Source organism: Undibacterium sp. TC9W, assembly GCF_049339865.1.
GTDB lineage: Bacteria > Pseudomonadota > Gammaproteobacteria > Burkholderiales > Burkholderiaceae_D > Undibacterium.
Genome location: NZ_JBMPPJ010000005.1, coordinates 288,356 through 345,813, shown reverse-complemented (window position 1 = coordinate 345,813; position 57,458 = coordinate 288,356). Strand labels below are relative to the sequence as shown.

General features: G+C 49.2%; 53 protein-coding genes and 6 tRNA genes (2 of these 59 running past the window's edge). 47 read left to right on the top strand and 12 right to left on the bottom strand.

The window, feature by feature from the left end; genetic code table 11:
- The 6 genes from ACO0LN_RS09425 to lon form a co-directional block, all read left to right on the top strand.
- Window positions 1–3,093: the 3' portion of an efflux RND transporter permease subunit gene (locus ACO0LN_RS09425; RefSeq protein ID WP_422973041.1), read on the top strand. 6 nt of this gene lie to the left of the window's left edge; only the last 3,093 of its 3,099 coding nucleotides appear in the window; the start codon falls outside the window, past its left edge; it ends in the stop codon at window positions 3,091–3,093.
- A gap of 317 nt (window positions 3,094–3,410) precedes the next feature.
- Window positions 3,411–3,497, top strand: a tRNA-Leu gene (locus tag ACO0LN_RS09420).
- Window positions 3,498–3,525: 28 nt separating this feature from the next.
- Window positions 3,526–4,875 carry a trigger factor gene (gene tig, locus ACO0LN_RS09415; RefSeq protein WP_422973039.1) on the top strand — a complete coding sequence of 450 codons (1,350 nt, stop codon included), beginning with the start codon at window positions 3,526–3,528 and terminating at the stop codon, window positions 4,873–4,875.
- A gap of 17 nt (window positions 4,876–4,892) precedes the next feature.
- Entirely contained in the window at window positions 4,893–5,519 is a 627-nt protein-coding gene (gene clpP / locus ACO0LN_RS09410) for an ATP-dependent Clp endopeptidase proteolytic subunit ClpP (protein ID WP_422973037.1), read from the top strand.
- Between the two features lie 268 nt (window positions 5,520–5,787).
- Entirely contained in the window at window positions 5,788–7,053 is a 1,266-nt protein-coding gene (gene clpX / locus ACO0LN_RS09405) for an ATP-dependent Clp protease ATP-binding subunit ClpX (protein ID WP_422973035.1), read from the top strand.
- Between the two features lie 237 nt (window positions 7,054–7,290).
- The gene (gene lon / locus ACO0LN_RS09400; RefSeq protein ID WP_422973033.1) at window positions 7,291–9,711 is read left to right on the top strand and encodes an endopeptidase La; all 2,421 of its coding nucleotides are present in this window, start codon (window positions 7,291–7,293) and stop codon (window positions 9,709–9,711) included.
- Between the two features lie 207 nt (window positions 9,712–9,918).
- Here the strand turns inward: lon and lexA are convergent, their stop codons facing one another.
- Window positions 9,919–10,575, bottom strand: coding sequence for a transcriptional repressor LexA (gene lexA / locus ACO0LN_RS09395; RefSeq protein WP_422973031.1), 657 nt, complete (start codon window positions 10,573–10,575; stop codon window positions 9,919–9,921).
- Between the two features lie 265 nt (window positions 10,576–10,840).
- Between lexA and rpsF the strand changes: the two genes are divergently transcribed.
- The 7 genes from rpsF to ACO0LN_RS09360 all read left to right on the top strand — a co-directional run bounded on the left by rpsF (window position 10,841) and on the right by ACO0LN_RS09360 (window position 15,739).
- Window positions 10,841–11,209 carry a 30S ribosomal protein S6 gene (gene rpsF, locus ACO0LN_RS09390; RefSeq protein ID WP_110252958.1) on the top strand — a complete coding sequence of 123 codons (369 nt, stop codon included), beginning with the start codon at window positions 10,841–10,843 and terminating at the stop codon, window positions 11,207–11,209.
- 28 nt (window positions 11,210–11,237) lie between these two features.
- A complete protein-coding gene (gene priB / locus ACO0LN_RS09385) occupies window positions 11,238–11,537 on the top strand; it encodes a primosomal replication protein N (protein WP_422973029.1) in 300 nt (99 codons plus the stop codon).
- 9 nt (window positions 11,538–11,546) lie between these two features.
- Window positions 11,547–11,831 (top strand): 30S ribosomal protein S18, encoded by a 285-nt coding sequence (gene rpsR, locus ACO0LN_RS09380; protein WP_110252960.1) that lies wholly within the window; start codon window positions 11,547–11,549, stop codon window positions 11,829–11,831.
- A 26-nt stretch (window positions 11,832–11,857) separates the two neighbouring features.
- Complete coding sequence (gene rplI / locus ACO0LN_RS09375; RefSeq protein WP_110252961.1) at window positions 11,858–12,310, top strand: 50S ribosomal protein L9; 453 nt, start codon at window positions 11,858–11,860, stop codon at window positions 12,308–12,310.
- Between the two features lie 167 nt (window positions 12,311–12,477).
- Window positions 12,478–13,866 (top strand): replicative DNA helicase, encoded by a 1,389-nt coding sequence (locus ACO0LN_RS09370; protein ID WP_422973027.1) that lies wholly within the window; start codon window positions 12,478–12,480, stop codon window positions 13,864–13,866.
- Between the two features lie 151 nt (window positions 13,867–14,017).
- Entirely contained in the window at window positions 14,018–14,644 is a 627-nt protein-coding gene (locus tag ACO0LN_RS09365) for a DUF47 domain-containing protein (RefSeq protein ID WP_110252962.1), read from the top strand.
- A gap of 84 nt (window positions 14,645–14,728) precedes the next feature.
- Complete coding sequence (locus ACO0LN_RS09360; protein ID WP_422973025.1) at window positions 14,729–15,739, top strand: inorganic phosphate transporter; 1,011 nt, start codon at window positions 14,729–14,731, stop codon at window positions 15,737–15,739.
- A 72-nt stretch (window positions 15,740–15,811) separates the two neighbouring features.
- Here ACO0LN_RS09360 and ACO0LN_RS09355 read toward each other — a convergent pair whose 3' ends face one another.
- From ACO0LN_RS09355 to ACO0LN_RS09345, 3 genes are all read right to left on the bottom strand, one after another.
- On the bottom strand, window positions 15,812–16,570 hold the full coding sequence (locus ACO0LN_RS09355; protein WP_422973023.1) for a LytR/AlgR family response regulator transcription factor: 759 nt from the start codon (window positions 16,568–16,570) through the stop codon (window positions 15,812–15,814).
- An 18-nt stretch (window positions 16,571–16,588) separates the two neighbouring features.
- Window positions 16,589–17,938: a sensor histidine kinase gene (locus tag ACO0LN_RS09350; RefSeq protein WP_422973021.1), complete on the bottom strand. Its 1,350-nt coding sequence runs from the start codon at window positions 17,936–17,938 to the stop codon at window positions 16,589–16,591.
- A 260-nt stretch (window positions 17,939–18,198) separates the two neighbouring features.
- Window positions 18,199–20,439 carry a GGDEF/EAL domain-containing response regulator gene (locus ACO0LN_RS09345; RefSeq protein ID WP_422973019.1) on the bottom strand — a complete coding sequence of 747 codons (2,241 nt, stop codon included), beginning with the start codon at window positions 20,437–20,439 and terminating at the stop codon, window positions 18,199–18,201.
- A gap of 288 nt (window positions 20,440–20,727) precedes the next feature.
- Here ACO0LN_RS09345 and aroC point away from each other — a divergent pair, with 288 nt between their 5' ends.
- From aroC to ACO0LN_RS09230, 23 genes are all read left to right on the top strand, one after another.
- The gene (gene aroC / locus ACO0LN_RS09340; RefSeq protein WP_422973017.1) at window positions 20,728–21,810 is read left to right on the top strand and encodes a chorismate synthase; all 1,083 of its coding nucleotides are present in this window, start codon (window positions 20,728–20,730) and stop codon (window positions 21,808–21,810) included.
- A 366-nt stretch (window positions 21,811–22,176) separates the two neighbouring features.
- Window positions 22,177–23,580 carry a 3-isopropylmalate dehydratase large subunit gene (gene leuC / locus ACO0LN_RS09335; RefSeq protein ID WP_422973015.1) on the top strand — a complete coding sequence of 468 codons (1,404 nt, stop codon included), beginning with the start codon at window positions 22,177–22,179 and terminating at the stop codon, window positions 23,578–23,580.
- 18 nt (window positions 23,581–23,598) lie between these two features.
- Window positions 23,599–23,721: an entericidin A/B family lipoprotein gene (locus ACO0LN_RS09330; protein ID WP_162040888.1), complete on the top strand. Its 123-nt coding sequence runs from the start codon at window positions 23,599–23,601 to the stop codon at window positions 23,719–23,721.
- A gap of 8 nt (window positions 23,722–23,729) precedes the next feature.
- Window positions 23,730–24,377, top strand: a complete 648-nt coding sequence (gene leuD, locus ACO0LN_RS09325; protein ID WP_422973013.1) for a 3-isopropylmalate dehydratase small subunit — start codon at window positions 23,730–23,732, stop codon at window positions 24,375–24,377.
- A gap of 63 nt (window positions 24,378–24,440) precedes the next feature.
- Window positions 24,441–25,511 carry a 3-isopropylmalate dehydrogenase gene (gene leuB, locus ACO0LN_RS09320; RefSeq protein WP_422973011.1) on the top strand — a complete coding sequence of 357 codons (1,071 nt, stop codon included), beginning with the start codon at window positions 24,441–24,443 and terminating at the stop codon, window positions 25,509–25,511.
- 150 nt (window positions 25,512–25,661) lie between these two features.
- Window positions 25,662–26,789, top strand: coding sequence for an aspartate-semialdehyde dehydrogenase (gene asd / locus ACO0LN_RS09315; RefSeq protein WP_162040891.1), 1,128 nt, complete (start codon window positions 25,662–25,664; stop codon window positions 26,787–26,789).
- Window positions 26,790–27,161: 372 nt separating this feature from the next.
- Complete coding sequence (locus tag ACO0LN_RS09310; protein ID WP_422973009.1) at window positions 27,162–30,026, top strand: FimV/HubP family polar landmark protein; 2,865 nt, start codon at window positions 27,162–27,164, stop codon at window positions 30,024–30,026.
- A 73-nt stretch (window positions 30,027–30,099) separates the two neighbouring features.
- Window positions 30,100–30,915: a tRNA pseudouridine(38-40) synthase TruA gene (gene truA, locus ACO0LN_RS09305; protein ID WP_422973124.1), complete on the top strand. Its 816-nt coding sequence runs from the start codon at window positions 30,100–30,102 to the stop codon at window positions 30,913–30,915.
- A 170-nt stretch (window positions 30,916–31,085) separates the two neighbouring features.
- The gene (lepA, locus tag ACO0LN_RS09300; RefSeq protein ID WP_422973007.1) at window positions 31,086–32,879 is read left to right on the top strand and encodes a translation elongation factor 4; all 1,794 of its coding nucleotides are present in this window, start codon (window positions 31,086–31,088) and stop codon (window positions 32,877–32,879) included.
- Window positions 32,876–33,784 (top strand): signal peptidase I, encoded by a 909-nt coding sequence (lepB, locus tag ACO0LN_RS09295; protein ID WP_422973005.1) that lies wholly within the window; start codon window positions 32,876–32,878, stop codon window positions 33,782–33,784. The genes lepA and lepB overlap by 4 nt, the downstream gene beginning before the upstream one ends.
- Window positions 33,785–33,810: 26 nt before the next feature.
- Complete coding sequence (locus ACO0LN_RS09290) at window positions 33,811–34,215, top strand: DUF4845 domain-containing protein (protein ID WP_422952129.1); 405 nt, start codon at window positions 33,811–33,813, stop codon at window positions 34,213–34,215.
- Between the two features lie 9 nt (window positions 34,216–34,224).
- Window positions 34,225–35,148: a ribonuclease III gene (rnc, locus tag ACO0LN_RS09285; RefSeq protein WP_422973003.1), complete on the top strand. Its 924-nt coding sequence runs from the start codon at window positions 34,225–34,227 to the stop codon at window positions 35,146–35,148.
- A 7-nt stretch (window positions 35,149–35,155) separates the two neighbouring features.
- Window positions 35,156–36,058 carry a GTPase Era gene (gene era / locus ACO0LN_RS09280; protein WP_422973001.1) on the top strand — a complete coding sequence of 301 codons (903 nt, stop codon included), beginning with the start codon at window positions 35,156–35,158 and terminating at the stop codon, window positions 36,056–36,058.
- 8 nt (window positions 36,059–36,066) lie between these two features.
- Window positions 36,067–36,936 (top strand): DNA repair protein RecO, encoded by an 870-nt coding sequence (gene recO / locus ACO0LN_RS09275; RefSeq protein WP_422972999.1) that lies wholly within the window; start codon window positions 36,067–36,069, stop codon window positions 36,934–36,936.
- Entirely contained in the window at window positions 36,933–37,703 is a 771-nt protein-coding gene (pdxJ, locus tag ACO0LN_RS09270; RefSeq protein ID WP_422972997.1) for a pyridoxine 5'-phosphate synthase, read from the top strand. The genes recO and pdxJ overlap by 4 nt, the downstream gene beginning before the upstream one ends.
- Before the next feature lies 1 nt (window position 37,704).
- On the top strand, window positions 37,705–38,106 hold the full coding sequence (gene acpS / locus ACO0LN_RS09265; RefSeq protein ID WP_422972995.1) for a holo-ACP synthase: 402 nt from the start codon (window positions 37,705–37,707) through the stop codon (window positions 38,104–38,106).
- A gap of 45 nt (window positions 38,107–38,151) precedes the next feature.
- Window positions 38,152–40,032 carry an excinuclease ABC subunit UvrC gene (uvrC, locus tag ACO0LN_RS09260; RefSeq protein WP_422972993.1) on the top strand — a complete coding sequence of 627 codons (1,881 nt, stop codon included), beginning with the start codon at window positions 38,152–38,154 and terminating at the stop codon, window positions 40,030–40,032.
- A gap of 77 nt (window positions 40,033–40,109) precedes the next feature.
- A complete protein-coding gene (pgsA, locus tag ACO0LN_RS09255) occupies window positions 40,110–40,694 on the top strand; it encodes a CDP-diacylglycerol--glycerol-3-phosphate 3-phosphatidyltransferase (RefSeq protein WP_162058533.1) in 585 nt (194 codons plus the stop codon).
- 91 nt (window positions 40,695–40,785) lie between these two features.
- Window positions 40,786–40,861, top strand: a tRNA-Gly gene (locus tag ACO0LN_RS09250).
- 51 nt (window positions 40,862–40,912) lie between these two features.
- Window positions 40,913–40,988, top strand: a tRNA-Gly gene (locus ACO0LN_RS09245).
- Between the two features lie 36 nt (window positions 40,989–41,024).
- A tRNA-Gly gene (locus ACO0LN_RS09240) sits at window positions 41,025–41,100 on the top strand.
- 109 nt (window positions 41,101–41,209) lie between these two features.
- Window positions 41,210–41,283 (top strand) — tRNA-Cys (locus tag ACO0LN_RS09235).
- A 75-nt stretch (window positions 41,284–41,358) separates the two neighbouring features.
- Window positions 41,359–41,451, top strand: a tRNA-Leu gene (locus ACO0LN_RS09230).
- Between the two features lie 386 nt (window positions 41,452–41,837).
- On the opposite strand, the gene ACO0LN_RS09225 is transcribed toward ACO0LN_RS09230, so the two are convergent.
- The 3 genes from ACO0LN_RS09225 to ACO0LN_RS09215 form a co-directional block, all read right to left on the bottom strand.
- Window positions 41,838–43,325: a LysR family transcriptional regulator gene (locus ACO0LN_RS09225; RefSeq protein WP_422972991.1), complete on the bottom strand. Its 1,488-nt coding sequence runs from the start codon at window positions 43,323–43,325 to the stop codon at window positions 41,838–41,840.
- Between the two features lie 356 nt (window positions 43,326–43,681).
- Complete coding sequence (locus tag ACO0LN_RS09220; RefSeq protein ID WP_422972989.1) at window positions 43,682–44,092, bottom strand: helix-turn-helix domain-containing protein; 411 nt, start codon at window positions 44,090–44,092, stop codon at window positions 43,682–43,684.
- Between the two features lie 40 nt (window positions 44,093–44,132).
- Window positions 44,133–44,561 (bottom strand): hypothetical protein, encoded by a 429-nt coding sequence (locus ACO0LN_RS09215; RefSeq protein ID WP_422972987.1) that lies wholly within the window; start codon window positions 44,559–44,561, stop codon window positions 44,133–44,135.
- Window positions 44,562–44,635: 74 nt separating this feature from the next.
- Between ACO0LN_RS09215 and ACO0LN_RS09210 the strand changes: the two genes are divergently transcribed.
- The 3 genes from ACO0LN_RS09210 to ACO0LN_RS09200 are packed head-to-tail and all read left to right on the top strand — an operon-like array spanning window position 44,636 to window position 46,383.
- The gene (locus ACO0LN_RS09210) at window positions 44,636–44,911 is read left to right on the top strand and encodes a transcriptional regulator (protein ID WP_422972985.1); all 276 of its coding nucleotides are present in this window, start codon (window positions 44,636–44,638) and stop codon (window positions 44,909–44,911) included.
- A gap of 3 nt (window positions 44,912–44,914) precedes the next feature.
- Window positions 44,915–45,889: a hypothetical protein gene (locus tag ACO0LN_RS09205; RefSeq protein WP_422972983.1), complete on the top strand. Its 975-nt coding sequence runs from the start codon at window positions 44,915–44,917 to the stop codon at window positions 45,887–45,889.
- A complete protein-coding gene (locus ACO0LN_RS09200; RefSeq protein WP_422972981.1) occupies window positions 45,886–46,383 on the top strand; it encodes a hypothetical protein in 498 nt (165 codons plus the stop codon). Before ACO0LN_RS09205 ends, ACO0LN_RS09200 begins: the two co-directional genes overlap by 4 nt.
- A gap of 48 nt (window positions 46,384–46,431) precedes the next feature.
- Here the strand turns inward: ACO0LN_RS09200 and ACO0LN_RS09195 are convergent, their stop codons facing one another.
- Complete coding sequence (locus tag ACO0LN_RS09195; RefSeq protein WP_422972980.1) at window positions 46,432–46,704, bottom strand: hypothetical protein; 273 nt, start codon at window positions 46,702–46,704, stop codon at window positions 46,432–46,434.
- 149 nt (window positions 46,705–46,853) lie between these two features.
- Here ACO0LN_RS09195 and ACO0LN_RS09190 point away from each other — a divergent pair, with 149 nt between their 5' ends.
- The 3 genes from ACO0LN_RS09190 (at window position 46,854) to ACO0LN_RS09180 (ending at window position 48,223) form a co-directional block, all read left to right on the top strand.
- Window positions 46,854–47,150 carry a type II toxin-antitoxin system MqsR family toxin gene (locus tag ACO0LN_RS09190; RefSeq protein ID WP_422972978.1) on the top strand — a complete coding sequence of 99 codons (297 nt, stop codon included), beginning with the start codon at window positions 46,854–46,856 and terminating at the stop codon, window positions 47,148–47,150.
- Between the two features lie 2 nt (window positions 47,151–47,152).
- Window positions 47,153–47,551: a type II TA system antitoxin MqsA family protein gene (locus ACO0LN_RS09185; RefSeq protein ID WP_422972976.1), complete on the top strand. Its 399-nt coding sequence runs from the start codon at window positions 47,153–47,155 to the stop codon at window positions 47,549–47,551.
- A gap of 438 nt (window positions 47,552–47,989) precedes the next feature.
- A complete protein-coding gene (locus tag ACO0LN_RS09180; RefSeq protein ID WP_422972974.1) occupies window positions 47,990–48,223 on the top strand; it encodes a hypothetical protein in 234 nt (77 codons plus the stop codon).
- Between the two features lie 134 nt (window positions 48,224–48,357).
- Here the strand turns inward: ACO0LN_RS09180 and ACO0LN_RS09175 are convergent, their stop codons facing one another.
- Both ACO0LN_RS09175 and ACO0LN_RS09170 read right to left on the bottom strand, forming a co-directional pair.
- Window positions 48,358–48,732, bottom strand: a complete 375-nt coding sequence (locus ACO0LN_RS09175) for a RidA family protein (protein ID WP_422972972.1) — start codon at window positions 48,730–48,732, stop codon at window positions 48,358–48,360.
- 220 nt (window positions 48,733–48,952) lie between these two features.
- Window positions 48,953–50,074: an acyltransferase family protein gene (locus tag ACO0LN_RS09170; RefSeq protein ID WP_422972970.1), complete on the bottom strand. Its 1,122-nt coding sequence runs from the start codon at window positions 50,072–50,074 to the stop codon at window positions 48,953–48,955.
- Between the two features lie 544 nt (window positions 50,075–50,618).
- Here ACO0LN_RS09170 and ACO0LN_RS09165 point away from each other — a divergent pair.
- The 3 genes from ACO0LN_RS09165 to ACO0LN_RS09155 are packed head-to-tail and all read left to right on the top strand — an operon-like array spanning window position 50,619 to window position 53,902.
- Complete coding sequence (locus ACO0LN_RS09165; RefSeq protein ID WP_422972968.1) at window positions 50,619–52,508, top strand: CHASE2 domain-containing protein; 1,890 nt, start codon at window positions 50,619–50,621, stop codon at window positions 52,506–52,508.
- Window positions 52,505–53,026 carry an SH3 domain-containing protein gene (locus tag ACO0LN_RS09160; RefSeq protein WP_422972966.1) on the top strand — a complete coding sequence of 174 codons (522 nt, stop codon included), beginning with the start codon at window positions 52,505–52,507 and terminating at the stop codon, window positions 53,024–53,026. Before ACO0LN_RS09165 ends, ACO0LN_RS09160 begins: the two co-directional genes overlap by 4 nt.
- Window positions 53,027–53,902, top strand: a complete 876-nt coding sequence (locus tag ACO0LN_RS09155; RefSeq protein WP_422972965.1) for a M48 family metallopeptidase — start codon at window positions 53,027–53,029, stop codon at window positions 53,900–53,902.
- 92 nt (window positions 53,903–53,994) lie between these two features.
- Here ACO0LN_RS09155 and ACO0LN_RS09150 read toward each other — a convergent pair whose 3' ends face one another.
- On the bottom strand, window positions 53,995–54,726 hold the full coding sequence (locus ACO0LN_RS09150; RefSeq protein WP_422972963.1) for a substrate-binding periplasmic protein: 732 nt from the start codon (window positions 54,724–54,726) through the stop codon (window positions 53,995–53,997).
- 378 nt (window positions 54,727–55,104) lie between these two features.
- Between ACO0LN_RS09150 and ACO0LN_RS09145 the strand changes: the two genes are divergently transcribed.
- Complete coding sequence (locus ACO0LN_RS09145) at window positions 55,105–55,713, top strand: TetR/AcrR family transcriptional regulator (RefSeq protein WP_422972961.1); 609 nt, start codon at window positions 55,105–55,107, stop codon at window positions 55,711–55,713.
- Window positions 55,714–55,744: 31 nt separating this feature from the next.
- On the opposite strand, the gene ACO0LN_RS09140 is transcribed toward ACO0LN_RS09145, so the two are convergent.
- A complete protein-coding gene (locus ACO0LN_RS09140) occupies window positions 55,745–56,305 on the bottom strand; it encodes a TetR/AcrR family transcriptional regulator (RefSeq protein WP_422972959.1) in 561 nt (186 codons plus the stop codon).
- Window positions 56,306–56,615: 310 nt separating this feature from the next.
- On the opposite strand from ACO0LN_RS09140, the gene ACO0LN_RS09135 reads away from it, so the two are divergent.
- A protein-coding gene (locus ACO0LN_RS09135; RefSeq protein ID WP_422972957.1) for an FAD-dependent oxidoreductase crosses the window boundary here: on the top strand, window positions 56,616–57,458 show its 5' portion. Its footprint extends 360 nt past the window's final position; 843 of the gene's 1,203 nt are visible here — the first part of the coding sequence; it begins with the start codon at window positions 56,616–56,618; its stop codon lies beyond the right edge, outside the window.

Sequence of the window (57,458 nt, the reverse complement as noted above, 5' to 3'; positions counted from 1 at the left end):
GATTCTTCACGTGGTTTCAATTTATCCAGATGGGCGCTGGAGCATATACCGCTGACGCGTTATCTGATGGTCGTGCTCTTGCTGGGGGGCATACTCAGCTATGGCAAACTGGGGCAGGATGAAGATCCGCCGTTTACTTTCCGCGCGATGGTGGTGCGGGCTATCTGGCCAGGTGCCACTGCCTTGCAAATGGCAGATCAGGTGACTGACAAGCTGGAAAAAAAGCTGCAAGAAACGCCATATATAGACAAGATACGCAGTTACTCCAAACCAGGTGAAACTTTAATTATCCTGCAATTGCGTGAATCGACGCCGCCTAAAGATACGGCGCAATCCTGGTATCAGGTGCGTAAGAAGATAGGTGATATCCGTTCGACCTTGCCGCCCGGCGTACTCGGCCCATTCTTCAATGATGAATTCGGCGATACCTACGGCTCCATCTATGCCTTGTCTGGCGATGGTTTCAAGTATGAAGAGGTTAAAGAATATGCCGACTTCGTGCGTCAGCAATTCTTGCGCATCCCTTCTGTATCCAAGGTTGAACTGTTTGGCGTGCAGGATGAGAAAATCAATATCGAATTCTCGCAAAAGAAATTCTCACAACTGGGCGTGCCATTTGATGCCATCGTAGGGCAAATCAATTCGCAAAATGGTGTTGAGGCTACCGGTGTGCTAACGACTTCCACTGACAATCTGCAAGTCCGTATTTCTGGCGCGCTGATGACGGTGAAAGAGTTGGAAAATCTGCAGTTGCGCGCCAATGGCACGACTTTCCGCCTCGGTGATTTCGCCACGGTCAAACGTGAATACAAAAACCCGCCGCAAGACAAGATGCGTTTCAACGGCAAAGAAGTTGTCGGTCTGGGTATTTCCATGGAAAAGGGCGGCAATATCATTGAGTTGGGCAAACACCTGCAAGTTGATGTTGCTGAAATCAAGGCGAAACTGCCAGTAGGCATTACGCTGGAGCAGGTCACCAATCAGCCGGATGCAGTGAAGTCTTCGGTTGGTGAATTTATCCGCACTCTGATAGAAGCGGTTGTCATTGTTCTTGCGGTCAGCTTCCTGGCCTTGGGTTTGCATACCAAACCTTTCCGCCTCGATATCTGGCCTGGCCTGGTGGTTGGTTTGACGATACCGCTGGTATTGGCAATTACCTTCCTGTTCATGCGCATCTTTGATATCGATTTACACAAGATATCGCTGGGTGCTTTGATCATTGCACTGGGTTTGCTGGTCGATGATGCGATTATCGCAGTTGAAATGATGGTTCGTAAGATGGAAGAAGGTTTTTCTCGCTTTGATGCGGCAACCTTTGCCTATACTTCTACGGCCATGCCTATGCTGACAGGTACGCTGATTACGGCGGCAGGTTTCTTGCCTATCGGTCTGGCAAAATCTGCAGCAGGTGAGTATACCTTCTCCATGTTCTCGGTGAATGCCCTGGCTTTGCTGATTTCATGGCTGGCGGCGGTTATCTTTACGCCTTATTTGGGTTATTTGCTGTTGAAGGTCAAGCCGCATGCAGGTGGCGGTGGCAGTGAGCATGAGATTTTTGATACACCGTTTTACTCGCGCTTCCGTGCGCTGGTGAACTGGTGCGTGACCTGGCGCAAGACGACGATAGTCATTACGCTTGGCGTGTTCATGCTGGGTGTATATGGATTCAAGTTCATTGAACAGCAATTCTTCCCTGACTCCAGTCGCCCTGAATTGATGGTGGAGTTGTGGTTGCCTGAGGGCTCATCCTTCCAGGCAACAGAAGCGCAAGCCAAGAAGTTTGAAGCCTTCATGCAAAAGCAGGAAGGGGTGGAAAGCGTGACCAGCTATGTCGGTACGGGTAGCCCACGTTTCTATTTGCCACTGGATCAGATTTTCCCACAAACCAACGTGTCGCAGATCGTGGTTTTGCCTAAGGATTTGAAAGCACGTTCCGCATTGCGCTTGAAAATTATCGAAGCCTTCAAGAAAGATTTTCCTGAGGTGCGTGGTCGTGTGAAACTCTTGCCTAACGGCCCACCAGTTCCTTATCCGGTGCAGTTCCGTGTTACCGGTCTGGAAGTAAACAAGGTCAGGGAAATTGCAGACCGCGTCAAAGAAGTCATGCGTGCCAACCCGAATACGGTGGGTGTGAATGACAACTGGAACGAGTCAGTCAAGGTAGTGCGTATTGATCTGGATCAGGATAAATTGCGTGCCCTGGGTATTACATCGCAAGCTGTCATGCGTGCTGCGAATACCATACTGACGGGTACTAACGTTGGTCAGTTCCGTGATGGTAATAAACTGATTGATATTGTCGTGCGTCAGCCAGTCGATGAGCGTTCTACGATAGAGGCATTGGGTAATGCCAATGTACCAACCGGCAGCGGCAAATTTGTGCCTTTGTCTCAGGTTGCCCGTATCAATCTGGTATGGGAGCCAGGTGTCGTCTGGCGTGAAGGTCGTGAGTGGGCTGTGACGGTACAGTCCGATGTGGTTGATGGCATACAAGGCCCGACAGTATCAAGCCAGGTATCACCAAAACTGGATCAGATCAGGGCCAGCCTCTTGCCAGGTTATAAGATAGAGTTGGCAGGTGCAGCAGCGGATAGTGGCAAGGCGCAGGAATCGATTGCAGCCAATGTTCCATTTGTGATTTTCATCATATTCACTTTGCTGATGCTGCAGTTGCATAGTTTCTCCAGATCCTTGCTGGTATTCCTCACCGGCCCTCTGGGTGTGGCCGGCGCGGCGATGGCTTTGTTGATATTGCAACGTCCATTCGGTTTCGTCGCGCAGCTCGGTGTGATTGCCCTGTTCGGTATGATCATCCGTAATTCGGTGATCTTGATTGACCAGATCGAACACGATATAGGTGAGGGCGCTGCACCATGGGATGCGATTGTGGAATCGGCAGTACGCCGCTTCCGCCCTATCATTCTGACGGCAGCAGCGGCAGTGCTGGCGATGATACCTTTGTCCCGTTCCGTGTTCTGGGGGCCAATGGCGGTCGCTATCATGGGGGGGTTGATTATTGCGACTGCTCTGACCTTGCTGTTCTTGCCAGCTCTATATGCGGCATGGTTCAGGGTCAAGAAGACCAGTATCTAAGAGTATTTGGGGTATTTTTGGGTTCCACCCCTGTCAGGTTGGCTATGCTGACAGAGGTGGAATTGCTTGAAATACCGGGCAATACTGCCCTTGTATAGTGTTTTATAGCTTTTTATGGTTTTTCCGCCGCTGTATTGGGCTTGTATTTAAAAAAATAAGGCACATGCCGGTAAAATCCAGTAGAATATCGGGCTGGAGTTGTAATGCCACATACATCAGTTTTGGGCGACGCTTGAATTTCGGGTCGCCCTTTGCTTTTGTGACGGCCGTGCAGAACGTGTGGCGGCATTGCGCCGGTGAACATAAACATACATCCCGCGAGGATGGCGAAATTGGTAGACGCACCAGGTTTAGGTCCTGACGCCAGCAATGGTGTGGGGGTTCGAGTCCCCCTCCTCGCACCACAGAATTTTTACTATTTGGACGATTTTCATGGCAACTGCAGTCGAAACTTTAGATAAATTGGAACGCCGTTTGACGATTTCCTTTCCGGTCGCTGATGTGCAATCGGAAGTTGAAAAGCGTTTGAAGCAGCGCGCACGTACAGCAAAAGCGCCTGGTTTCCGTCCTGGTAAAGTACCTATGAAAATGGTAGCAGCGCAATATGGCTATCAAGTAGAAACAGAAGTGCTGAACGACAAAGTCGGCCAGGCTTTTGCTGCTGCTGCAAATGAAAACAAATTGCGTGTTGCTGGTTACCCAAGCATAGAGCCAAAGTCTGGATCAGACGTGGCTGAAGGCAGCTTGGCATTCGATGCAACTTTTGAAGTGTATCCAGAAATTACCGTTGGTGATTTGGCTATTGCTGAAGTTGAGCAAGTCAAATCTGACGTAACTGATGCCGAAATCGATAAAACCATCGATATCCTGCGCAAGCAACGCGTGCATTTCCACGTTAAAGGCGAGCAGGGTGCGCACGGTGACGGTGGTGCAGACCAGTCCGCGCAAAATGGCGACCGCGCTACAGTAGATTTCGTAGGCAAAATCGACGGCGTCGAATTTGCTGGCGGCAAAGCTGATGGCTTCGCCTTCGTATTGGGTGAAGGCCGCATGTTGCCTGAGTTTGAAACAGCAACTATCGGTTTGAAAGTTGGCGAATCCAAGACTTTCCCATTGGCTTTCCCTGAAGACTATCATGGCAAGGACGTTGCAGGTAAAACTGCAGAATTCACGATCACTTTGACAAAACTGGAATGGGCGCACATGCCTGAAGTAGATTCCGAGTTTGCCAAAATGCTGGGCGTGGAAGATGGCGACCTGGTCAAGATGCGCGCAGATATCAAGGACAATCTGGAACGCGAAGTACGCGGCCGTGTTAAATCCAAGACTAAAGAAAGTGTCATGGACGCATTGGTCAAGGTTGTCGAATTTGACGTACCTAAAACTTTGGTGGCGCAAGACAGCGAACGTCTGGCAGAAATGACACGTCAAGACATGGCGCAACGCGGCATGAACGTCAAAGACGTGCCTTTCCCTACAGACTTGTTCAATGCACAAGCTGAGCGCCGCGTTCGCCTGGGTCTGATCCTGGCTGAACTGGTCAAGGCAAACAACCTGCAAGCAACAACTGAACAAATCAAAGCGCAAGTTGAAGATTTTGCTCAAAGCTATGAAGACCCGCAGCAAGTCGTTAAATATTATTTCAGCGACCGCAACCGTCTGGCTGAAGTTGAAGCCCTTGTATTAGAGGAAAACGTCGTTAACTATGTGTTGGGTAAAGCGAAAGTCACAGACAAAGTTCTGCCTTTCGACGAATTGATGGGCAACAACGCACAAGCGTAACAAATAAAGGAAAACACATGACAGGCATCATCCGTAATTCGGCACTGGACACAAACATGCTGGGCATGGTGCCTATGGTGATTGAGCAAAGCGGCAGGGGTGAGCGTTCATACGACATCTACTCACGCTTGCTCAAGGAACGTGTGATTTTCCTGGTGGGTCCGGTCAATGATCAGACTGCCAATCTTGTTGTTGCACAGTTGCTGTTCCTGGAAAGTGAAAATCCTGATAAGGATATTTCACTTTACATCAACTCTCCAGGTGGTTCGGTATCTGCTGGTATGGCAATCTTTGACACCATGGAGTTCATCAAGCCTGACGTATCTACCTTGTGTACCGGTATGGCGGCATCCATGGGTGCCTTTTTGCTGGCAGCAGGTGCCAAGGGCAAGCGTTTCTCTTTACCAAATTCCCGTGTCATGATTCATCAACCTCTGGGCGGCGCCCAAGGCCAGGCATCTGATATCGAAATTCAGGCGCGTGAAATCTTGTATTTGCGTGAGCGCCTGAATGGCATACTGGCTGAAAAAACTGGCCGCAGCCTTGAACAAATTGCGAAAGATACAGACCGTGATAATTTCATGTCAGCAGATGCTGCTGCGGAATATGGTCTGATCGATAAGGTGCTGGCGCATCGCGCTTAAATCCCTCAAGCACATTGCTTATCAAAAGAAGAACGCCTGTTCCATGACGGTCCGGGCGTTTTTTTATTCTGTTCTATAATATCTCTTTGCTTCCCATTGTTGCATATTGATGTCATGACGAAAGACGTTTTTGCAGGTAATATGCAAGACCAAGTAGCTGAGATTATTAATGTTTAATATGCGTTGCTGATGCCTGAGTCCAGGCTCTGTCCAGCCAGCGTTTAATCATCAGTTTATAGATTAATTTTGTTTATTTCATATACGTATCATGCCCGATAAAAAATCCTCCAGCGGAGAAAAGTTGCTCTATTGCTCGTTTTGCGGCAAGAGTCAGCATGAGGTTAAAAAATTAATAGCTGGGCCATCCGTATTCATCTGCGACGAGTGCATCGATTTGTGCAATGACATCATTCGTGACGAAGTGTCCGAAATTGATAATATTGCCAGTGCGAAAACTGAATTGCCTACGCCGCAAGAAATCACTGACTTGCTGGACCAATACGTCATTGGCCAGCTTGGTGCTAAACGTATTCTGGCAGTTGCGGTATATAACCATTACAAGCGCCTCAAACACCTGGGTAAAAAAGACGATGTTGAACTGGCAAAGAGTAATATCTTGCTGGTAGGTCCGACTGGCTCAGGTAAAACCCTGCTGGCGCAAACACTGGCACGCATGCTGAATGTGCCTTTCGTCATCGCCGATGCGACTACCCTGACTGAAGCTGGCTATGTTGGTGAAGACGTAGAAAACATCATTCAAAAATTGCTGCAAAATTGCAATTATGAAGTCGAGCGCGCGCAAAAAGGTATCGTTTATATCGATGAAATCGACAAGATTTCCCGTAAATCTGATAATCCATCCATTACCCGCGACGTGTCCGGTGAGGGCGTGCAACAGGCTCTGCTGAAGCTGGTTGAAGGTACGATGGCATCTGTACCGCCTCAGGGTGGCCGCAAGCATCCTAATCAGGATTTCATCCAGATTGATACCACCAACATCATGTTCATCTGCGGCGGCGCGTTTGATGGTCTGGCGAAGATCATTTCCGACCGTTCCGAGCGCAGTGGCATAGGGTTTTCTGCCAGCGTCAAGAGTCAGGCAGAAAAGAGCGCCAGCGAAGTCATGCAAGATGCTGAGCCGCAAGATTTGATCAAGTTCGGTCTTATCCCCGAGCTGGTTGGTCGTTTGCCTGTTATCGCCACTTTGAACGAACTGGACGAGGCTGCCCTGATCCAGATTCTGGTTGAGCCAAAAAATGCCCTGATCAAGCAATATGCAAAATTGCTGGAGATGGAAGGCACTGAGCTGGAAATTCGCCCAGCCGCTTTGCAGGCCATTGCCAAGAAAGCGATCATGCGTAAAACCGGTGCCCGTGGTTTGCGCTCCATCCTTGAGCATGCCTTGCTTGACATCATGTATGACTTGCCTAGCCACCAAAATGTGGAGAAGGTTGTTATTGATGAGAGTACGATCACTAATGGCGCAAAACCATTGCTGATTTACCATGAGCAGCCAAAAGTTTCCGGCGCCTGATGGCATTGTTTGCTTCGAAGTAACAAAAATGGGGACTTAACTCCCCATTTTTATTTATTTTGCCTTTTTTTTATTTGATTCGAAGTACAATGGTTTAACAAAACGATTCTGGCTTCAATCGTAAAGCTACCCGGAGAAGCTCTCTGAGTGGCTTTTTTTATTGTTTTTTTCCAGAATGGGCTTGTGTTTCCGCCCAGTGCGCCAACATTGTTAACCAGTATTTATGAAAGGTGCGCCATGACGACTACTCTGATTACCGAACAAACCCAATTGCCGTTGTTGCCACTGCGTGATGTCGTTGTATTCCCGCACATGGTAATCCCCCTGTTTGTGGGCCGCCCCAAATCCATTAAAGCCTTAGAAGCCGCCATGGATCAGGGTAAGAGCATCATGCTTGCCGCCCAAAAAGCCGCTGCCAAGGATGAGCCTTCGGCAGATGACATTTACGAAATTGGCTGTATTGCCAATATCCTGCAAATGCTGAAATTACCCGACGGTACCGTCAAGGTATTGGTCGAAGGTGCGCAACGTGCGCGCATCAGCAAGATCCATGATTCTGAATCGCATTTCTTTGCTGACCTGACACCTATCGCCGTCGATGAAGGTGATGAGTCAGAAGTCGAGGCTATGCGCCGTACTATCGTTCAGCAATTTGACCAGTACGTCAAACTGAACAAAAAAATCCCACCAGAAATTCTGGCATCCCTGTCTGGCATTGATGATGCTGGTCGCCTGGCTGATACCATCGCCGCGCACCTGCCTTTGAAGCTGGAACAAAAACAAGTCATCCTGGAAATTTTCAGTGTGGCAAAACGTCTTGAGCATTTACTCGGTCAGCTCGAAGGTGAGCTTGATATCCTGCAAGTCGAAAAACGTATCCGCGGTCGCGTCAAGCGCCAGATGGAAAAGTCCCAACGCGAGTATTATCTGAACGAGCAAGTCAAGGCGATACAAAAAGAGCTGGGCGAGGGCGAAGAGGGCGCTGATATTGACGAGCTGGAGAAAAAAATCCTGGCCGCCAAAATGCCTAAAGAGGCCCGCGACAAAGCACAGAATGAGTTGAAAAAACTCAAAATGATGTCGCCTATGTCGGCAGAAGCTACTGTCGTGCGTAATTACATCGATACCATCGTCAATTTGCCATGGAAGAAAAAATCCAAGGTCAACAATGATTTGACGAATGCTGAAAAAGTATTGGAAGACGAACACTTTGGCCTGGATAAGGTCAAAGAACGCATCCTGGAATATCTTGCAGTACAACAGCGCGTCGATAAGCTGAAAGCACCTATCTTGTGTCTGGTAGGTCCTCCAGGTGTGGGTAAAACCTCGCTGGGGCAGTCCATCGCCCGTGCCACGAACCGCAAGTTTGTGCGCATGGCCTTGGGTGGCGTGCGTGATGAGGCAGAAATTCGCGGTCATCGCCGTACTTACATAGGCTCCATGCCGGGCAAGATTTTGCAAAGTCTGTCCAAGGTTGGTGTGCGTAATCCTCTGTTCCTGTTGGATGAAGTCGATAAGATGGGTGCCGATTTCCGCGGTGATCCTTCATCGGCTTTGCTGGAGGTATTGGACCCTGAGCAAAATCACACTTTCTCGGACCACTATATCGAAGTCGATTTCGATTTGTCCGACGTCATGTTTGTGGCGACGTCCAACTCCTACAATATCCCGCCAGCTTTGCTGGACAGGATGGAGGTGATACGTCTGTCAGGTTATACCGAAGATGAAAAAACCAGCATTGCACAGCGTTATTTATTGCCTAAGCAAATCAAGAACAATGGTTTGAAAGAAGGCGAAATTACTGTGGCTGAGAGTGCAATACGCGACATCATTCGCTATTACACCCGTGAAGCTGGCGTGCGTTCGCTGGAAAGGGAAATCTCCAAGATTTGCCGCAAGGTCGTGAAAATGCTCTTGCTGAAAAAGACCGAGAAAAAAGCCACGGTCAATTCAAAAAATCTGGACAAGTACCTGGGTGTGCGCCGCTATGACTTTGGTGTTGCCGTCAAGGATAACCAGATTGGTCAGGTAGTTGGCTTGGCCTGGACTGAAGTTGGTGGTGATCTATTGACCATAGAAGCTGTAAACATGCCAGGTAAAGGTGGCGTCATCCGCACAGGTACTTTGGGCGATGTCATGAAAGAATCGATAGAAGCAGCCCGCACAGTGGTACGCAGCCGCGCCAAGCGTCTGGGTATCAAGGCGGATGTGTTCGAGAAGAGTGATATCCATATCCACGTACCAGAAGGTGCAACACCAAAAGATGGTCCATCTGCCGGTATTGCCATGACGACTGCTCTGGTCTCAGTGTTTACTGGCATCCCGGTTCGTGCTGATGTTGCCATGACAGGTGAAATCACCTTGCGTGGTGAAGTATTGCCTATCGGTGGCCTAAAAGAGAAATTGCTGGCTGCTCATCGTGGTGGTATCAAAACAGTATTGATACCTGAGGAAAATGCCAAGGATCTGGCTGAGATCCCGGACAATGTCAAAAACAAACTGGAAATCATCCCGGTACGCTGGATAGACAAGGTCCTGGAAATTGCACTGGAAACTCAGCCTGTTCCTTTGGTGGATGAGCCTGTTTCTGTGGCGGCTGCAACGCCGGCTACAGCGCCGACGGAAACTCCTGCAGACACGACGGTTGTTAAGCACTAAGTTTTTGAAGTAACAGCTCGTTGCTCTGAAATGAAAAACGTCCGGAAAGTCCGGACGTTTTTTTATGCCTGTCGCTTATCTCGCCTGAGAGTGAGTCACTTAATGGGAGGATGTAAGGTGGGCTTGTCAGCAGGCAGAAGCAAATAAGCTTGAGATTCTGCCCGGGCGTGAAGTAAACGAGAGGGTAAAATCACGCCCAGGCTGACCTCAAACCCAATTGCGCATGAGGCCGACAGCCAGGCCTTCCAGCGCGAAATCTTCTCCTGCGTCACCAATCTTGATGACAGGGTAATCCGGGTTCTCTGGCATCAGTTCTATCAGGTTGCCAGTTTTTTTATAGCGTTTGACGGTCACATCATCACCGAGGCGGGCGACGACGATCTGCCCATTGCGGGCACTGTCTGCCTTTTTAACCGCCAGCAAGTCGCCATCAAGTATGCCAGCGTCACGCATGGACATGCCACGTACCTTCAGTAAAAAGTCTGGTTTGGCAGAGAACAGGGCGGGATCTACGTGGTAAGTAGACTCAATATGTTCACTTGCCAGTATCGGCGAGCCGGCTGCAACCCGGCCAACCAGTGGCAGGGCTAGTTGCAGCAGAGCAGGGTGGGGCAAGGCCAGTTGCTTGCCTGTGATATGGCTAGACAACTCTGACTCCAACAAACGTATGCCGCGTGAAGTGCCAGCAGCAATTTCTATAACGCCTTTGCGTGCGAGGGCCTGCAGATGTTCTTCTGCCGCATTGGTCGAGCGAAACCCCAGTTCTGTCGCAATCTCGGCACGGGTGGGAGGAAAGCCCGTGTTTTGAATGGCATCTTTGATCAGGTTCAGGATTTGTTCCTGGCGGGAAGTAAGTTTGAGCATGGCGTTTTCTAGTGTTAAGGTGCTGTATATACAAGCAGTCTGTATTTTTATACAGTAAAGCTGAATATGCAAGTCAAAATGAGCGCAATTACTGAGAAATGTGAAAAAAATACCTCATTTACCTTGAGGAATTGGCAGATAAATTGCCTAAGTCACTGATCTAATTGATCAATATGAAAAACTAGGTTATTATTGTCGGCTTTCCTCTTCCCGCACTCGTCTTGACGCCGAGGCGGGCTATTTTTATTGTCCACAAGGAGAATATATGCGTCATTATGAAATCGTATTTATCGTACATCCAGATCAGAGCGAGCAAGTTCCTGCAATGATCGAGCGCTACAAGGCAAGTGTTGTAGCCCGTGGTGGTCAAATCCACCGCGTTGAAGACTGGGGCCGTCGTCAATTGGCTTACATGATTCAAAAACTGGCAAAAGCACACTATGTTTGCTTGAACATCGAATGCGATGCTGAAACTCTGCTCGAGTTGGAAACAGCATTCAAATTCAACGATGCTGTCTTGCGTCACCTGACAGTCAAATTGAAAAAAGCAGAAACAACACCTTCTCCTATGATGAAAGCTGTTCAGAAAGAAGATGCTGCAAAAGCGCAACGTGTTGAAGCGCCTGCTGCTTAATAATTGACAAAGGTCGCGTAAAAAAATAGTGAATCAGCTGAAGCTCGTAGCCCGGATTGTGGAAAAAAGCGCATTGCGCTACACCCCGGCCGGTATCCCGATAGCTTCTGCTACCTTGATGCATAGCTCAGAAACTCGTGAGGCGAACACAGTTCGGCAGGTCGAGTTTGAGATTTCTGCGATGGCTGCTGGTGAAATATCACAGCGTTTTGCAGAAATTGCCCTGGAGTATCCCATGGAATTCACCGGTTTTTTAGCGCGCAAAAATCGCAATAGCAAAAGTCTCGTTTTTCACGTCACTGAATTCGAGACACATTTACTAGATTAGGAGCCAAAAATGGCATTCGGTAAAAAATTCGACAAAAGCAAATTGAAGCAAAAGCGTCAACAACAAAACCCTTTGTTCAAACGCAAAAAATTCTGCCGCTTCACAGCAGCACATGTAGAAAAAGTTGACTACAAAGACATCGACACACTGAAAGATTTCGTGCAAGAAAACGGCAAAATCATGCCAGCGCGTTTGACCGGTACAAAAGCGCTGTATCAACGTCAAGTAGATACTGCAATCAAACGTGCACGTTACCTCGCGTTGCTGCCATACACTGATTTGCACACAGCGTAATTGACGACAAGGTAAAGGAGAAAAATATGCAAGTTATTCTGTTGGATAAAGTCGTTAATCTCGGCAATCTGGGTGATGTAGTTCGTGTTAAAGACGGCTATGCACGTAACTTTTTGATTCCACAACGTATGGCTCGTCGTGCTACGACAGCTGCAGTTGCTGAATTCGAAGCAAAACGCGCTGAACTGGAAAAAGCAGCGGCAGCCAAATTGGCAGCAGCTCAAGCTCAAGGTGAAAAACTGTCCGGTCTGACCGTACAAATCACTCAAAAATCTGGTGTAGATGGCCGTTTGTTTGGTTCCGTCACTAATGCTGATATCGCTGAAGCCCTGACTAAACAAGGTTTCGCAGTAGAGAAAGCACAAGTACGTTTGCCACAAGGTCCGTTGAAGATCGCTGGCGAGCACAGTGTTTCTGTTGCTTTGCATACTGACGTTGTTGTAGATGTTAATGTTGCAGTAGTAGGCGAACACGCTTAATTTGCTTTCTTGGCAAATTCAAAAAAAGCCGGGTTTTCCCGGCTTTTTTTATGCCGATGGCTGAAATTTTGGTGATTTGGCTATTTGTCACAAACTTGTCACAAACTGGTTCATTTCTCCATGCTGGGACGTTCTGATAGTCTGATTTAACGGTTATAATGCGCGCCATGAAAGCTGGTTCTGATCCTCAACTTGATGCCTTGCGTGTCCCCCCCCATTCCATAGAAGCGGAGCAATCTGTTCTCGGAGGTCTGCTGCTTGACAATGCCGCCTGGGATCGTATTGCTGACTTCATCAACGAAGAAGATTTTTATCGTTATGACCACAGGATCATTTTCCAGTGCATGGTCAAATTGATCAATTCCTCCCGTCCTGCTGACGTCATCACTGTGTATGAAGCACTGAATGGTGTGGGCAAGGCAGAAGATGCCGGTGGCCTGACCTACCTCAACGCGCTTGCGCAGAATACACCTTCGGCTGCGAATATACGCCGCTACGCTGAGATCGTGCGCGACCGCGGTGTCTTGCGCAAGCTGATTACAGTGGCAGATGAGATTTCAGGAGATGCCTTCAACCCGCAAGGGAAAGAGGTCAAGCAAATGCTGGACGCGGCTGAATCCAAGATTTTTGCGATTGCCGAAGAGGGCGCGCGTGGGGCGCAAGGGTTCCAGGCCATCCAGCCCTTGTTGACACAAGTCGTCGAGCGCATTGATGAATTGTATAACCGCGACAACCAGAACGATATTACCGGTGTGCCTACCGGTTTTGTTGATCTGGATAAAATGACTTCAGGTTTGCAGCCAGGTGATCTGATTATTGTGGCGGGACGTCCCTCCATGGGTAAAACCGCGTTCTCGCTGAACATAGGTGAGAACGTGGCGATAGACAGTGGTTTGCCAGTTGCCGTGTTCTCCATGGAGATGGGCGGTGCTCAGTTGGCGATGCGTATGCTGGGCTCGGTAGGTCGTCTGGATCAAAGCCGCCTGCGGGTCGGCAAGCTGACTGATGAAGACTGGCCCCGCCTGACGCATGCGATACAAAAAATGAATGATGCGCAGTTGTACATTGATGAAACACCAGCGCTGAGTTCAATTGAGTTGCGTGCACGCTCACGCCGCCTGGCGCGCCAGTGTGGCAAACTGGGCCTGGTAATTGTCGATTACCTGCAATTGATGTCAGCCAATAGTGCTGGCGAAAACCGTGCGACTGAGATTTCTGAAATTTCCCGTAACTTGAAGGGCCTGGCAAAAGAACTGCATTGTCCAGTGATTGCCTTATCCCAGTTGAACCGCTCTCTGGAGCAAAGACCAAATAAACGCCCCGTCATGTCTGACTTGCGCGAATCTGGAGCGATTGAGCAGGATGCTGACGTCATCATGTTTATTTATCGTGACCAGGTATATAACCCGGATTCTCCTGATAAGGGTACGGCAGAAATCATTATTGGTAAGCAGCGTAACGGCCCTATTGGTAGTGTGCGCCTGACTTTCCTGGGTGAATATACCAAATTCGATAACTATGTCGGTCATTTGTCCGTGTTTGGTGATAACGAATAATATTGAAAAAAGTATGAGCTGATATTGATTGCTTGGTAGAGACGAAGTGGTGTTGTAAAGACTTAAAAGTAGAACAGTGTTGTCAGGCATGTTTGTATGCATGTACTTTCCTGGACAATTCTAGAAATCTTATATTTTCAGTGAGAATAAAATGTTTGGACGCTTGATGCCCACCGAGGGCAAATTTTTTGAACTCTTCAATCAACATGCTGAGTTATGTGTCAAAGGCTCCAAGGAAATGGTTGCCCTGATGACGAACTTTGATGACCTGGAGATCCGTGTTCACGCGATAGAGAGCATAGAAAAACAGGCCGATACTGTCACTTACAATACGATAGAATTGTTGCACAAAACTTTCATCACACCACTTGACCGTGATGACATCCATAAACTGATCACACGTATGGATGATATTCTGGACCTGCTGGAAGATGCTGGTCAGACTATCTCTTTGTACGATATCCGCGAAATCACACCAGAAGCAAAGCGTCTGGCTGAACTTTGCCTGGGTTGCGCTGAAAAAGTAAAGGCCGCCGTGGCCTTGTTGCATAACATGGATAATTCCCGCGAAATCCTGGCCTTGTGCGAAGAAATCGACCGCCTGGAATCGGATGCGGATCACGTCATGCGTGCTGCCATGTCCAAACTGTTCCGCGATGAACCTGATGTCCGCAATCTGATCAAACTTAAAGCGATCTACGAAATACTGGAAACAGTGACGGATCGTTGTGAAGATGTTGCCAATATCATAGAAGGCATTATTGTTGAGAACGCTTAAGCGTCTGACTTTTTTATTTTGACGCTTAATTGACGCTTAACAGTTCTCTGTCAATGCAGAGAGCGAACAAGGGAATTCACTTTTATGCAATCCTTTCATATGAGCCTGCACGTCATCATCTTATTGGTGGTGCTGGCATTGTTATTCGATTTCATGAACGGCTTCCATGATGCCGCCAATGCAATCGCAACCGTTGTTTCGACGGGAGTATTGAAGCCTAGTCAGGCGGTAGCCATGGCTGCCTTATTCAATGTCTTTGCTTTTTTCGTTTTTAATCTGTCAGTAGCCAAAACCATAGGCAAGGGCACGATTGATCCTGTCATTGTCGATCACTATGTGATCTTTGGTGCTTTGGTTGGGGCGATATTCTGGAATCTGGTGACCTGGTATTTTGGTATCCCTTCATCGTCTTCCCATGCTCTTATCGGCGGCTTGATTGGTGCTGCAGTAGCCAAAGAAGGTACTGGAGCCCTGATTGCAGCAGGTCTGTACAAGATCATTTTGTTTATCGTCTTGTCACCATTGCTGGGCTTTGTGCTTGGGTCGGTGATGATGCTGATTGTTTCCTGGTTGTTCGTTAAATCGACACCAAGAAAAGTGGATAAATGGTTCCGCCGTCTGCAACTGGTGTCTGCTTCTGTTTTCAGCCTTGGTCACGGTGGTAATGATGCGCAAAAGACCATGGGTATTATCTGGATGCTTTTGATTGCAGCGGGTTACTCCAGCGAAGCTGATAAAGGTCCACCAGGCTGGGTAGTGTATTCCTGCTATGCAGCTATCGGCCTGGGTACTTTGTTTGGTGGCTGGCGTATCGTGAAGACCATGGGTCAGAAAATCACCAAGCTCAAACCTGTCGGTGGTTTTTGTGCGGAAACCGGTGGTGCCATCACCCTGATCATGGCAACTGTACTGGGTATTCCTGTATCAACAACGCACACTATTACTGGTGCGATCGTAGGTGTCGGTTCAGCGCAAAAAATGTCTGCAGTGCGCTGGGGTGTTGCTGGCAATATCGTCTGGGCATGGATTTTGACAATCCCGGCTTCTGCTTTTGTGGCAGCCATAGCCTGGTGGATAGGTAAACATATCCTGTAGTGAAAAATATTGATGCATAAAAAAGCGCCTCAGTTCACACGAACTGAGGCGCTTTTTCTTGGACGCTTGCGCTCACATCTGTTTGAACAAATGCACGAAACTGCGGCTGACTTCCAGCTTTTCTGTCAGCCCTTTGATTTGCACGAGATGGCGGCCACGCAGGTCGCGCACTACACCTGAAATAGCTTTGGCGTTCACCAGTGTCGATCTGTGGATTTGCCAGAACAAGGCGGGGTCGAGTTCATCTGCCAAGTCGCGTACAGGCTTGCGTATCAACGCTTCATAAGTGGCTGTCTGTACCCGCGTATATTTTTCATCAGACTGAAAGAACAGAATTTCTTCTACCGGTATCAGGCGCAATTCCTGGCCTATCGAGGCCTGTATCCATTGCAGGTAATTTGGCTTGGGGCTGATGCCCATTTGCTTGGCCAATTGCGACAGCATGCTGCTCATGTCGTTGGGCTGGCTTTGGGCAGTTAACCTGGCCTTGAGTCTTTCTACGGTGCGCGTCAGCCTCTCTATATCTGCGGGCTTCAAAACATAATCAACTGCGCCATGATCAAAAGCCTGTATCGCATATTGGTCATAAGCAGTAATGAATACAATATGCGCCTTGTTGCCTATGTCCTTGGCGGCTTCAAGCCCGGTCTTGACGGGCATGCGTATGTCGAGAAAAGCCAGGTCTGGCTTATGTGTTTCTACCAGGGTGACGGCTTCTTCACCATTCTTGGCTTCGTCCAGAATTTCCAGTTCGGGCCAGACCTGTTCCAGGCGCGACTTTAACTGGTCGCGCATCAGTCTTTCATCATCAGCAATTATGGCAGTAGGCATGGTCAGCGTAATTGAAATCTAGTTGGCTAATTCGTAAGGGATTTCTATAGTAACGCAAACTCCACTAGGTTGATTAGGGGTAATGATCATTTGACCCTTTTCTTTGTAAATCAATTTCAGGCGTTCACGTATATTTTGTAATCCCAGTCCGGTACCGTTGCTGGGCATGGCGCCAAATCCCAGTCCATCGTCCGTCACAGAGACACGCAACTTGTTATGCGCCACCTCGGCATGGAAGCGTATGGTGCCGCCTTCTGCCTTACATTCCAGGCCATGCTTGATAGCGTTTTCGACCAGCGACTGCAACATCATTGGCGGGAAAGAGGCACTGCGCAAACCTTCAGGCATGATGAAATCGACATTCAATCTTTCTTCCATGCGCATTTTCAGCAATTCCAGATAAGATTTGACCATATCCGCTTCCCGACCTAAATTCGTCACGCTGGCATTTTCACGCATTTGTGGCAAGACAGCACGCAGATAAGCAATCAGGCTGCGCTGCATGGCGGCGGCACGTGGAGGATCGGTTTCTATCAGATGTTCAACCGAGGCCAGGGTATTGAACAGGAAATGGGGCTCTACCTGTGCCTGCATCATTTGCATCTGTGCTTCACTGACCTGGCGTAGCAGGGATTCGCGCTCTGCCGTCATGCCAGCTTCCTTGGCTTTTTCTTCGGCGCGTACTTTGCCACTCATCAAGGCTTTCATGCCAAACAGACCAAATACCAGCAAGACCACGAAATTGATAAACCATTTGGAGGACGTGCGCTTAAAACTGCGCACTTCTTCATCGGCTGCATCGGCAACTGCATCATTGATCTCTTCGCTGATCTGTTTGGCTATTTCAGCGGGTAATTTGATGTGGATGTCATCGCTGTCAGAGATGGATGGCGGGGTTGGGGGTGTTGGTGCTGTTGTCGCATCGGGACCGGACGGCGCATTCGGTGCTGCAGGGGCAGATGGGGGTGCCGGTGGAGCAGGTGGCGCAATGCCGTTATCTTTATTGATATGAATGCCATTCTCATCAATTTCTATGAACTTACCCTTGCCATCGGTATTGTTCTTGCGGATGCGCAGGCCAGTATTGTCTATTTCTATGCTGGTATCACCATCGCTGATTTTGCTGGTTTTTTTTGCCTTGCTGGATTTGCCAGATGGGTTGCTTTTTTTGATGACGACATTTTCTTCGGACGTGAACAGCATGTCCTGCAGCATGCTGCCTGCAGTGATGGTGATAATGGCAAACAAGAAAAACTTCCACCAGGATAATTTGGTCACCCAGGCTGCCGTTGTATCAAAGCTTTTGCTAAGCCAGGTCATCAGGTCGGCGATGAGCTGCTTGATCGTGTCTGCGTTGGTATTATTCATGATGCTTCTCTTTTAACGGTTGTCCCTGACATTTCAGCCTGATGTCATGCACAGGCTGCTGGCGACTTTTCAGTCCATGTTGATACTGTAGGGAAATCGTGCTGGCTTTGATAGTGACTTGCGACAGTCTGCAAAAAATGCAGGACAGAATGGAAAATGCCACATTTAGTATGCATGGTTACTGGCGCAGGGAGTAGCAAGAGTGGGTGTCTGGCTGCAAGCGTCAGGCCAGAAAATCCGGCCTGTTGCGTGCAGTGTGATTATCTGCTTGCCAGCCAGGCATGCAAATCATCGCGGGTCAGGGGTTTGGAATACAGATAACCCTGAGCGATATGGCAATCGTAAGAAAGCAGGGTGTTTGCCTGCATTTCACTTTCCACACCTTCGGCAATAATGGACAGCCCGAGGTTTTTGCCAAGTTGAACAATCATTTTGGCAATGCTGCCTTCATTTGGATTTTTCTGGATTTCATTGACAAAGGCGCGGTCAATTTTCAATTTATCTACATCGAGTTTTTGCAGATGACTCAGTGAAGAGAAGCCGGTACCAAAGTCATCAATCGAGATGCTCATGCCCAGTTGCTTGATCTGGTGCAGGGTCTTGATCAGCAATTCCGGGTCTTTCATTGCCATGGACTCGGTGATTTCCAGTTCTACATATTGCGGTGGCACCTGGGTATCTGCCAAGGCCTTGTTCAGTGATTGCATGAACAAGGGATGTGAAAACTGAACTTGTGAAACATTGATGGCCATCTGGAAATTGGTATAACCCAGGCTGCGCAAGTGCACCAGTTCAAGACAGGCTGTACGCAAGACCCATTCACCTATATCGACAATCAGGCCGGAATATTCGGCGATGGGAATAAACTGATCCGGCGGGATGAATTTGCCTTCATCGGTTTTCCAGCGCAACAAGGCTTCTGCCCCAAGTACGCGGCCATCGCGCATGTCAATTTGAGGTTGGAAAACCAGAAATAATTTCTTTTGCTCAAATGCTGCACGCAGGGCGTGCATGAGCAAGACACGCTCTCTTATCTCCACCCCCATATTGCGGGTGAAGTATTCATAACCACCCCTACGATTCATCTTGGCGCGCTTCAGGGCAATATTGGTGTCTTTCAGGGCTTCTGAGCCATCGCTTTCATAATCATCAAGCTTGATCAAACCTATGGTCGCTGAAAGCTGAACGTCTTGCTGATCAACGTCGAAGGGAGAGTTGAACAAAGCCAGGATCTTATCCGGGCATACCAGGCTTTCGTCGCCCAGCAAGGCAAAAGTATCGCTGCCAACCCTTGCCAACTGGCAATGCTCACCAAAATTGGCAACCAGTCTTTGCGCAACGGAATACAGAAGCTGGTCACCAAACTGATGACCAAGTGCATCATTGGTCTCGGCAAAATGGTCTATGTCTATGAGCGACAGTGAGCTGTGGTTTTTGAGTGAGGTCATCAGCGTCTCATTCAAGGTCTGCAGCAGCTTGAGGCGGTTTGCCAAGCCTGTCAGAGGGTCATAGAAGGCGTAGTTATGCAAACGTGAAGTCAGCATGACATTGTCCAGACCTACCGATACATTGCCACAGAACACACCCAGCAGGCGCTTGTCCATCTCATTCAGATGCAGGCCCGTATTAAGATAAAGCGTGAAGTCCTTCTGTGCGACATTATTGAAATAAAGAGCGGTCGATTCGGCTTCAAACACGCTCTGGCGGGCTTCCAGCGAGCGTGTAACGATATCACCAGCGGCATGGCTGCCCAATTGTTCCAATGGTTTATTCAGGCTGCCAAGGTACATATTAGTGGCTGCGATAATGTACAGGTCATCACTTTCCTCTTGTAACTCTACCGGTACCTGCCGGGCGCACACGAATCCCTCTGTATTGAGTCCTAACAAGCCGGCAATCTGCACCAGCACCCCGGCTGCAAAATTTTGCAGACCCTGGAGTGCCATCAATTCGGTGCTGGCATGAATAATCATTTCCAGGCCGCGCCTGCTGGCACTGATGGCGCAAATCTGTTCGTAAGAGCGTATGGCTGAGGTGACGGCGGTATATAACTTGGTGCGCGTCAGTTCTGATTTGGTTTTGTAATCATTGATGTCGTAATCGCGTATCGCATCAATTTCAGGCGCATAACCTGGCTGGCCAGTACGCAGGATGATCCTGACATCAGTGAGGCCCAGGGTCTTGCGGATATGGCTGACCAGTTGCAGGCCGGCGTCCTCCTGCTCCATGACCACATCCAGCAGGATAATGGCAATATCGGTTTCATTTTTCAGGATGTCGCGGGCTTCTGCGGCGGAATACGCGTGCAGGAAACTCAGGGCGCGGTGCTGGATCTCCAGGCTGCCCAACGCAAAGGTTGTGGCGGAGTGGACATCCGGATCATCATCAATAATCATGATCCGCCAAGTCTGCGCGGGCCGCGAAGCCGCCGCAGTTTCATCGCAGTCTGGTTCATCCAGGAAAACCAGATCATCTTCAGAAGAGTGGATCGTTGAATTCATCTGTAATGCGGCTCCATGCTTGGCATATCGTATGGTAAGGGCACTGCAAAATTGGTTCCTTGCGGAACTATGACATTAAAAGTATCGCGAGCCAAGCTTCAAATATTTATCATTGGTAAGAATAAAACAAGATTCACCCGAGCGGGGATAAAAATGCCCTGAATTTGACTGGAATGTGCGAAAAATAGTGAAATCTTTTGCTGCATCATACAGAGGCTAAATTCTGTACTGGGCGCTTCACTGGTAAAATGGAATTTATTCTGTCTAACCTCTCATTTTCGAAATAATATGTCCGGTAATACTTTTGGCACCTTGTTTACTGTTACAACCTTCGGCGAATCCCACGGTCCAGCTATCGGATGCGTGATTGATGGCTGCCCGCCGGGCATGGAATTGTCTGAAGCAGACATACAGCCAGAACTTGACCGCCGCCGCCCCGGCACGTCCCGCCATGTGACCCAGCGCCAGGAGCCTGATACGGTGGAAATTCTGTCCGGTGTATATCAGGGCAAGACGACAGGTACGCCGATAGGTCTGCTGATCCGCAACCAGGACCAGCGCAGTAAGGATTATGGCAACATCACCGAAACTTTTCGTCCAGGTCATGCCGATTTCACTTACTGGAATAAATACGGCATTCGCGACCCGCGTGGTGGTGGGCGCTCTTCTGCACGTTTGACTGCGCCCGTTGTTGGTGCCGCAGCAATCGCAAAAAAGTGGTTGAATCAGCAATATGGGACAGTGTTTCATGGTGGTATGAGTCAACTGGGTGAAATTGTCATTCCATTTCAAGCCTGGGAACATGCGACAAGCAACCCGTTCTTTGCACCAACGACTGATGTTGCATTGATACAGCAACTTGAAGATTACATGGACGCCTTGCGCAAAGACGGTGATTCCATCGGTGCCAAAATCGATGTCGTGGCCTCTAATGTACCAGTTGGTCTGGGTGAGCCTATCTATGACAAACTTGATGCAGAAATCGCCTATGCCATGATGGGTATCAATGCGGTCAAGGGTGTGGAGATCGGTGCTGGCTTCCGTTCAGTTGCACAACGCGGCTCTGAGCATGGTGATGAACTCACACCTGAGGGTTTTGTTGGCAATAATGCCGGTGGCATATTGGGAGGTATTTCTACTGGTCAGGATATTACGGTTTCAATTGCGATCAAGCCTACATCTTCTATACGTACACCGAGAAGATCAGTCGATAAAGACGGTAATCCTGTCATGGTGGAAACCTTTGGCCGTCATGATCCCTGTGTTGGCATCCGCGCCACACCAATCGCTGAAGCCATGCTGGCGCTGGTCCTGATGGATCATGCCTTGCGACACAGGGCGCAATGTGGTGATGTCAAGCTGGGTGCCTGATACCTGGTCTCCATTCCCCTTTCTCTGGATTTAGGCGGGATCATGCTACACTGGGAGCGCAGCTTTGGTGCGCTTCTGGTTATTGATTTATGAACGCCTTGCTCCATCATAATCTGTGCAATTCTGCACGCTGTTTTTGTTGCTCTACTCCAAAATATTCACTGGTAATTTTCCAAAATATCATCAGAATCCAGATGAAAATTTGGCGATTTTCATCAAACTCCTGCATTTATACTGAAACTTTCATGCACCAATTTGGCGTGAGGGTTGGTTTTGCGTTGCACAATTGTGGCATAATCAAATGCGAAAAAAAGATGCAGTACAGGATGTAGCAAGAACCAATGACTTATTTCCAGGCTTCAGATTATGCTTAAAACGCTTTACGATAAATTATGGGAATCCCACGTAGTCCATTCAGAAGACGATGGCACTGCAATTCTCTACATAGACCGCCATTTGTTGCATGAAGTCACGAGCCCGCAAGCCTTTGATGGCTTGAAGCTGGCCGGACGCCAACCTTGGCGCCTATCCGCCAATCTGGTAGTGGCAGATCATAATGTGCCAACCACAAACCGCATCAATGGTATTGATGACCCGATTTCACGTCTGCAGGTAGAAACGCTGGACGCCAACGCCAAAGAATATGGTTTAACCTATTTTGGCATGGCAGACAAACGCCAGGGCATTGTTCACGTTATCGGGCCTGAGCAGGGTGCAACTTTGCCGGGCATGACTGTCGTCTGTGGTGATTCGCACACATCGACTCATGGTGCGTTTGCCTGCCTGGCGCACGGCATAGGCACATCTGAAGTCGAGCATGTGCTGGCGACACAAACCCTGATCGCCAAAAAATCCAAATCCATGCTGGTGCAGGTTGATGGCGCCATGCCTGTCGGCGTGACGGCAAAAGATATCGTACTGGCAGTGATTGGCAAAATCGGCACTGCAGGTGGCACTGGTTATGCGATTGAGTTTGCCGGTTCAACCATCCGCAGCCTGTCGATGGAAGGCCGCATGACGGTTTGTAATATGGCGATTGAAGCTGGTGCGCGTGCCGGTATGGTGGCGGTGGATCAGGTTACTATTGACTATGTCAAAGGCCGTCCTTTGTCGCCCGTCGGCCCGCACTGGGACAGAGCAGTCGAATACTGGAGAACCTTGCACACGGATGCCGGTGCCAAATTCGACATGGTCGTGACCTTGAATGCTGCTGAAATCAAACCGCAGGTCACCTGGGGTACTTCACCTGAAATGGTGGTGGCAATAGATAGCCGTGTACCTGATCCTGAGCAGGAAAAAGATGCGGTCAAGCGTGATGCGATAGAAAAAGCCCTGGTTTACATGGCGCTGGAGCCGAATACGGCCATTTCTGATATCCGTATTGATAAAGTGTTTATCGGTTCCTGCACCAATTCACGCATAGAGGATTTGCGTGCAGCAGCTGCCGTGGTGCGTGGCAAATATCGCGCATCAAATGTCAAACTGGCGATGGTGGTGCCGGGTTCTGGTCTGGTCAAGGAGCAGGCTGAGCGTGAAGGCCTGGATCAGATATTTAAAGCGGCTGGCTTTGAATGGCGCGAGCCAGGTTGCTCCATGTGCCTGGCCATGAATGCCGACAGGCTGGAGCCGGGTGAGCGCTGCGCTTCCACTTCCAACCGTAATTTTGAAGGCCGTCAGGGTCAGGGTGGCCGCACTCACCTGGTATCACCCGCAATGGCAGCTGCCGCAGGTGTGGCAGGACATTTTATAGATGTACGTGGATTATCTTAATTTGCTAGGAGAGATGACATGAAAAAGATATTTGTATTGGCGATGTGCGCACTGGTGCTGACTGCATGTAATACCGTTCAAGGTATAGGCAAAGACGTTAAAAAGGCTGGTGAAGCAGTTGAGAATGTAGGTAAAAAATAAGCAACAACATGGAAAAATTTACTTTACTCGATGGCCTGGTTGCGCCCATGGACAGGGCTAACGTCGATACCGATGCCATCATCCCCAAGCAGTTCTTGAAATCTATCAAACGTAGTGGTTTTGGCCCCAATCTGTTTGACGAATGGCGTTATCTTGATCATGGCGAACCTGGCATGGACAATAGCAAGCGCCCTGTGAATCCGGATTTTGTGCTGAACCAGCAGCGCTATCAGGGTGCTTCGATTTTGCTCGCACGTAAAAATTTTGGTTGCGGTTCTTCGCGTGAACATGCGCCATGGGCTTTGGAGCAATTTGGCTTCCGCGCGATTATTGCCCCGAGCTTTGCAGATATCTTCTTTAATAACTGTTATAAAAACGGCGTGCTTCCTATCGTCCTGGGCGAGGCTCAGGTTGATACATTGTTCAATGAAGTCAAGGCTTTCCCTGGTTATCGTCTGATCGTCGATCTTGAACAGCAAGTTGTGCGCACCAGTAATGGCAGTGCCAGCTATGGTTTTGATATTGACGCATTCCGCAAATACTGCATGCTCAATGGCCTTGACGATATTGGCCTTACCTTGCGTCAGGCTGACAAGATACGCGCTTTTGAAGAGCGCCATTTGGCAGCGCAACCCTGGCTCGCCAATACTATCTAAGTCATCTGAATGTGCTTAAAAATACGCTAAAAAATAAGCTAACTAAATTAATTTGTTGAGAATATGAAAATTGCTATTTTGCCGGGTGACGGCATCGGTCCGGAAATTGTTGAGCAGGCAGTCAAGGTGTTGAATGCGCTGGGCGAGTCTTTTGAAATGGAAACCGCACCAGTCGGTGGCGCAGGCTATGAAGCATCTGGTCATCCTTTGCCAGAAGCGACGCTGAAACTGGCACTGGAGGCCGATGCCGTTTTGTTTGGCGCAGTTGGTGACTGGAAGTATGACACTCTGGATCGCCCCTTGCGTCCTGAACAAGCTATCCTGGGCTTGCGTAAAAACCTGAAGCTGTTCGCCAATCTGCGCCCAGCCATCATGTACCCGGAACTGGCAGGTGCATCGACATTAAAACCAGAAGTGGTTTCTGGTCTGGATATCCTGATCATTCGCGAATTGACAGGTGATATTTATTTTGGTGAGCCACGTGGTGTGCGTGTATGTCCTGATGGCCCATTCAAAGGTGAGCGCGAAGGTTTCGATACCATGCGTTATGCTGAGTCAGAAATCCGCCGTATTGCCCACGTGGCTTTCCAGGCTGCACAAAAGCGCGACAAGCGCCTGACCAGCGTTGATAAAGCCAATGTGCTGGAAACTTTCCAGTTCTGGAAAGACATCGTTACGGATGTGCATAAAGAATACCCGGATGTGGCGCTTGATCATATGTATGTCGATAATGCCGCCATGCAACTGGTGCGCGCGCCCAAGAAATTTGACGTTATCGTCACCGGCAATATGTTTGGCGACATCTTGTCTGACCAGGCATCGATGCTGACTGGTTCTATCGGCATGCTGCCATCTGCCTCACTCGATGCAAATAACAAGGGTCTGTATGAACCGTCACATGGTTCAGCCCCGGATATCGCAGGCAAAGGCGTAGCGAATCCGCTGGCGACTATTCTGTCTGCTGCCATGATGTTGCGTTACTCGCTGAATAAGGCTGAGCAGGCAGACCGCATAGAAAATGCGGTCAAGAAAGTCCTGGCGCAGGGTTTGCGCACTCCTGATATTTATGAGGCAGGTACTACCAAGGTTGGTACTGGCGAGATGGGGCAGGCCGTATTGCAGGCATTGAGTTAATTTAGTCCTTACGCAAAACCGCCCCAGCTGCGTTGCAGCGACTAGTCGTACTAAAGTACTGTCTTCGTCGCTACGCCTTGCTGGGACAATTTTGTATAAGTCCTATTTGTTCGTGAAGGGCAGGGACGTCCTGCAAAATTTTAGGGAAAAATGATGAAACTGGTAGGTCTGGTAGGTTGGCGCGGTATGGTGGGTTCTGTCCTGATGCAACGCATGCAGGAAGAAGGTGATTTCGATCATATTGAACCCGTGTTCTTTTCAACGTCCAATACAGGTGGCGCGGCCCCTGCAATGGCGAAGAATGAAAAGACCTTGCAAGACGCAAATAATATTGATGCGCTCAAGAAGTGCGAAATTATTATTACCTGCCAGGGCGGTGACTACACCAATGAGATTTACCCAAAATTGCGCGCTAGTGGCTGGAACGGTCACTGGATTGATGCTGCGTCCAGTCTGCGCATGAATGAAAATGCGGTCATCGTGCTGGACCCGGTCAATTTACCTGTGATCAAGCAAGCTCTGGTCAATGGTCAAAAAGACTGGATAGGCGGCAATTGCACAGTCAGCTGCATGCTCATGGGTGTCGGTGCGCTGTACAAGGCAGGCCTGGTTGAATGGATGAGCACGCAAACTTACCAGGCCGCATCAGGCGGCGGTGCACAACACATGCGTGAGTTGCTGACGCAATACGGTACCTTGAACGCTGAAGTCAAGTCTTTGCTGGATGACCCAAAAAGCGCGATTCTGGAAATCGACCGTAAAATCATTGCCAAGCAACGTTCTTTGACTGCCGATGAAACGGCCAACTTTGGCGTACCGCTGGGCGGATCGTTGATTCCCTGGATAGACAAGGATCTCGGCGATGGCATGTCCAAGGAAGAATGGAAAGGCATGGCCGAGACTAACAAAATACTGGGGCAGGGTGCAGGTTTTGGTACGGCAGCTGTGCCGGTCGATGGTTTCTGCGTACGTATCGGTGCCATGCGTTGCCACAGCCAGGCTTTGACATTCAAACTGAAAAAAGACGTGCCGCTGGCAGATATCGAAGCCATGATCGCTGCTGACAATGAATGGGTCAAAGTTGTACCAAATACCCGCGAAGCCAGTATCCGTGATCTGACGCCGGTTGCTGTTACTGGTACTATGACTATTCCGGTTGGCCGTATCCGCAAACTGGCGATGGGCCCGGAGTATGTTGGAGCATTCACCGTGGGCGACCAATTATTGTGGGGCGCGGCAGAACCTTTGCGTCGTATGCTGCGCATTCTGATTGACTAAAAACTCAGCAAAACTTGATGTTTTAAAGTAATTGTTAAAACTTGTTGTAGAATATAGGGGGGCGTTTAACGCCCCCTTGTTGTTTTTGAAACTCCAGAAAAATCTAATTTGTTGTCTTTTTTGGAATTAATTTAATAAATAAACAATTAGGATTTTGGCGATTATTTTTCACTTGTCATTTGGCAACAACATTTATGCGATATCCTTGCACTTAAGGGTTCTTAATGTATTTACCACTGTGATAAATCGCGTTAAGCTTGCGTGGCAATGTTTGTAATGTTAATGTGAAACATTAGGACGAGTCGCTAAGCAATGTGTAAAGCGTCACCCAGCGGACTTTGTTCGCCAAAAATTCCCAATATGTCTGACAAAATGCATAATCAAAAAAAATCGTCTGTGATTACCGTGGGACGCAAGGCGTTAAGTGTTGCTGTAGCCTCGTCCTTGTTCATGTTGTCCAGTGCGCATGCTACCGGTCTCGGTAAGCTGACCGTACTCTCCGCTCTTGGGCAGCCCTTGCGCGCAGAGGTAGAGCTGACCTCTCCCGCCAAGGAAGAAATCGATTCCTTGGTGCCCAAGCTGGCATCCCAGGAAGCTTTCAAACAGGCGAACATAGACTTTAATGTCGCATTATTGTCACTGCGTTTTGCAGTTGAGCAGCGCGGTGCGAATTACGTCATCCGCATCAGCTCATCGCAGGCAATGAACGAACCTTTCGTTGATATGCTGCTGGAGTTAAACTCCGCCAATGGTAAGCTGCTGAGAGAATACACCTTCTTGCTGGACCCCGCTGAGTTGCGAAACAGTCAATCTGCGCAAGTCAGTAATCCCGTTGTTGTTGCTAACCAGCCACAGAATACGTCTGCATCCAATGCAGCGAAAAACACCCGTTCAAATACGATTGCAAATAATCCTGGTTTGAGAAATGACAGGTCACCAGCGCCAAAAAACGCTGAAGCCGGCAAGGAAATCAAATCCGCCGGCGAATATCAGGTCAAGGCTGGTGATACTTTAAGCAAGATAGCCGGTAGTTACCGTGCTGAAGGCGTTTCCCTGGATCAGATGCTGGTCAGTATTTACCGCGCCAATCCACAGGCTTTTGCCGGTAATAACATGAATCGCCTGAAATCCGGCCAGATACTGACCGTGCCGGACGCTGCTTCTGCTAATACAAGTGCAGGCAACACCAATGAGGCCCACTCAGTTGTGGTAGCGCACGCCGCTGATTTCAATGCATACCGCAACAAGCTGGCAGGTCAGGTGGCAGATGCTCCAGCAGAAAAAGCACCGTCCACCAAACAAAGTGGTGCTGGCAAGATTACTGCCAAGGTAAAAGAAGTCCCAAGCGCGACGACTGATTCGCCAGATAAACTGAAATTGTCCAAGGCTGGACCTGCTTCTGCACGTACCTCAGGCAAGGGCGGTGAAGAAGACAAGCTCGCCAAGGAAAGGGCAACGCAAGAAGCCAATGCTCGCGTCAAAGAACTTGAGAAAAACGTCACTGACCTCAAAGGCTTGCTCGAAGCGCAGAAGATAGAAATCAAAAACAAGGAACTGGCAGCCAAGCAGGCAGAGTTGGCCAAGGCTAAACCTGAAACCAAGGCAAGTGCTCCAGCATCAACACCTGCGCCAGCGGTTGCAAGTGTCGCGTCCGCTCCCGTGGCTGCACCTGTACCTGCGCCCGCACCGGCTTCAGCGCCAGCGTCTGCTCCGGCATCTGCTTCTGCCCAGGCAAGTGCCCCAGCACCAGCTAGCACGCCAGCCGCTGCAGCGTCCGCAGCTTCTGTTGCTACGCCAAAACCACCGGTCAAGCGCAAGATAACGGCACAGCCACCTCCGCCACCTCCTGAGCCAAGTTTCTTTGACAGCATTTCTGAATACCTGTTGCCAGGTGGTATAGCATTGCTGGCTATCTTGGGCGGCGTTGGTATTTGGACCAGTCAGCGCAAGAAAAAATTGCAGCAGTTTGAAGACAGCATCCTGACCGGTTCCAGCATGAAGGCCAACTCCATGTTTGGCTCTACCGGTGGTCAGAGTGTTGATACGAATAACAGCGTTTTCAACTCCAATTTTGCACCATCTGCCAGCCAGCTGGATGCCAATGAAGTTGATCCTGTTGCTGAGGCCGATGTTTATATCGCCTATGGCCGTGATTCTCAGGCAGAAGAAATCCTGAAAGAAGCTTTGCGTACTCAGCCAGATCGTCATGCGGTCAGGGTCAAATTGCTGGAAATTTATTTTGGCCGTAAAGATGCCAAAACCTTTGAGCGTCTGGCCAGTGAGTTGTATGGCATGACCAGTGGCGAGGGCGATGACTGGGCGCAAGCTGCCTCCATGGGTATCGTGCTGGAACCAGGCAATCCTCTGTACGCTGGTGGCAAAGCCAAAGCTGACATGGCTGCTGCATCTGGTCTGGGTTCTGGTACGCAACCTTTGGAAGATCTTGATCCCGAGGCGTTGCTGGCCAATTCCCTGTCCCAGGACATGCTGGAAGCGATCAGTATCATCGACACAGCCCAGCGTGATGGCGGTGCCGCAAAAGCCAATGCGATTGCAGAAGAAGCCGCGATGGATGAGCATGCGCTGGATTTTGATCTCGACATCTCGGCTATTCCTGAACCAGAAGTACCAAAAATTCCTGAGCCTGTTGCCCATGCTGCGCCCGCCGCAGAACCTGCTGCAGCACCAGAAGTCGATTTTGGTACGATAGACTTTGATTTTGGCAGCAAGGATGATGTGCCTGCACCTGCTCATGTGGCGGCAGAGGCGACCCCCGTCGTTGCAGCAGAGCCAGAAGCTGAGAAGTTCGAGCTGGATTTGGGTCATATAGATTTCGCGGCGGACAAGCCTGCCGCAGATCATTTGTCTCTGGATATCTTGCCACCAGATGAAAAATTGGATGAAAATCTGTTGGCAGCATCCTTGGCTGGAGAATCTGCAGAGACACCATTGCCTGAGCTGGCAGCGCAAAAAGCTGAGGCAGATGCCATGTCTGCTTTTGAATTTGATTTGTCCGGTATTGATCTTGATCTGGATCCGGGTGCAGCACCTGCGGCGTCAGCAGCAGAAGAAGCGCCAGCGCACAATGCTGAAATGGCAACCAAGCTGGATCTGGCAGTTGCTTATCATGAAATCGGTGATAAAGAAGGTGCCCGCGAACTGCTGGATGAAGTACTCAAGGGCGGTACTACTGATCAGGTAGAAAGAGCCAAGTCCATGATAGCTCAAATGGCTTAATGGTCTTGTCGTAGTCATAACGGGCGCAGCGTATGCTGGCGCCCGTTTTTGTTTTTTTGGAAATCGCATTGTGTTGAAACGATTAGTTTTAGGTGTGCAGTACGACGGCAATTCCTGGCAGGGCTGGCAAACGCAGCCTTCTGGTAATACCGTACAAGACGTGTTGGAACGGGCTTTGCAACAATTTAGCAAAAGTGACGTCAAAACCACTTGCGCCGGGCGCACTGACGCTGGCGTACATGGTATTGAGCAGGTCGTCCATTTTGATACCGAGCTGGTGCGCGAGCCTTATTCGTGGGTAAATGGTGTCAATGCCTTTTTGCCCCCCAGCGTGGCTGTACAGTGGGCCAAGGAATTGTCTCTGGACCCGGATTCTGAAGATAATTTCCATGCGCGTTTTAGTGCTCGCGCCCGTACTTATCAATATATTTTGCATAATGCTGCCATCCGTTCGCCGATGTGGCATGGCCGGGCAGGCTGGACTTTTCGTCCTCTTGACGTAGACCGTATGCGCACCGCCGCTTCGCACCTGTTGGGTGAGCATGATTTTTCTGCTTTTCGTGCCTCTGGCTGCCAGGCTAAAACCCCGGTCAAGCACATGTATGAGATTCGGATACAGCGCCAGGGTGAAATGATTATCTTCACCTTGCGCGCTAGCGCCTTCCTGCATCACATGGTCAGAAATATCGTTGGTTCCCTGATTTTTGTCGGTACTGGCAAAAGAGAGCCGGAATGGATGGGGGAGGTGTTGCTCAGCAAGAACCGTGAAATTGCTGCGCCCACATTTATGCCTGATGGTTTGTACCTGGCAAGGATAGACTATGAGGATAAATGGAGCCTGCCGCAAAGGGATTTAGTGGAATCCTTGGCTTTCTTGTCTTTTTTGTAGTGATCAACTGACATCAGGCCGACGATTTCTCGGCTTTCCGGGGTGAAATCCGGTAAAATGGCATTTTGCAAAACCCAAACTGAAGGCGCTCGCCTGGGGAAGCTTGCCCAGCTCAGAGCGCTTTTTTTATAGCCGGTATTCGCTTCACCTTTGTTTTTTTCGTAATTTCAATGAATAACATCCGCAATTTTTCAATTATTGCCCATATTGACCACGGCAAATCCACCTTGGCAGATCGTATTATTCAGCTTTGTGGCGGCCTCTCCGACCGCGAGATGGAAGCGCAAGTGCTTGATTCCATGGATATTGAGCGTGAACGTGGTATCACGATCAAGGCTCAGACTGCGGCATTGCATTACAAGGCACGCGACGGTCAGATATACAACCTGAACCTGATCGATACTCCCGGTCACGTCGATTTCAGCTATGAAGTCAGCCGTTCCCTGTCTGCATGTGAAGGCGCATTGCTGGTTGTCGATGCATCACAAGGTGTAGAGGCACAGACAGTAGCGAACTGTTATACCGCCATTGAATTGGGTGTTGAGGTCGTGCCGGTCTTGAATAAGATTGATTTGCCGTCTGCCGACCCTGACAATGCCTGCCAGGAAATTGAAGAAGTCATAGGCATAGATGCTTCAGATGCCGTGCATTGCTCCGCTAAAACCGGCCTGGGTGTTGAAGATGTATTGGAATCCCTGATTGTTAAGGTACCACCTCCGCAAGGCGATCCAACAGCGCCTTTGCAAGCGCTGATTGTCGATTCCTGGTTTGATAATTACGTCGGTGTTGTCATGCTGGTGCGTATCAAGAACGGTACTTTGCGCCCTAAGGACAAGATTTTGTTCATGGCAACAGAAGCGCAGCATCTGGTGGAAAGCGTTGGCGTATTTACCCCTAAATCACTGAGCCGCACAGAATTGTCGGCTGGTCAGGTGGGTTTTGTTATTGCCGGTATTAAAGAATTGAAGTCGGCCAAAGTTGGTGACACGATTACTGTTGCCAATAAACCTGCTGCTGAGCCTTTGCCGGGCTTTAAAGAAGTGCAGCCGCAAGTGTTTGCCGGTCTGTTCCCGGTTGAAGCCAATCAATATGATGCCTTGCGTGATTCTTTGGAAAAGCTCAAGCTCAATGACGCTGCCCTGATGTATGAGCCAGAAGTGTCACAGGCGCTGGGCTTTGGCTTCCGTTGTGGTTTCCTTGGTTTGCTGCACATGGAAATCGTCCAGGAACGTCTGGAGCGTGAATTCGACATGGACCTCATCACTACTGCGCCAACAGTCGTGTATGAAGTGGTCATGGCTGATGGCACCATCCTGATGGTGGATAACCCTTCCAAAATGCCTGAGCCATCCAAGATTGAAGAGATACGCGAACCTATCGTTACCGTCAATCTCTACATGCCGCAAGAATATGTCGGTTCAGTCATCACCCTGTGCACCCAAAAACGCGGTGTACAGATGGATATGAATTACCATGGTCGCCAGGTTAAGCTGACTTATGAAATGCCGATGGCAGAAATCGTCCTGGATTTCTTTGATCGTTTGAAATCGACTTCCCGTGGCTATGCTTCCATGGACTATGAGTTCAAGGAAAACCGTGCTGCAGACGTGGTCAAAGTCGATATGCTGATCAATAGCGAAAAGGTGGATGCACTGGCAATTATCGTGCACAGGGCAAACAGCCATTTCCGTGGCCGCGCTGTGGCCGCCAAAATGCGCGAACTGATTCCGCGCCAGATGTTTGACGTGGCGATCCAGGCGGCGATTGGTTCCAACATTATCTCGCGCGAAAACGTCAAGGCCTTGCGTAAAAACGTTTTGGCCAAATGTTATGGCGGCGATATCAGCCGTAAGCGAAAATTGCTGGAAAAACAAAAAGCAGGTAAGAAACGCATGAAGCAGGTCGGCTCGGTAGAGATCCCGCAAGAAGCGTTTTTGGCGATTTTACAAGTGGATGAAAAATGAATTTCCAATCAATCTTGGGTAATTTTGCCCTGATCCTGTTTGTCCTGACCATAGTGACTGGTGTTATCTGGTTTTTGGATGTTTTTGTCTTTGCCAAGCAGCGCCGTCAAAATGCTGACAAGGCCCTGGCCGAATATGATGCGCGCCGTGCCAAGCTGTCTGCCGAAGGCATACGCCTGGAAGAAAATGCCCGTCATGACATAGAAGCAAATCTGCTCAGGCAGCCAGTCTGGATAGAATATTCAGGCAGCTTTTTCCCGGTTATCGCGCTGGTATTTTTCTTGCGCTCTTTTTTGTTCGAGCCTTTTAAAATCCCTTCCAGCTCAATGTTGCCAACATTGTATGTTGGCGATTTGATACTGGTGAATAAATTTACTTACGGCATACGTTTGCCAGTGATTAATAAAAAAATCATCTCTATCAATGATCCACAAAGAGGGGATGTCATGGTATTTAAATACCCTGAAGATCCGAGCGTGGACTATATTAAACGTGTGGTCGGTGTGCCTGGTGATAAAGTTGTGTATAAAAACAAACGTTTATCCGTGAATGGTAAAGAAGTTTCATATACGAATATGCCTGACTTCCGTGATAATCTTAATTATCTGAAACAATACAAAGAGCAGTTGACGGGCGTTACTCATAACATTCTTGTCAATGAACAAAAACCGGTTTACGACAGGGGCCAGGTGCTCGATTTTAAGGACAAAGAGTCTTGCTCTTATGAAATTGACGGTTTTAGCTGTACTGTTCCACAGAATCGCTATTTCATGATGGGTGATAACCGTGACAATAGTGCTGACAGCCGCTACTGGGGTTTTGTGCCAGATGAAAATATTGTTGGAAAAGCATTTTTCATCTGGATGAATTTTGGTGATATCGAACGCATTGGTAGTTTTCATTAAATTTCAGTTTTAATCAGGAAAAATCTATGTCAAATATTCAATATTCCGCATTCAAAAAACAAAAAGGTATTACCCTGATCGGCTTGATCATGGCGATTGCCGTCATCATTGTTATTGCCATGGTTGCAATGAAAGTGGTGCCTACTGCGATTGAATATAATTCCATTAATAAAGCGATGAATAACGTCAAGAATGGAACCAATCCCAGGGAAATACAGATCGCCTTTGATAAACAAAGGGAAGTTGGTTATTTTGATGCGGTGACAGGCAAGGACCTCCTTATCATCAAAAATAACGAGGGTGGATATGACCTGCATTTTTCTTACTCCAAAAAAATTCCCCTGGTTGGTCCAGCCAGCATATTGATGGAGTACTCGAACACTACTGCTAAGAATGGTGTCGTCATTACAAAACCTGCCAAGGCAGAATAAGCTACTCGTATGAATCAACAACTATTGCAGAAAAGGCTGGGGCACCAGTTTAGCAACCCCGCTTTGTTGCAGCAGGCTTTGACACATCGTAGTCATAGTGTTTTGCATAATGAACGTCTGGAATTTCTTGGTGACTCAGTCTTGAATTGCGTAGTCGCCTCCCTGTTGTTTGACAGTTTTGCCAATATTGATGAAGGTGATTTGTCGCGTGTACGTGCCAATCTGGTCAAGCAGCAGTCGCTTTACGAAATCGCCCAGAGAATAGAATTGTCGCAATTCTTGCGCCTCGGCGAGGGTGAATTGAAATCCGGCGGATTCCGTCGCCCATCTATTCTCGCAGATACACTGGAAGCCTTGTTCGGTGCGATTTTCCTCGATGCAGGTTTTGACGCCGCCCGTGAAGTGATACGTTCACTGTATGCGCCCGTGCTGGCCAGTGTTGATCCAACTACTCTGGGTAAGGATGCCAAAACCTTGCTGCAAGAATTCTTGCAAAGTAAAAAAATCGCTTTGCCGCAATATAATGTAGTAGCAACACATGGTGCGGCACATAACCAGGAATTTGAAATTGAATGCCTGGTACCTAAATTGGAAATACAAGTATTTGGCACTGGTGGTAGCCGTCGTGCTGGCGAGCAGGCAGCAGCCAAGCTGGCACTGGAAACAGCGCTTCCCATGCTGGTACGCTCACCTGCAGCTAAAAAAACCAAACCCCGTGCTTCGCAGCTTAAGCTGGCTGGCATAGCCACCGTGCAAGGTGAGGCTGCTGTTGAGACCAAGCCGCAATCCTCCAAGCAAAAAAGCCTGCTGGATGCAGAAGTACCCAAGGTTGAGAAAACCAAAGCCACAAACAGCGCCGTTACCAGCGCCGCTGCAGCAGATGAACTGCTGACACATGATGCACAACCCGAGACTCACCCTAAGACTGCCTGACGACCGCATGACTGAATTAATAGACAATCCTGATTTCCGCTGTGGTTACATCGCCATCGTCGGGCGACCTAACGTCGGTAAATCGACCCTGATGAACGCCCTGATAGGCGCCAAGGTCAGTATTACCTCGCGCAAGGCACAAACCACGCGCCATCGCATTACCGGCATACAGACCAAAGACAATACCCAGTTTGTTTATATTGATACACCGGGTTTCCAGACCCGCCATTCAAATGCGCTGAACCGCACGCTGAACCGTACCGTCACAACGACGCTGACAGCCGCAGACGTGATTTTGTACATCATAGAAGCTGGCACATTTGGCCCTGCGGATCAGCAAGTGATAGATTTGCTGCCCAAGAATGTACCGTGCATCCTCGTCATCAATAAATCAGACCGCGTCAAAGACAAAGCGGTGATGATGCCGTTCGCCCAAAAAGTGGCAGCACTGCATAATTTCGCAGCGATCGTGCCTGTATCTGCCACCTTGCGCTTCCAGCTGGAAAACCTGGAAAGTGAAATCCGCAAATACCTGCCACTGAACCCACCGATGTTTGGTGAGGACGATATTACTGACCGCAGCGAGAAATTTCTGGCAGCAGAAATCGTCCGCGAAAAACTGTTCCGCTTCGTTGGTGATGAGCTGCCATACACCAGCACCGTGTTGATAGAAAAGTTTGAGCAAGAAGGTAATCTGCGCCGTGTCTTTGTCGCCATTCTGGTGGATAGGGACGGCCATAAATCCATGGTCATCGGTAACAAGGGTGCACGCTTGAAAGATATCTCCACCCAGTCGCGCCAGGATATGGAAAAGCTGTTTGGCGGCCCCGTGTATCTGGAAATCTGGATCAAGGTCAAATCCGGCTGGGCAGACAATGAAGCCGGTTTGCGTGCCTACGGTTACGAGTAAAACCATCCATGGATGAGCAGGCAGTCGCCGCGCAGGAAGACAGCGCCGTAACAGATGCGGCGACTGTCCCGCCAGCGCCACCTGCTGCCAAAAAAACTGCTGCAAGACCACGCGCTTCTAAAGCAAGCACGGCAAGCCCGCGCGCTGCCAGCAAATCCCCCGCCAAAGACTTGCGCATACTGGAGCAGCCAGGGTTTGTCCTGCATTCCTGGCCCTACAAAGAAACCAGCCTCATCATTGATGTATTGACGCGTGACCATGGACGCATAGCCTTGGTTGCCAAAGGTGCAAAGCGCCCGCATTCACAATTACGCAGTGTCTTGCAAACCTTCCAGCCCTTGCAGCTGGGCTGGACAGGCAAGGGCGAGATACGCACACTGACGACAGCAGACTGGGTGGGCGGCATGCTGCCGCTGGAAAAATCAGCCTTGCTCTGCGGTTTTTACCTCAATGAATTACTGGTCAAGTTCCTCATGCGTGATGAAGCGCACCCGGAATTGTTTGATCTTTACGTTTCAACGCTAAACCAGCTTGCCCATGATGAGCCAGCCACCATCGTCCTGCGCCGTTTCGAGTTGGCATTACTGCGCGAATCCGGTTTGCTGGGTGATCTGACCCGTTGTACGCAACAGCGTGAACGCGTACAGGCAGAGCAATTCTATGTGCTTGACCCTGAACGCGGCCCCAGGCCTGCTATGTCTGCAGACAGCGTGCCCAGAGTCAGCGGCAAAACTTTGCTGGCTATGCAGCGCGGTGACTATACTGAACAAAGCACGCAATTGCAAAGCAAGCTGCTGATGCGTTTTTTGCTTGCCCATCATTTGCATGGTGCTGCGCTGAATACCCGGCAAATACTGATTGATTTGCAAAATCTATGAATATCCATCAACAAAGCCAGTTGATAGAACTGGGCATCAATATCGACCACGTTGCCACCCTGCGTAATGCGCGCGGTACGACTTATCCAGATCCCTTGCAAGCCGCCTTGCTGGCAGAAGAGGCAGGTGCAGATTGCATTACCCTGCATTTGCGTGAAGACCGCCGGCACATCCGCGATGCAGACGTAGAACAGCTGCGTCCACGCATCTTGACACGCATGAACCTGGAAACCGCCGTCAATAATGAAATGCTGGATCTGGCCTGCCGCATTCTGCCCCAAGACGTTTGCCTGGTGCCGGAACGCCGTGAAGAAGTCACAACTGAAGGTGGCCTTGATGTTGCCCGTGACTTTGTCAGAGTGCAAGCTGCGGTTCGGCAATTGCAGGCGGCAGGCATACGTGTGTCACTCTTCATTGATGCAGATGAGCAGCAGATACAGGCCAGTTCAGAAGCAGGCGCAAACGTCATAGAAATTCACACAGGCCGCTATGCTGATGCGGCTGATCCAGAGTTGCAGGTGAAAGAGCTGGCGCGCATATCTCAAGCCGCTATCGCTGGCATACGCCATGGTTTGAAAGTGAATGCCGGACATGGCTTGCACATGACTAATATTGCCGCAATCGCTGCCATCCCTGAAATTTCAGAATTGAATATAGGCCATGCCATCGTCGCCCAGGCCCTGTTCGTAGGCTGGCAAAAAGCCATCAGCGACATGAAGGCCTTGATGGTCAAAGCCCGCCTGGCAAGCTTGCATAAAGTGGCCTGAGATGATTTACGGCATAGGCACTGACATCGTACAAATCTCGCGCATGCAAGAAGCCATTGCGCGCAACGGTGAACGCTTTGCTGAAAAAATCCTGGGGCCAGAAGAGCTGGCGATTTATCGCGAACGTAAAGCTCTGGTTGAAGCACGCGGCCTGCGTTATCTGGCCACCCGGTTTGCCGCAAAAGAAGCTTTCTCCAAAGCCGTTGGTATGGGCATGCGTGACCCCATGAACTGGCATGCCTTGCAAACACTGAATAACGACCAGGGCCAGCCCGTCGTGCAGGCAAATGGCAATATGTTGCAATGGATGCAGGAGCGCAGTCTGAAGGCGAGTATTTCCGTCAGCGATGAAACTGATTACGCTATCGCCTTCGTCATCATCGAACTGAACAATCCCTGCTAAAGTAGCGGCTTCTACCTCCTACCAGCGCCGCAGATTGATTGCATCATGACCGAACCAAATATCTCAGAAGCACGCCAGCAAGTGCTCGATCTGGTTGCCAAATTACCCAACCTGCCGGGTGTATATCGCTATTTTGATAGCAATGACCAGGTGCTGTACGTCGGCAAGGCGCGTGATTTAAAAAAACGTGTTTCCAGCTATTTTCTCAAAAACCTCTCCAGCCCGCGCATTGCGATGATGGTAGAGAAAATCGCCAGGCTCGAAACTACGGTCACCCGTAGCGAAGCTGAGGCACTGATCCTTGAAAACAATCTCATCAAGGCTTTAAAGCCGCGCTATAACATCCTGTTTCGTGATGACAAGTCTTATCCATACCTGAAAATCACCACAGAAAAAACGCCACGCATGATGTATTACCGTGGTGCGATCGATAAGAAACACCAATACTTCGGGCCGTTTCCATCCAGTTGGGCTGTCAAGGAGTCGATGCAGATTTTGCAGAAAGTCTTTTTGCTGCGCAGTTGCGAAGACAGTGTATTCGCCAACCGTACCCGCCCATGTCTGCTGCACCAGATCGGCCGTTGTAGTGCGCCTTGCGTCAAGATAATTACGCCAGAAGACTACCAGCAAGATGTCAACAATGCCGCTGACTTTTTGCGTGGCCGCCAGCTCGAAGTCATGCAGACTCTGGAAAAAAAGATGCTGGATTTTTCCATGGAACTCAAATTCGAGCAGGCAGCCGCAGTGCGCAATCAGATGCAGGCCCTGTCCAAAGTCTTGCATCAGCAAAGCATGGAAACCGCAGGCGATGTTGATATCGATATTCTCGCTGTGGTAGTGGAGGGTGGTCGTGCCTGCGTCAACCTGGCCATGGTCAGGGGCGGGCGGCATCTGGGTGACCGGGCTTATTTCCCCACGCATGTCGATGATGCCCTCAGTGTCGCAGAAAATGAAATCGAGGTTGAGGTCATCTCGGCCTTTCTGGCACAACATTATGTCGATCAATTCATCCCAGCGACACTCGTCATGAATGTGGAACTCGATGCACCTGATTTGATACTGGCACTGGCCGAGCAATGCGGTCATCGTATTCACTTGTCATTTCAGCCGCAAGAGCAACGCCGTGCCTGGCTGGACATGGCCGTCAAGGGGGCCAGACTGGCGCTGGCGCGTATGCTGTCAGAGCAGGGCTCGCAGCAGGCCCGCACGCGCGCCCTGGCAAGCGTGCTGGAGCTCGATGTAGAAAACCTTGAAGAATTGCGCGTGGAGTGTTTTGATATCAGCCACACCCAGGGCGAAGCCACCCAGGCATCCTGCGTGGTGTTCCACCACCATGCCATGCAAAACAGTGAATACCGCCGCTTCAATATCAAGGATATTACTGGGGGCGACGATTACGCTGCCATGCGCCAGGTGCTGTTCCGCCGCTATGAAAAAGTCGCTAGTGGTGGCGCCAGCGGTGACGAGACCAGCGAGCGCCGCATGCCGGACATCGTGCTGATTGACGGTGGCAAAGGTCAGGTGGAAATTGCACGCCAAGTTTTTGTTGAGCTTGGTCTCGATATCAGCCTCATTGTCGGCGTCGCCAAAGGTGAGGGCCGCAAGGTAGGTCTTGAGACCTTGGTGTTTGTCGATGGCCGCACAGAGAAGGAACTGGGTAAAGAATCTGCTGCCCTCATGCTGATCGCCCAGATCCGCGACGAGGCGCACCGCTTTGCCATCACAGGTATGCGTGCCAAGCGCGACAAGGCCAGACAGACCTCGCAACTGGAAGAGATAGAGGGCATAGGCCCCAAGCGCCGCCAGCGTCTGCTGGTGCGTTTTGGAGGTTTAAAGGGTGTCAGCGATGCCAGTGTCGCCGATTTGGCCAGCGTAGAAGGTATTTCCCGCCAATTGGCAGAAGAAATTTACAAGCGGCTGCGATAGGGAAATATAATTGCGTCAGATGCTGGCATTGTAGTCAGCGAGCCTGATGCATAAACCGAATAAAAACCAAAAAAGACATGCCTTTCAATTTTCCTATCCTGCTGACCTGGCTACGTGTCGCACTGATACCGCTGGTGGTCGGTGTTTTTTACCTGCCTGAAGTCTGGTTGACCCGGTTTGAGCAAGGCGTCGTTGCTACCGCGATTTTTATAGTTGCGGCGGTAACCGACTGGTTTGACGGTTTCCTGGCAAGGCGGTGGAACCAGACCTCCTCATTTGGTGCCTTCCTTGACCCGGTGGCAGACAAACTGATGGTGGCAGGTGCATTGCTGGCACTGGTTCAGCTGGATCGCGTCAATACTGTTTTCGCTTTCATTATCATAGGCCGTGAAATCACTATCTCTGCCCTGCGTGAATGGATGGCGCTGATTGGTGCCTCCAAGTCAGTTGCAGTCAGCTCTCTTGGCAAAATCAAGACAGCGGCACAAATGACCGCGATACCTATGCTGTTATTTAACGATGTCTTGTTCGGAGTAATCGATACCAGCTTCTTTGGCTCATGGTTATTGATTATTGCCGCCATCCTCACAGTCTGGTCTATGTTCTATTATCTGCGCAAGGCATGGCCTTTAATCAAGGAAACTACCGACAAAATGGGATAAGCATGGAATGATCGTTGAGTGAGCGCGCAGTGATCTTGGAATGGGTAGTTGACAGAATGGCTGGATGATATATAATTCTGGTCTTCGCGATGCGGGAGTAGCTCAGTTGGTAGAGCGCAACCTTGCCAAGGTTGAGGTCGAGAGTTCGAGACTCTTCTCCCGCTCCAAAGTTTTTGGAATGGCAGCGAAAAGCAGTAGAGTAATGCAGTAGTAAAAATGCGGGAGTAGCTCAGTTGGTAGAGCGCAACCTTGCCAAGGTTGAGGTCGAGAGTTCGAGACTCTTCTCCCGCTCCAAAATGGCGTAGTACCTGAAGTATCAGCAGCACATCTGCGGGAGTAGCTCAGTTGGTAGAGCGCAACCTTGCCAAGGTTGAGGTCGAGAGTTCGAGACTCTTCTCCCGCTCCAGATTCTGAAGGGAAGCAAAGCTTCCCTTTTTTGTTCAAGTTGCACCGCATTTCAGCAATCATCAAGCGTGATAAAATCACATTAGACGATAAGCAGAGATAGCACCCCTGGCGGGGTAGCAAAGTGGTTATGCAGCGGCCTGCAAAGCCGTAGACGCCGGTTCGATCCCGACCCCCGCCTCCAAATACAAAAAGCGCTTTAGGGCGCTTTTTTTCCAGAACCCGACTTAGCGTTTCGCTAAGCAGGTTGTAGTAGTGGGCCCGAGTGGTGAAACTGGTAGACACATCGGACTTAAAATCCGCCGCTTCGTTAATAGCGGGCGTGCCGGTTCGATTCCGGCCTCGGGCACCACGTACTTACATCGCATATCATCATAAAACCCCGCAAAGCTAATGAAATAAAGGCTTTGCGGGGTTTTTTGTTGGTTTCGTAGATACGCAAATTACCGCTTTAAACCACTATTTTCTGTTTCCAACTCCCCACAATTCCCCCACAAACTCCCCACGACAGTTTACTATTCGCCAATTCATTTTAATTGCGGGTGTTATTTTGGCATCGTTTACGAAAATGGCGAATGGCTGGCGGGCGCAGATTAATATCAAGGGGCATCGTGAGTCATTGGTGCGCCCGACAAAGGCACAGGCCGTGGCATGGGCTACTGAGCGTGAAACTGCAATACGTAATCATGTAGATACCGGCATCCTCAAAGGAAGAACTTTTGAAGATGCCTGTCGCCGTTACGAGCTGGAGGTATCAAAGCACAAACGGGGGTATCGATGGGAGGCGCTGCGCCTTAATGCCCTGGTCGAATTTGTGATGGATGGTAAGCGGTTGGGCGACATCGAGCTGGTAGATATGTCATCTGATCTGATTGGCCGGTGGCGTGACCTACGCATGAAAGGCACGGAAGAAACAAAAGGTGTTTCAGGCTCGACAATTAACAGAATTCTAAATCTGTGGTCCCACGTCCTTAGCACTGCTGCAACAGAATGGAAGTGGATATCGCACAGTCCGACCAAGGACGTGCGCAGGCCGAAAGAATCCCCGCATCGGGATCGTAGGCCAACACAGGACGAAATCGACAGGATCAAGCTATATTGCGGGTTTAATGATGAGCCTACGGTGTCGTCAGCGCCGCCAACGAACGGGTAAAGATCGCCCAGGAGGTCGTCAGGCACGGAAAAATCATTGCGATAGTCCGTTACTATAGCTTTGACAAATTCACGCAGGGATTGCAGGCTGAAGCCCGCGAAGCTACGCTGACGCAGTCGCTTGTACAGGGCAACTCGGAATGCGGTTTCTTTTTCAGCGCGTTGTTTCTTTTCATCCTCTTTTTTCAAACGTTCCAGGTAAGCATCGTTCTGCACTGGGTCGGTGACTTTATTTTCATTCTCGGCTTGATCGAGGGATTCTTGTTCTTGCTCTGTAAAGCAAATACCGGCCTTTTCAAGTGCTGCTTGCACCTTGGCTCGCGTATATACCATTTTGACCTTGCCATAATCTAGTTTGAGGGCAAAATCAGCGGCTGGCGCTTTTGAGGAAAGTAATTCAATGACGTTAGTGTCACCTGGTGCGTCTTTGACACGATCAAAGTATCGAAGCGTCGCTTCGTCATCTACGTTTTCACTGCACCAGCGATCATAAATGATTCCGTTGTTGGCTCTTGTGGCTTCTTCGCCTTCAAGCACTGGTATCCCTTTTTTATTGGCAGCGTTCAGTTTCTTGACATTGTGTGCGGCTGTTTTCTCAGCAAAGCAATCTGGATCGGTACAAATGTTTGGGTCACCTGCAATCAACCCCGCATCAGCAATACCATCAATTACGGAATGAATGATTTCTGAAAAGCTGCCGTGATCGAGCGTCACTTTGAGTGTTGGCTTCTCAATAAGTAACTGCTGAACTGCAAGCGGTAAATCGTGAATCAGCAATATGTCATCAGCAATTATGCGAATGGCAGGCTCCTGCAGTTGCTGCAAGCTATTCTTCAGCATTGAGTTGCTACGCGTTATATTCTCACAATGTTCCAGCACTATTTTCCCCGCTGGAGTCAATGCCACCCTTCCTTTTCTAGTGGCTAATTTAAAACCAATTTTGTCTTCGATTTTACCCAGGCGTTGTGATACTGCTGATCCGGTAATGCCGAGACGCTGCCCGGTGGCGGTTAGACTCAGTTCGCGTGAGAGGGCAGTAAGGAGCTGAATATCTTTTGAGTCTAGTGGCAGCACTGTTGTACACGGTAATGATTCTTGTACTCAAGTCTGGCTGGGATTCTCACTTAATGAAATGATGAAACTGCAAGTCGTAAGCTTTGCTTATTCAGCCTTTAGCAAAACTTAACGATATGTGACAGAAAATTGGTTATATTTGCATTATTGAATAATATTGTTACAAGAAAAAACATGCTGTAGTACAAAAAAACAAAAAGGAATAACTTGTGTTGAGTAAGGACGAACAGAATCAATTGCTGCAAGCACTTTCGTATTTGCCTGAAAATATTCAGAGGGCAATTTTTAAGACGACACTTATCCAGGCTGAGCGCTATCGACAGAAGCGCATACCTATGCTCAAGCTGGTGGCCAAGTCAGTCGGGAAGTGAATCTTTAATTTTTGGGGCAGTAAGCGCTATATCTTCAATGAGTTGCTTACCCTCTATCGTTGACTCTCTGTACTGAGTAAAAAGTCGAATCTCCCGCTTAGTCAAATAAACAAGCTCGACTTCTTCAAAGGTTTTCTTCTTTTTTGAGGGAGTGCCATTCATAAGCCATTCAAAGGACACTCTGCACGCTTCGGACAGTGCTTTGACTGTTTCGGTATCCGGGCCATGAGTACCCGTCGATTTGAGAAGCCTATTTACTGTGGTCTGTGATATGCCCGCTGCACGGGCCAGCGCCGACTGGGATTTGAATCCAGCCTTGCGCATTGCGTCATCTAATCTTGTCGAGAAATTCATGCGCCCGACTATAAGCGCATAAAATCCGGCCTTCCATAACATGCCCATCTGCGGTTAGATAATCTAACCGTTTACGCATAATCTAACTGACTGATCTTACTTGCGCTTTGGTTTTAGGGGCTTGACGGATTAATTCACGAATGTATGTCTGCGTCTCTTCATCAAGCATTCTGAATTCTGAGAGCATGTCTATCTCAGAGCCACTGTTCCAGTTCAGTGCATAAAAGTTGGTATTCCGTGAGCCAGGTAACTCACTCTCGCCAACTGGGGGATCGGACAAGTATGTGCCAATTTCGGGCGGGAGTTTGACGCCGGTTATTTTAGCAATAGCTAGCACCTGGGCTAAGTTGGGCTGATGCCTCAAATTCTCCCAATGCGAGATGTTCGCCTTAGTGTTGCCGCGCTCTGTACCAAGTTCAAGGGCAAGCTTCACTCCAAGCTGTTCACCACTGATGCTCGCGTGTTCACGCGCAGCTTTTATCCACTTAGCAATTAACGATTCAATGTTCATAAACATCATTGTATAGAGCCACTATACCGATTTAGGACAGAAAAGCTTTACATAAATATATAGAAAAACTATACTTGTGCGACATTTCAATTAATGAATGGTGGTGCATGGTGGAAACAGGGATTGATAAAGCAATTGGATTCTTTGGATCGGCTTCGGCGTTGGCAAAAACGTTGAAGGTGACCAAGGGGGCCGTACATCAATGGCGTATAGCGGGAAAAGTGCCAGCACCCCGTTGCCCACAAATCGAAAAACTTACTCAGCGAACTGTTTTGTGTGAAGAGCTGAACGGTGAAATTGACTGGGCATATATACGCACTCCGATCAACGTTGATCTTGTAGTTGGATGAACGATGGAAAAGATCAAAGCGTTTTTTATGAGCAAGCGCACTTATGGTATCTGGCTGTTTTCTGCCCTGGTACTGGCCTGGCTGTTCTGGACGGACCCGGATAAAGGCGACTCAACCAGGGACATGCTGCAAAACCTCGTCAGTGTCGGCCTAGCCTTCACGGCTGCGCACCTGGTGCGTAAGTTTTACCTCGATTACATCAAGCTGCAGGACCACGTCGAGGAAGCAAAAAAGGGCAATATCGGTTCCGGTCTGGTGGTGCTGGGGACCATCATCTTTACCTGTGTGGCGGCGTTGATCTTCAGCACCAGGGCGCACGCTGCGGACGTGCATACATACGTCCCGGTCGGGGCTAAGCAGTATTGCCCCATGCTCATGCAGGAAAAGGACAAGCTCTGGCCAGATCACCCGGACCCGGCAGCGCTGTGCAGCCTGGTAGAGCAAGAGAGCTGTATCAGTCTCACGCACCCGCACTGCTGGAACCCGAAGTCGCGCCTGAAAACAAGTCGAGAGGAGGGCGCTGGCTTCGGCCAGATCACCAGGGCGTACACGGCAGACGGCAGAATCCGCTTTGATGCCCTACAGGCTGCAAAACAGCTTGAGCCAAGCCTGAACGAATGGACCTGGTCAAACGTCTATGACCGCCCGGACTTGCAACTGCGGGCGATTGCGGCCATGAACCGCGATTGCTACAAGCGTCTGTCCCGCATCGTGACAGATCCCGCAGAAGTCCTGCGCATGTGTGACGCGGCTTACAACGGCGGTTATGAAGGAATGCAGCAAGAGCGCCGTGCATGTGGCCAGCGTGCTGGATGCAATCCTCAGAAGTGGGCAGCGAACGTCGCAAACGTCTGCCTGAAGTCCAAGACCAAATGGAAGGGCTACGGGGCTTCAGCCTGCGACATCAATCGCGGCCACGTCGATTTTGTGTTTAACGTGCGCCATGACAAGTACCTGCCGTTTGCGAGGCCGACATGATGTTCTATGCCCGCCTGGTGGCCATTGCTGCGCTGCTGGCCGGGCTGTGGGCTGGTGTCGGTTACATCCATCACAAGGGCGTCACCGAGGGCAAGGCAGAAGTGCAGCAAAAGTGGGATGCCGACAAGCTGGCCAGGTCTCAGGCTGAGACAGCAGCCACGCTTTCACGCGTCAAAAACAATGAGCGTATTGCAGAACAGCAGGCGCTCGACAACGAAAAAATCAAGAAAGGTCACGATGATGAAATCGCTTCTATCAGGGTTGCTAACGCTAACCCTGTTCGGCTGCGCATCTCCGACAGTATCTGTCGTGGATTTGCCAGCGCCACCAAAGCCCAAAGCGCCGGAAGCGGCGATGCGGCCCTTGCCGGAACCCTTGCACTTCCAGAAGCGCTTGAAAGAAATCTTCAAGACTTGATCCAGGAGGCCGACACCATCGTGGCTTCCTGCAGGGCGGCCCAGTCTTTTATCCGTACCAACGGCATGGATAAATAGCCGCCTAATTTAAATGCAGACGTCTGCACATTTGTGCAGATGTCTGTTTCAGTCAGGTAATTGCAGTACCTTTGCAATTGTTTTAGCCTTATTTTCCATTGCTTTGCACTTTAATTGTGCCCCTGCCATGTCATCCCTGGCTTCGCTAAAAGCCTTTGCTGTCCCTATTTGATGGGCAGTCACATCTTTGTGTGCAGCATCAATAAATGCTGTCAAACAATCCTCTTTGCTTTTCTCTAAAGACACAATCGTGCTGAATGCTGTTACCTGATACAGCAGAACACATGCCCCCAAAAAGCCAGCCAATCCAATTTTCAACATATCAACCCCCTTATTTAATTATTGCTGCGCGTAAATATTTAATCATAGTTTGCAATGCGGTTAGTGGCTTAAACGCAACGTTAAGCAAATACTAAAAAATATTCTAAAATCCATTGTGAAAATTAACCTATTAGGTTAATATGGCACTCATGGAAAAGAACACACCTCACTGCAAATTACACATCGTTAAAGCGCTGATCGCTGACGGCAAAATACGTGCTACCGTTAGTGCAGTGTCTGGCGCTGATGCTCTTGGCCTTAACTTGGATGGCATGATTGCTGTAGTCAATGCACTGACATCGAAAGATTTCTACAAAAGCATGACAACACACAGCGATCATAAAGTTTGGCAAGATGTGTATCGTCCGAAAACATCAGCAGGTAATGTGTACCTGAAGCTGACAGTAATAGATGATGTTCTGGTGGTGAGTTTTAAGGAGCTATGAAAATGAAATGTCCAATTTGCGGGGGTGACAATCTGCAGCACGATACGCGTGATATCCCCCATATCTACAAGAACGAACAGACAGTAATAAAGGGAATCACTGGCGATTTTTGCTCTGATTGTGGCGAGGTGATATTAGAGGGCAGTGACTTGGTGCGCTTTGGTGACGAGGTCGCAGCATTTTCAAAGCGAGTTAACGCGAGCATTGTTGATCCTGGCTTTATCGTAGCAGTGCGTAAAAAGCTGGCCTTGAATCAGCACCAGGCAGGCGAGATTTTCGGCGGTGGCGTAAATGCCTTTTCACGCTACGAGAGCGGGAAAGCATTGCCGCCAGTTGCCCTGGTCAAGCTTTTAAAGCTGCTTGATCATCACCCTGATCTGCTGGAAGAAATTAAGGCTTAGTGGTCGCCCTGGGTTAGAATGCCAGGGCCGGAATCGAAAGGCAAATTGCGGGTTTTTGAGATTCAAAAACTGACTACGCAAAATTAACGCACTTTCATTTTAAGTCATTGATTTTAAAAGAGTCATGATTCCGGCCTCGGGCACCACGTACTTACTTTTCAAATATCTACAAACAAGTCCTAAGTCAATAAGTTCAACGACTTAGTGCGATCTTGACTCGTGTGAATTCTATTGGATTCACCTGAATTCTCCCGTGTGTGCGTTTCGCATCTTCCGAAATTGTTTTTATATCTATTTCCATTTGGGTAGTTTTTGAAGCAACTTGTCTGTTAGCGAAATGATCGCTGCATCGACTTTTGCGATTTCATTGTTTTTTATGGAATTAACATTACACTATGTGACGAATGAATCTTAACCAATACGAAAAAGGAGACTGATATGGAATCTATGTATGAAGTTCTGGCATTAAATTTTAAATCCTCGACCGAGGAGAAGAAAAATGCGGTAACAATCCACATGAAAAGCGGTGTATCCCATTTCGGCTATGTCAGGGAAATGGGTGATGCTTCGAAAATTGTAAAAATTCGCTTAGTTACTCCGAGTGGGAAATCATTTCAAGATGCCTATCTCGACATCGACAGCATTGAATCGATCTTAGCTACCTCCGTCTGACTGTTGCATGGAGAGAAATTCTGTATGCAGGTAAAAAGGACCCGATAGTACTTTTGGGTCTAAATAAATGCAAATAAGAAGAGTGCTTCTTCGATAAATAAGACGTATACAGGTGCTAAGACTTGTGCTTTAGCCTATGCAACCGCGATTGCTTCAATCTCCAGCAGCCAGGCTTCATCGTAAATACCGGCGATGATAATTGTCATCGCTGGCGGTACGACATTCTTGCCAAGAATCTCAGCCCGCACTTCGTAGGCATCCTGGATATGGCGCCGGTCAGATAAGAAGATAGTCATCTTGGCGATGTGGTTGAGTGTCATGTCTGCTGCCACAAGCTGTTTTTCAACATTCGCCCAGACCAGACGACATTGATCTTTGAAGTCTTTTGGGACGAAGCCATCGCTGGTTTCTGGCACTTGGCCGCTGATGAAGAGGATGCGTGAAGGATTGTTTATCTCGTGACCTTGAGCCCAGCCAGTCTTGCCAGGATTGATGGCGCGTCTATTCATGTCGGATGCTCCGTCAGACGAATTGGGTCGAATCGCAGTAGCAAATGCTGCGGCACTAATGCAGAAGGCGCGTCTTTCCAAGGGTATGCTCCTTGCCGAGGGACAGTGTCAGATCTGGTATAAGGCTAATCCTGCCTGCATCAATGAATCATATGATCTTTCTCGGAAATGCATTGATTGACCTCAATGAATTGCATTTAGATTATTATCGTAACATTGTTCAGGCAGGGTGTTCGATGAGTTTGAGGGCCTGTGCTTGTTGTACTTTTGTTGGAAACCACTTGGCCCGTATTTGCATGAATGGCGTCTCCACTAATCGATACAACAACCACCCACCAAATATTCCCGCAGCAGTGACTAGAATAATAGTCAGTGGTGCTTCTGCGTCTATATGTCGTTTACCCAATTCCACAGCTATCAGCATGAACACAGGTTTATGCACCAGATAGACCGCGTATGACCACAACGCCAGTTGTGCGGCTCCGGGCAAGCGCAGGCGGTGCAGATAGCTGCTGGGGCTGAGGGCTGCCAGGGTGAGGATGGCGAAACTGATGGCTATCAGTGAAAAGCCCAGTGAGTTGACGATCATCAGCTTGTTGTAGTCGCCACTGTTAATGTAGTACAGGGTGCCGCCAGCGGCCAGCAGGCCGGTGATGAGCAGGGCCTGGCCGTGGCGCATGAGTCTGTCGTATACACCTGTGTGAAAATTCTTGAGCATGGCGATGGCGACGCCGGGGAGTAGTTCATCAAAGCGGCCAAAGCTGGCGTAGTAAACTTGCGCATCAAATGCAGGATGTCCATCCATAAATGCCATGCCGCGAAACAGCATGCCGCCGCCTATTGCTGCAATGAGCAGGCACCAGGCCAGCCATAGTGGGCTCTTGAGTCTGATCAGGATGAGGCTGACTATGGGTAGTATCAGGTAAAACTGTTCTTCTATGCACAGCGACCAGGAATGGGTGAAGGTTTGCCCATATTCCAACCCTATGTTTTGGGTGAAGCTCAGGAACTGCCATAGCGGTGAAGTACTGCGTCCCGCCAGTGCCGGAAAAATAAAATACGCTGCCAGTACCACATAGTAATTGGGCAGGGTGCGCAGCAGGCGCCGGGCAAAAAAATTCTTTAGCGACAGCGGCTCGCCTTTTGCGATACCAGACATGATCTGGTTACCTATGAGATAGCCACTCAGCACAAAAAATAAATCCACACCTGCCCAGCCTATGTCTCCCGCAAAACCAAAGGTTTGGTGTTTGCTGACAAAGCCGCAGTAGTGTGACATGAGTACCAATAATATGGCGAGGGCGCGCAGGGTGTCGAGGCCATTGATTCTTTTGTGGGGCATTATTGTGTCGTTGATGCAGGATTAGTGTGAGGCCGGGTTTTGATGTTGCGCTATGACTTGTCAGACTCGCGGGTATCAATTGACAGGAATGGTTTTAATCATGGAGCGGTATGCAATCTTGAACTTGGCCAAGTGTGAAGCTTGATGTCAGGCCGGTTAGTGTCGCTGAATGTGCCGTCACCTGCAAGGGGTTTTGGTGTCAACATTCCGGGTTTTTGTACCTGCATTTTGTAACAGGTCGATCTCACATCATTAGCCAGTAGCCCAGTTTGAGACGGGCAGATATTTTTCTGCATTGTTCACTATGGTTTCGGGTTTGATACTGCTTGGACAGGCCGCCCGTGATCTGAGTGAAATGTGCCTGTCAATGGCAGTGCTACGAAGTCACTGCCCGATCTTATGTCTGTAAATCCACAGATTTCAAGGAACTTAAATGCTGTTGCCAGCAAATATGGTTTTTGTGCAATAAACAAGTGTAAACTTCTGACGATGAGAAATTGTCTGTTGAATTCACACCTGACTTTACCTGTATAAGCCTTAAGGCATGTTGAAAATTCTGTTCCCTTTCATTCAAAGCGCAACCATACGCTGGTATGCAGCGCTGACGCTATTGCTGTTGCTAGCAATGGCAGGGGAGCTGTTTGGCCTGCATTTGCTGGCGACGACAGAGTCGCGCCTGGGGGATGTGTATTTGCGGCACCATGCACCAAGCTATCAGCCTGACCCTGATATTGTGGTGGTGGACATTGATGACCCCAGCATGCTGGCCATGCAAAAAATTGCTGGCCTGTGGGTATGGAAGCGAGAGATACATGGGTTTTTGCTGGAGGCACTCGCTGGTTTTGCTCCCAAAGCGATCGCGTTCGATATCAGCTTTCAGGAACGTGATTTGGGTTCACCAAAAAGTGATGCGTTTTTATCGGATCAGATTCGGGAATTTCCGCATGCTTATCAGCAAAGCTTGCTGTTGGACGATGCGAATAGCGCCCACGCTATCGCCTTGGCTGATTTAAAAGATGCTTTTGCCATCAAAAATCAGGGTAAGGCAAACGCCAAGGTCAGTATGCAACTGCCATTGGCGACAGAGCGTAGTGCCTGGCGTCTGGGTCTGGTGAATAGTTTGGTCGATGCTGATGGTGTGGTGCGGCGTTATCGCCTGTATGCGGACGTGGCTGGCTGGCATCTGCCGTCACTGCCTGCACGGGTTGTACAGGACCTGGGCTTTACTTTGCCGCAAGGCGCTGATTTTCAGATGTTCTGGCCTGCGCAGGGACACAAGCGTTTTGCCTATGCCGATTTGTTTAAAACACTCACAGAAGAACGACAGCATTTAGCACCGGGGGCAGAAGCCGCTCTTGACCAGCTCTTTCGCAACAAGATTATCATCATAGGTTCGTCGGCTCCCGGGCTGTTCGACCATCATTTAACGCCGCTAGCGCCGGGTTATCCCGGTGTCGATATTCTGGCTGTTGCCATGGATAATTTAAAAAATGGGCGCAGCATACGTCAGGTTCCTCCCCAATGGCCTTTTGCTGCCGGGTTTGGGCTGATTGCCTTGCTGGTGCTGGCATTCCGGCAGCGTCTCCATCCGGGCATCACTGGCGGTGCTTTGCTGATATTGTCACTGGCAGCCGTTTATCTGGCAGACCAGATGGTAGCCCATCACTGGATGTTGCCGGTAGTGACTCCCCTCATCTTTGCCTGGGCCTGGTTTGTGTCGGCGGCACTTGCCGGTTATCTGCGTGAGCGGCGCACCCGTGACCGCACCGTGTCACTGTTTGGCCGCTTCCTTAATCCCGAGGTCGTACGCAAGATCGTGGATCATGGCGAGACGGTAGAAAGTCTCTCTGGTCAGATGCGTCTTATTACCGTGCTGTTTTCTGACATACGTGGTTTCACCACGCTGGCAGAAAGCAAGGCTCCACAAGATGTCGTGAATATTCTCAACCGTTATTTTGAACGCCAGGTAGAAGTCGTCTGGAAGCATGGTGGTACGCTGGATAAATACATAGGTGACTGCATCATGGCTTTTTGGGGCGCGCCCATGGACGACCCCGAGCATGCCTCCCATGCTGTAGCCGCCGCCCTGGAAATGCAGGATAACTTACTTGCCTTCAGGCAAGAGCTGCTTGCGGAAGAAGATTCAGACCTGGCTGACTTTGACGTGGGCATCGGTGTACACACAGGAACTGCTGTGGTAGGCTTTATTGGTGCCAAACGCAAGCTTGATTACACCGCTATTGGCGACAACGTCAATCTCGCCAGCCGGGTAGAGGGCCTGACCAAGGGCATTGCCAGGGCCCTGGTAACCAAGGAAACCATGCTGGCCTGCGGCGACAATGCCGATATCACTTTTAGTTTGCGTGGCTCGTTTGCCGTCAAGGGCAGGGCTGCAGAAGTTGAATTGTACGAACCTCTGAGGAAAATCCCATGAAGATACCAATTTTAATTGCAGCAGCCATGCTGACTGGCAATGCGCTAGCCGAGTCCGCGACTACCTCCAAATCTACAGAGCTAATGGACAAGGCTAGTGTCGATGGCGCTGTCATCGGCACCCTGGCCAACCAGTCCAGGGTGGATATCATTCAGCACAGCGGTGCGTGGGCTCAGGTGAAAACTTCTGCCGGGCAAGGCGGGTGGGTGAGAAACGCAGTTTTGCGTCTGGATGCCAGCCCCAACAGTAATGCAGCACCAGCATCTGGCGGTAACCTGCTGGGCTCATTGACGAGCAGTGGGCGTACGTCCAATACCAGTACGGTCGGCAACGGTGTCAAAGGTCTGGATGAAGAAGATATACGCAGGGCCTCACCAAATTATGCTGAGCTACAGAAAATGCAGAAATTTGCGACCGATAAAAACAGCGCACAGACATTCGCCCAGCGATCACCACTGGTCGCTAGCAATATCGAATATTCAAGCCAGGATAAAGCTGGAAAAAGAGGGGGCAATTAAATGCGTACATTACAAAAACTTGCGATTGCCGGACTGACTTTGGTGCTATGCGGTTCTGCAATTGCACAAGGTGGTATTTTCGGCCAGATTTTTGATGCTGCGAAAGGGAAGACGGGTGTTGCAGGTGACATATTTGATAAAGCAAAACCCATCATTGAAAATGCAGGGATAGATGAACCAAGAGAAATAGAAATAGGTAATGAATTTGCCGCTGTCTTGTTGGGGGCGAAACCTTTACTGAATGATCCAGCTTTGCAGCGCTACGTGAATACTCTAGGGCGCTGGTTGGCATCGCAAACCGAGAGGCCTGATTTGCCATGGACTTTTGGTGTGCTTGACGATGCGGGCTTCAATGCTTTTGCTACACCGGGAGGGAAGATTTTTGTCACAAAAGGATTGCTGGCGCGCATGCGTAATGAAGCTGAATTGGTCGGTGTGCTGTCGCATGAAATCGCTCACGTCGTGCTCAAGCACCATGTAAATTCCATGCAGTCAAAAGCAACAGTGGATGTCATAGGTAACATCGCTGGTAGTTATGCCAAAGGTAATCTGGCAGAATTTAAAAGTATGGCAGTCAATCTCGGCAAGGATATGATAACCAAAGGTTTTGATAAGGGAGATGAGTATGCTGCTGACCGTGTAGGGGTAGTAATTGCGGCTCGCGCAGGTTTTGATCCTTATGGTTTGCCCAATGTCTTACAAACTCTGCAAGCACAGAGTGCACAGGATGGTAATTTCAACTTACTGTTTAAAACGCATCCGTCGCCAACTGACCGTCTTGATAATCTTGATAAGGTTATGCGTAACCGCTTTGAATCAACCAACGGTTCTCAGGGGCGCTCATTCAGTGATCGTTTGAAAGAATTTAGCCGTTGATAAATTCAGATTTTGAATAAAAACGCCGCACCAGTTGTTGAATGGTGCGGCGTTTTTTCATTCATGCTGAAACTGCGTTTGCTGCACTATTCTTAATAAAACTTCGTCAGCAATTTAGACAGTTTTCCATTTGCCGTCCCTTTGCGTATGACTGCATTCAACTTTTCCATTTCCGCTTCATATCTGCCATTGGCTGCGGCGAAATGGGTGGTGTCGTAAAACACGGGTTTGGCTGATACGTAGAAGGTTTTACCCGTCAGTTCAGGGTCATTGAAGCTGGGGATGAGCTGGTCGCGCAGGTAGGCTTCTACCTGCCTGGCATGTTGCAACTGGCGCACCGGCCAGAGCATGATGTCGCTGCGATGATTCATGAGGTTTTTAAAACGGGCCGGGGGTGGGGAGAAGTCTTCCTGCACCTGGAATATGACATTCTTGGCTTTTTCAAAATCCATGCCGTGGCTGAAGCCGCGGCCTACGCTGACGGTTTTACCGCGCAAATCTTCCACCGATTGAAAGTTGGGTTGCGGGTCACCATAGGTGATCGCCCAGATTTTTTCGCTGACGACGGGGATGGAAAAATGATACAGCTTTAGCCTGTCAGGGGATTTTGAGATGCCAAAAATCATGCCTTCACCATTTTGCGCCATGAGTTGTGCACGGTTCCATGGCAGTAGCTGCTTGTCAAAGCGTATGCCGGATTCACGTTCAAAATAAATGAGGATGGCTTCCAGATCCCGGTCCAGCGGCAATTGCCGGCCATGGATGTCCAGGTTTTCTTGCAGGAAGAGTTTGACCAAGGGTTTGTTTGCGTCGGTCTTTTTCATTGCAACTGCAGGCAATTGGACGAGCAGTGACAATATCAGCAGGAAGACAAACTGTGTAAAGCGGTGCAGCATAGGTAATCTCGACGACAGTTCAGCTGTCAAATGGCATTTCTTTAAGTGGTGCAACGCGGGGCATTGCATTTTGATAAGCAGATTATTTCTTGTATTGGCATCATGGAATCATTTCGTACCATGAAGATGGATATCTGGATGCTGTTTCAAAATTCCTGTTTTCATACGGCAAGATTGTATTCTGCAATTGCCCGAATTTTTATCTGTTATTTGACCCGGAATACTTTGTTTGCATTCTTGCGCTTTGCATAAGTGAAACCAAGTAGAATTTGGTTTGATAACCAAAATAACGAGCATGCCTTCATTATGTCCAGAAAATCCAATACCGAGCAGCGTCGTAAGGAGATTGTTTTTGCGCTGCTGTCTGTCATGGCAGAGCACGGTTATGAAAAGGCCACTATTCTCGCTATTGCCAAACAGGCTGGCCTGGCTCCGGGTTTGATTCATTATCATTTCAAGAGCAAGGGTGAGATTCTGCTTTACCTGGTCAAGTTGCTGGCTGATCTGTCGCGTACCCGCTATGAAGTGATGGCTGCAGCGGCCAGTACGCCACAAGACAAACTGCTGGCCTATATCAATGCCCGTCTGGCCAAAGGCGAGGGTGCCTTACCGGAGGCGGTTTCTGCCTGGGTGGTGATAGGTGCCGAGGCAGTGAGGCAGCCTGAGGTGCGGGCAGTGTTTCAAGAGGCCATTGCTGCCGAACTGGAATTGATACAGGCTTTGTTGACAGCATGTCTGCACGATCAGAAGAGGCGCATAGATCATGTGCCGGAGCTGGCTGCTGGTTTGCTGGCCTTCATGGAAGGCGCATTTCAACTAGCCAGTGCTGCTGGAGATATCATGCCGCAAGGCTATGCGGCAACAACGGCAAGGGCATTCATAGAAAACAGCCTTGCGGCACAGGCGCCTGTTTGAAATTGACAAGACTGGCGTGCCTTAAGGCAGGCTACTCTTTCCAGCCATTCTTCATCATATTGAACAAGGTGTGCAGCGAAGCTTTTGGGTTTTCTGCATCTTTTGATCGATGAAATGCATCGAGAATAAAATGGGCGAGGGCTTCAGCCTCGGCTTTTTCCAGCTTGTTTTTGGTTTCTTGCTGTAGCGCCGCAGCGAGTGACTTTTCATAACGCATCCAGACCTGCTTTGCGTAAGCATATAGATCTGGCGTGGAATAGATCAAATTTCTGAAGGCGTTGACTTCTTTCTTTTTCTTTTCATCAAAAGCCATATAGCTTGAGAAATACTCAAGCAAGGAGTCAAGTATGGAAACACCTGCTTTTCTGTCTGTAACGGCAGCAATCAGGCGTGCTTCGCGCTCATCTTCTTCGTCGAATACCAGAGTTTCTTTGGTCGGAAAATATTTGAACAGGGTAGGTACGGACACTTCAGCAAGGCGGGCAATTTCTGCCGTTGTTACCTGATCGTAACCTCTTTCTATGAACAAGCCAGTGGCCAGGTCAGAAATCATTTTCCTGGTTTTCGCTTTTTTTAATTCCCTCAGTCCCATTTCAGTTCCATCTCAGCTCAATTCCTTTTTTTATTTCGACTAAATACGACATTGTTCACTGCCTTCATTTTAACAGAATTAATTATCTCAATAAAATAATTAAGTCACTTTACTTTTTAATTTGATTAACTTATGATGCAGATCAAGGCAAAATTCCGGGAAATGGTTTTGTGGGTAAAAAATCCTGTGCTCCCTGCAATATTTGCATTTTCAAAACGTCTATCTATTAAGCCGCAAGTTCAAGCCACAATACATGTATGTGGCCTGAGGTCGTGCGCAATGTGTGGATAAAAAAACCAGGATGACCGCAATGACTCAAATCCATCAACAAACTCCTGTGCAAGACAAGCAAATCGCCATCATAGGAGCCGGACCAGGCGGGCTGACTCTGGCCAGACTGCTACAGATGTATGGTGCAAAAGTGAAGGTGTTTGAAAGGGATATCAACCAGTTTGCCAGAATGCAGGGGGCAACTTTGAATCTGAATGAGGGCTCAGGCTTGGCAGCCTTGCGTGCTGCAGGTTTGATGGAAGCATTTGAGCATGCGTATCGTCCGGGTGCCGAAAAAATGCTGTTTGTGGATGCACAGGCAGCAGTCATTATCGATGAGCTTGGTGCTGAGAGTAATGACAGGCCTGAGATAGACCGTGGCCCCTTGAGAAATCTGTTGCTGGCTTCGCTGGCTGAAGACACAGTAGTGTGGAACGCCCGCTTCTCGTCTTTGCAGAGGACAGATGAATCGGTGAAGATATCGTTTGAAAACGGCGATCAATTCACTGCTGATTTGCTCATCGCTGCCGATGGCGCAAACTCGAAAATACGTCCGTATATCACGCCGCTTGCACCCGAGTATTCTGGTGTGACTGTGCTCGAAGGGAATGTCGCAGACGTAGCAAACACGATTCCTGAATTGTATGAATTGCTCGACGGTGGGAAAGTCTGTGTGCTCGATGATGAAAAGACTTTATTCATTGTGTTGAAAGGCGATGGCAGCGTCGCTTTTTACACCGGGCATAAAGCCGATCAACAATGGAGTACGCAATGCGGTATCGATTTTTCTGACCGGGCGCAGGTATTGGCATGGTTTCAGCAGGAATTCAAAGGCTGGAGCAATATATGGGCCGAGTTGTTCCGGCATGCCAGCCTGCCTTTC

Coding starts and splice junctions, on each gene's coding strand:
- tig (WP_422973039.1), top strand. CDS start 3,526: ATGGCAACTGCAGTCGAAACTTTAGATAAATTGGAACGCCGTTTGACG.
- clpP (WP_422973037.1), top strand. CDS start 4,893: ATGACAGGCATCATCCGTAATTCGGCACTGGACACAAACATGCTGGGC.
- clpX (WP_422973035.1), top strand. CDS start 5,788: ATGCCCGATAAAAAATCCTCCAGCGGAGAAAAGTTGCTCTATTGCTCG.
- lon (WP_422973033.1), top strand. CDS start 7,291: ATGACGACTACTCTGATTACCGAACAAACCCAATTGCCGTTGTTGCCA.
- lexA (WP_422973031.1), bottom strand. CDS start 10,575: ATGCTCAAACTTACTTCCCGCCAGGAACAAATCCTGAACCTGATCAAA.
- rpsF (WP_110252958.1), top strand. CDS start 10,841: ATGCGTCATTATGAAATCGTATTTATCGTACATCCAGATCAGAGCGAG.
- rpsR (WP_110252960.1), top strand. CDS start 11,547: ATGGCATTCGGTAAAAAATTCGACAAAAGCAAATTGAAGCAAAAGCGT.
- rplI (WP_110252961.1), top strand. CDS start 11,858: ATGCAAGTTATTCTGTTGGATAAAGTCGTTAATCTCGGCAATCTGGGT.
- ACO0LN_RS09370 (WP_422973027.1), top strand. CDS start 12,478: ATGAAAGCTGGTTCTGATCCTCAACTTGATGCCTTGCGTGTCCCCCCC.
- ACO0LN_RS09365 (WP_110252962.1), top strand. CDS start 14,018: ATGTTTGGACGCTTGATGCCCACCGAGGGCAAATTTTTTGAACTCTTC.
- ACO0LN_RS09360 (WP_422973025.1), top strand. CDS start 14,729: ATGCAATCCTTTCATATGAGCCTGCACGTCATCATCTTATTGGTGGTG.
- ACO0LN_RS09355 (WP_422973023.1), bottom strand. CDS start 16,570: ATGCCTACTGCCATAATTGCTGATGATGAAAGACTGATGCGCGACCAG.
- ACO0LN_RS09350 (WP_422973021.1), bottom strand. CDS start 17,938: ATGAATAATACCAACGCAGACACGATCAAGCAGCTCATCGCCGACCTG.
- ACO0LN_RS09345 (WP_422973019.1), bottom strand. CDS start 20,439: ATGAATTCAACGATCCACTCTTCTGAAGATGATCTGGTTTTCCTGGAT.
- aroC (WP_422973017.1), top strand. CDS start 20,728: ATGTCCGGTAATACTTTTGGCACCTTGTTTACTGTTACAACCTTCGGC.
- leuC (WP_422973015.1), top strand. CDS start 22,177: ATGCTTAAAACGCTTTACGATAAATTATGGGAATCCCACGTAGTCCAT.
- ACO0LN_RS09330 (WP_162040888.1), top strand. CDS start 23,599: ATGAAAAAGATATTTGTATTGGCGATGTGCGCACTGGTGCTGACTGCA.
- leuD (WP_422973013.1), top strand. CDS start 23,730: ATGGAAAAATTTACTTTACTCGATGGCCTGGTTGCGCCCATGGACAGG.
- leuB (WP_422973011.1), top strand. CDS start 24,441: ATGAAAATTGCTATTTTGCCGGGTGACGGCATCGGTCCGGAAATTGTT.
- asd (WP_162040891.1), top strand. CDS start 25,662: ATGATGAAACTGGTAGGTCTGGTAGGTTGGCGCGGTATGGTGGGTTCT.
- ACO0LN_RS09310 (WP_422973009.1), top strand. CDS start 27,162: ATGCATAATCAAAAAAAATCGTCTGTGATTACCGTGGGACGCAAGGCG.
- lepA (WP_422973007.1), top strand. CDS start 31,086: ATGAATAACATCCGCAATTTTTCAATTATTGCCCATATTGACCACGGC.
- lepB (WP_422973005.1), top strand. CDS start 32,876: ATGAATTTCCAATCAATCTTGGGTAATTTTGCCCTGATCCTGTTTGTC.
- ACO0LN_RS09290 (WP_422952129.1), top strand. CDS start 33,811: ATGTCAAATATTCAATATTCCGCATTCAAAAAACAAAAAGGTATTACC.
- rnc (WP_422973003.1), top strand. CDS start 34,225: ATGAATCAACAACTATTGCAGAAAAGGCTGGGGCACCAGTTTAGCAAC.
- era (WP_422973001.1), top strand. CDS start 35,156: ATGACTGAATTAATAGACAATCCTGATTTCCGCTGTGGTTACATCGCC.
- recO (WP_422972999.1), top strand. CDS start 36,067: ATGGATGAGCAGGCAGTCGCCGCGCAGGAAGACAGCGCCGTAACAGAT.
- pdxJ (WP_422972997.1), top strand. CDS start 36,933: ATGAATATCCATCAACAAAGCCAGTTGATAGAACTGGGCATCAATATC.
- acpS (WP_422972995.1), top strand. CDS start 37,705: ATGATTTACGGCATAGGCACTGACATCGTACAAATCTCGCGCATGCAA.
- uvrC (WP_422972993.1), top strand. CDS start 38,152: ATGACCGAACCAAATATCTCAGAAGCACGCCAGCAAGTGCTCGATCTG.
- pgsA (WP_162058533.1), top strand. CDS start 40,110: ATGCCTTTCAATTTTCCTATCCTGCTGACCTGGCTACGTGTCGCACTG.
- ACO0LN_RS09220 (WP_422972989.1), bottom strand. CDS start 44,092: ATGTTATGGAAGGCCGGATTTTATGCGCTTATAGTCGGGCGCATGAAT.
- ACO0LN_RS09215 (WP_422972987.1), bottom strand. CDS start 44,561: ATGAACATTGAATCGTTAATTGCTAAGTGGATAAAAGCTGCGCGTGAA.
- ACO0LN_RS09205 (WP_422972983.1), top strand. CDS start 44,915: ATGGAAAAGATCAAAGCGTTTTTTATGAGCAAGCGCACTTATGGTATC.
- ACO0LN_RS09200 (WP_422972981.1), top strand. CDS start 45,886: ATGATGTTCTATGCCCGCCTGGTGGCCATTGCTGCGCTGCTGGCCGGG.
- ACO0LN_RS09195 (WP_422972980.1), bottom strand. CDS start 46,704: ATGTTGAAAATTGGATTGGCTGGCTTTTTGGGGGCATGTGTTCTGCTG.
- ACO0LN_RS09190 (WP_422972978.1), top strand. CDS start 46,854: ATGGAAAAGAACACACCTCACTGCAAATTACACATCGTTAAAGCGCTG.
- ACO0LN_RS09185 (WP_422972976.1), top strand. CDS start 47,153: ATGAAATGTCCAATTTGCGGGGGTGACAATCTGCAGCACGATACGCGT.
- ACO0LN_RS09180 (WP_422972974.1), top strand. CDS start 47,990: ATGGAATCTATGTATGAAGTTCTGGCATTAAATTTTAAATCCTCGACC.
- ACO0LN_RS09175 (WP_422972972.1), bottom strand. CDS start 48,732: ATGAATAGACGCGCCATCAATCCTGGCAAGACTGGCTGGGCTCAAGGT.
- ACO0LN_RS09170 (WP_422972970.1), bottom strand. CDS start 50,074: ATGCCCCACAAAAGAATCAATGGCCTCGACACCCTGCGCGCCCTCGCC.
- ACO0LN_RS09165 (WP_422972968.1), top strand. CDS start 50,619: ATGTTGAAAATTCTGTTCCCTTTCATTCAAAGCGCAACCATACGCTGG.
- ACO0LN_RS09160 (WP_422972966.1), top strand. CDS start 52,505: ATGAAGATACCAATTTTAATTGCAGCAGCCATGCTGACTGGCAATGCG.
- ACO0LN_RS09155 (WP_422972965.1), top strand. CDS start 53,027: ATGCGTACATTACAAAAACTTGCGATTGCCGGACTGACTTTGGTGCTA.
- ACO0LN_RS09150 (WP_422972963.1), bottom strand. CDS start 54,726: ATGAAAAAGACCGACGCAAACAAACCCTTGGTCAAACTCTTCCTGCAA.
- ACO0LN_RS09145 (WP_422972961.1), top strand. CDS start 55,105: ATGTCCAGAAAATCCAATACCGAGCAGCGTCGTAAGGAGATTGTTTTT.
- ACO0LN_RS09140 (WP_422972959.1), bottom strand. CDS start 56,305: ATGGGACTGAGGGAATTAAAAAAAGCGAAAACCAGGAAAATGATTTCT.